Annotated in this window: 48 protein-coding genes, 2 tRNA genes and 1 pseudogene; 30 read left to right on the top strand and 21 right to left on the bottom strand. The window is 70.0% G+C overall.

The genetic code is table 11. The annotated features are described in order from the left end of the window. A partial coding sequence (locus J0695_RS00355; protein ID WP_206958866.1) for a bifunctional DNA primase/polymerase occupies positions 1 to 770 on the top strand: 770 nt, incomplete at its 5' end. 203 nt (positions 771 to 973) lie between these two features. On the opposite strand, the pseudogene J0695_RS45560 reads toward J0695_RS00355, so the two are convergent. Continuing rightward, positions 974 to 1,261: pseudogene (locus J0695_RS45560) on the bottom strand (DUF6344 domain-containing protein); the annotation flags it as partial. A gap of 212 nt (positions 1,262 to 1,473) precedes the next feature. Between J0695_RS45560 and J0695_RS00365 the strand changes: the two are divergent. Continuing rightward, entirely contained in the window at positions 1,474 to 2,637 is a 1,164-nt protein-coding gene (locus tag J0695_RS00365) for a phosphodiester glycosidase family protein (RefSeq protein WP_206958878.1), read from the top strand. Between the two features lie 59 nt (positions 2,638 to 2,696). On the opposite strand, the gene J0695_RS00370 is transcribed toward J0695_RS00365, so the two are convergent. Together J0695_RS00370 and J0695_RS00375 are read right to left on the bottom strand one after the other, a co-directional pair. Beyond that, a tRNA-Ser gene (locus J0695_RS00370) sits at positions 2,697 to 2,783 on the bottom strand. 20 nt (positions 2,784 to 2,803) lie between these two features. Further along, positions 2,804 to 4,348 carry a S1C family serine protease gene (locus tag J0695_RS00375; RefSeq protein WP_206958880.1) on the bottom strand — a complete coding sequence of 515 codons (1,545 nt, stop codon included), beginning with the start codon at positions 4,346 to 4,348 and terminating at the stop codon, positions 2,804 to 2,806. A gap of 172 nt (positions 4,349 to 4,520) precedes the next feature. On the opposite strand from J0695_RS00375, the gene J0695_RS00380 reads away from it, so the two are divergent. The 3 genes from J0695_RS00380 (at position 4,521) to J0695_RS00390 (ending at position 7,030) form a co-directional block, all read left to right on the top strand. After that, positions 4,521 to 5,327 carry a glycerophosphodiester phosphodiesterase gene (locus tag J0695_RS00380; protein WP_206958882.1) on the top strand — a complete coding sequence of 269 codons (807 nt, stop codon included), beginning with the start codon at positions 4,521 to 4,523 and terminating at the stop codon, positions 5,325 to 5,327. Positions 5,328 to 5,380: 53 nt separating this feature from the next. Next, positions 5,381 to 5,980 carry an ATP-binding protein gene (locus J0695_RS00385; RefSeq protein ID WP_206958884.1) on the top strand — a complete coding sequence of 200 codons (600 nt, stop codon included), beginning with the start codon at positions 5,381 to 5,383 and terminating at the stop codon, positions 5,978 to 5,980. A 90-nt stretch (positions 5,981 to 6,070) separates the two neighbouring features. Beyond that, the gene (locus J0695_RS00390; RefSeq protein ID WP_206958886.1) at positions 6,071 to 7,030 is read left to right on the top strand and encodes a DUF5926 family protein; all 960 of its coding nucleotides are present in this window, start codon (positions 6,071 to 6,073) and stop codon (positions 7,028 to 7,030) included. Positions 7,031 to 7,235: 205 nt separating this feature from the next. Here the strand turns inward: J0695_RS00390 and J0695_RS00395 are convergent, their stop codons facing one another. Both J0695_RS00395 and J0695_RS00400 read right to left on the bottom strand, forming a co-directional pair. Continuing rightward, positions 7,236 to 7,793, bottom strand: a complete 558-nt coding sequence (locus J0695_RS00395) for a hypothetical protein (protein WP_206958888.1) — start codon at positions 7,791 to 7,793, stop codon at positions 7,236 to 7,238. 72 nt (positions 7,794 to 7,865) lie between these two features. Next, a complete protein-coding gene (locus J0695_RS00400) occupies positions 7,866 to 8,519 on the bottom strand; it encodes a bifunctional DNA primase/polymerase (RefSeq protein ID WP_206958889.1) in 654 nt (217 codons plus the stop codon). 376 nt (positions 8,520 to 8,895) lie between these two features. Here J0695_RS00400 and J0695_RS00405 point away from each other — a divergent pair, with 376 nt between their 5' ends. After that, positions 8,896 to 10,359 carry a PP2C family protein-serine/threonine phosphatase gene (locus J0695_RS00405; protein ID WP_206958891.1) on the top strand — a complete coding sequence of 488 codons (1,464 nt, stop codon included), beginning with the start codon at positions 8,896 to 8,898 and terminating at the stop codon, positions 10,357 to 10,359. Between the two features lie 88 nt (positions 10,360 to 10,447). Next, positions 10,448 to 11,902 carry an aminopeptidase P family protein gene (locus J0695_RS00410; RefSeq protein ID WP_206958893.1) on the top strand — a complete coding sequence of 485 codons (1,455 nt, stop codon included), beginning with the start codon at positions 10,448 to 10,450 and terminating at the stop codon, positions 11,900 to 11,902. 43 nt (positions 11,903 to 11,945) lie between these two features. Here J0695_RS00410 and J0695_RS00415 read toward each other — a convergent pair whose 3' ends face one another. After that, on the bottom strand, positions 11,946 to 12,419 hold the full coding sequence (locus J0695_RS00415) for an ATP-binding protein (RefSeq protein WP_206958894.1): 474 nt from the start codon (positions 12,417 to 12,419) through the stop codon (positions 11,946 to 11,948). A 216-nt stretch (positions 12,420 to 12,635) separates the two neighbouring features. Between J0695_RS00415 and J0695_RS00420 the strand changes: the two genes are divergently transcribed. The 10 genes from J0695_RS00420 (at position 12,636) to J0695_RS00465 (ending at position 23,171) form a co-directional block, all read left to right on the top strand. Continuing rightward, entirely contained in the window at positions 12,636 to 13,442 is an 807-nt protein-coding gene (locus tag J0695_RS00420) for a hypothetical protein (protein ID WP_206958896.1), read from the top strand. 107 nt (positions 13,443 to 13,549) lie between these two features. Further along, positions 13,550 to 14,266, top strand: a complete 717-nt coding sequence (locus J0695_RS00425; RefSeq protein ID WP_206958898.1) for a YcnI family copper-binding membrane protein — start codon at positions 13,550 to 13,552, stop codon at positions 14,264 to 14,266. A gap of 37 nt (positions 14,267 to 14,303) precedes the next feature. Beyond that, positions 14,304 to 14,963 carry an SCO family protein gene (locus J0695_RS00430; protein ID WP_206958900.1) on the top strand — a complete coding sequence of 220 codons (660 nt, stop codon included), beginning with the start codon at positions 14,304 to 14,306 and terminating at the stop codon, positions 14,961 to 14,963. Continuing rightward, the gene (locus tag J0695_RS00435; protein ID WP_206958902.1) at positions 14,960 to 15,421 is read left to right on the top strand and encodes a copper chaperone PCu(A)C; all 462 of its coding nucleotides are present in this window, start codon (positions 14,960 to 14,962) and stop codon (positions 15,419 to 15,421) included. Before J0695_RS00430 ends, J0695_RS00435 begins: the two co-directional genes overlap by 4 nt. A 14-nt stretch (positions 15,422 to 15,435) precedes the next feature. Next, the gene (locus tag J0695_RS00440) at positions 15,436 to 17,328 is read left to right on the top strand and encodes a copper resistance CopC/CopD family protein (protein ID WP_206958904.1); all 1,893 of its coding nucleotides are present in this window, start codon (positions 15,436 to 15,438) and stop codon (positions 17,326 to 17,328) included. A 5-nt stretch (positions 17,329 to 17,333) separates the two neighbouring features. After that, positions 17,334 to 18,551 carry an iron uptake transporter deferrochelatase/peroxidase subunit gene (gene efeB / locus J0695_RS00445; protein ID WP_206958905.1) on the top strand — a complete coding sequence of 406 codons (1,218 nt, stop codon included), beginning with the start codon at positions 17,334 to 17,336 and terminating at the stop codon, positions 18,549 to 18,551. A 28-nt stretch (positions 18,552 to 18,579) separates the two neighbouring features. Further along, positions 18,580 to 19,515 (top strand): prephenate dehydratase, encoded by a 936-nt coding sequence (gene pheA / locus J0695_RS00450; protein ID WP_206958907.1) that lies wholly within the window; start codon positions 18,580 to 18,582, stop codon positions 19,513 to 19,515. A 572-nt stretch (positions 19,516 to 20,087) separates the two neighbouring features. Continuing rightward, positions 20,088 to 21,365: a serine--tRNA ligase gene (serS, locus tag J0695_RS00455; RefSeq protein ID WP_206958916.1), complete on the top strand. Its 1,278-nt coding sequence runs from the start codon at positions 20,088 to 20,090 to the stop codon at positions 21,363 to 21,365. Further along, entirely contained in the window at positions 21,362 to 22,183 is an 822-nt protein-coding gene (locus tag J0695_RS00460; protein WP_206958918.1) for an HAD family hydrolase, read from the top strand. Before serS ends, J0695_RS00460 begins: the two co-directional genes overlap by 4 nt. A gap of 79 nt (positions 22,184 to 22,262) precedes the next feature. Further along, on the top strand, positions 22,263 to 23,171 hold the full coding sequence (locus tag J0695_RS00465) for a serine hydrolase (RefSeq protein ID WP_206958920.1): 909 nt from the start codon (positions 22,263 to 22,265) through the stop codon (positions 23,169 to 23,171). A gap of 22 nt (positions 23,172 to 23,193) precedes the next feature. Here the strand turns inward: J0695_RS00465 and J0695_RS00470 are convergent. Next, positions 23,194 to 23,294, bottom strand: a tRNA-OTHER gene (locus tag J0695_RS00470). 108 nt (positions 23,295 to 23,402) lie between these two features. Beyond that, positions 23,403 to 24,146, bottom strand: a complete 744-nt coding sequence (locus tag J0695_RS00475; RefSeq protein WP_372445670.1) for a rhomboid-like protein — start codon at positions 24,144 to 24,146, stop codon at positions 23,403 to 23,405. Positions 24,147 to 24,242: 96 nt separating this feature from the next. Here J0695_RS00475 and J0695_RS00480 point away from each other — a divergent pair, with 96 nt between their 5' ends. From J0695_RS00480 to J0695_RS00490, 3 genes are all read left to right on the top strand, one after another. Then, a complete protein-coding gene (locus J0695_RS00480; RefSeq protein ID WP_206958922.1) occupies positions 24,243 to 24,920 on the top strand; it encodes a FadR/GntR family transcriptional regulator in 678 nt (225 codons plus the stop codon). A gap of 40 nt (positions 24,921 to 24,960) precedes the next feature. After that, the gene (locus J0695_RS00485; RefSeq protein ID WP_206958924.1) at positions 24,961 to 26,223 is read left to right on the top strand and encodes a CynX/NimT family MFS transporter; all 1,263 of its coding nucleotides are present in this window, start codon (positions 24,961 to 24,963) and stop codon (positions 26,221 to 26,223) included. Positions 26,224 to 26,483: 260 nt separating this feature from the next. Beyond that, on the top strand, positions 26,484 to 27,221 hold the full coding sequence (locus J0695_RS00490; RefSeq protein ID WP_206958926.1) for a hypothetical protein: 738 nt from the start codon (positions 26,484 to 26,486) through the stop codon (positions 27,219 to 27,221). Positions 27,222 to 27,281: 60 nt separating this feature from the next. Here J0695_RS00490 and J0695_RS00495 read toward each other — a convergent pair whose 3' ends face one another. Genes J0695_RS00495 through J0695_RS00510 form a run of 4 tightly spaced genes read right to left on the bottom strand, consistent with a single transcriptional unit; the run spans position 27,282 to position 30,788 of the window. Beyond that, on the bottom strand, positions 27,282 to 28,001 hold the full coding sequence (locus J0695_RS00495; RefSeq protein WP_206958995.1) for an ABC transporter permease: 720 nt from the start codon (positions 27,999 to 28,001) through the stop codon (positions 27,282 to 27,284). A gap of 20 nt (positions 28,002 to 28,021) precedes the next feature. After that, complete coding sequence (locus J0695_RS00500) at positions 28,022 to 28,933, bottom strand: ABC transporter ATP-binding protein (RefSeq protein WP_206958928.1); 912 nt, start codon at positions 28,931 to 28,933, stop codon at positions 28,022 to 28,024. Continuing rightward, positions 28,930 to 29,826 carry an ABC transporter permease subunit gene (locus J0695_RS00505; protein WP_206958930.1) on the bottom strand — a complete coding sequence of 299 codons (897 nt, stop codon included), beginning with the start codon at positions 29,824 to 29,826 and terminating at the stop codon, positions 28,930 to 28,932. Before J0695_RS00505 ends, J0695_RS00500 begins: the two co-directional genes overlap by 4 nt. After that, positions 29,823 to 30,788 carry an ABC transporter ATP-binding protein gene (locus tag J0695_RS00510; RefSeq protein WP_307798329.1) on the bottom strand — a complete coding sequence of 322 codons (966 nt, stop codon included), beginning with the start codon at positions 30,786 to 30,788 and terminating at the stop codon, positions 29,823 to 29,825. The genes J0695_RS00505 and J0695_RS00510 overlap by 4 nt, the downstream gene beginning before the upstream one ends. Positions 30,789 to 31,034: 246 nt before the next feature. Between J0695_RS00510 and J0695_RS00515 the strand changes: the two genes are divergently transcribed. The 6 genes from J0695_RS00515 to J0695_RS00540 all read left to right on the top strand — a co-directional run bounded on the left by J0695_RS00515 (position 31,035) and on the right by J0695_RS00540 (position 36,648). After that, positions 31,035 to 31,880 (top strand): M24 family metallopeptidase, encoded by an 846-nt coding sequence (locus J0695_RS00515; RefSeq protein ID WP_372445671.1) that lies wholly within the window; start codon positions 31,035 to 31,037, stop codon positions 31,878 to 31,880. Next, positions 31,877 to 33,643: an SDR family oxidoreductase gene (locus J0695_RS00520; protein WP_206958934.1), complete on the top strand. Its 1,767-nt coding sequence runs from the start codon at positions 31,877 to 31,879 to the stop codon at positions 33,641 to 33,643. The genes J0695_RS00515 and J0695_RS00520 overlap by 4 nt, the downstream gene beginning before the upstream one ends. Next, positions 33,640 to 34,554 (top strand): metal-dependent hydrolase, encoded by a 915-nt coding sequence (locus tag J0695_RS00525; protein ID WP_206958935.1) that lies wholly within the window; start codon positions 33,640 to 33,642, stop codon positions 34,552 to 34,554. Before J0695_RS00520 ends, J0695_RS00525 begins: the two co-directional genes overlap by 4 nt. A gap of 35 nt (positions 34,555 to 34,589) precedes the next feature. Further along, positions 34,590 to 35,498, top strand: a complete 909-nt coding sequence (locus J0695_RS00530) for a MerR family transcriptional regulator (RefSeq protein WP_206958937.1) — start codon at positions 34,590 to 34,592, stop codon at positions 35,496 to 35,498. A gap of 135 nt (positions 35,499 to 35,633) precedes the next feature. Beyond that, positions 35,634 to 36,176 (top strand): RNA 2'-phosphotransferase, encoded by a 543-nt coding sequence (locus tag J0695_RS00535; protein WP_206958939.1) that lies wholly within the window; start codon positions 35,634 to 35,636, stop codon positions 36,174 to 36,176. A gap of 13 nt (positions 36,177 to 36,189) precedes the next feature. Further along, on the top strand, positions 36,190 to 36,648 hold the full coding sequence (locus J0695_RS00540) for a hypothetical protein (protein WP_206958941.1): 459 nt from the start codon (positions 36,190 to 36,192) through the stop codon (positions 36,646 to 36,648). On the opposite strand, the gene J0695_RS00545 is transcribed toward J0695_RS00540, so the two are convergent. From J0695_RS00545 to J0695_RS00555, 3 genes are all read right to left on the bottom strand, one after another. Continuing rightward, entirely contained in the window at positions 36,649 to 37,566 is a 918-nt protein-coding gene (locus tag J0695_RS00545; protein ID WP_206958942.1) for an LLM class flavin-dependent oxidoreductase, read from the bottom strand. A 77-nt stretch (positions 37,567 to 37,643) separates the two neighbouring features. Beyond that, entirely contained in the window at positions 37,644 to 40,541 is a 2,898-nt protein-coding gene (locus tag J0695_RS00550; RefSeq protein WP_206958944.1) for a tetratricopeptide repeat protein, read from the bottom strand. Beyond that, positions 40,538 to 42,421, bottom strand: a complete 1,884-nt coding sequence (locus J0695_RS00555) for an HSP90 family protein (protein ID WP_372445674.1) — start codon at positions 42,419 to 42,421, stop codon at positions 40,538 to 40,540. The genes J0695_RS00550 and J0695_RS00555 overlap by 4 nt, the downstream gene beginning before the upstream one ends. A gap of 245 nt (positions 42,422 to 42,666) precedes the next feature. Here J0695_RS00555 and J0695_RS00560 point away from each other — a divergent pair, with 245 nt between their 5' ends. Beyond that, positions 42,667 to 43,521: a Cof-type HAD-IIB family hydrolase gene (locus J0695_RS00560; protein WP_307798326.1), complete on the top strand. Its 855-nt coding sequence runs from the start codon at positions 42,667 to 42,669 to the stop codon at positions 43,519 to 43,521. A gap of 31 nt (positions 43,522 to 43,552) precedes the next feature. On the opposite strand, the gene J0695_RS00565 is transcribed toward J0695_RS00560, so the two are convergent. From J0695_RS00565 to hisC, 6 genes are all read right to left on the bottom strand, one after another. Continuing rightward, complete coding sequence (locus J0695_RS00565) at positions 43,553 to 44,581, bottom strand: M23 family metallopeptidase (RefSeq protein WP_206958949.1); 1,029 nt, start codon at positions 44,579 to 44,581, stop codon at positions 43,553 to 43,555. 90 nt (positions 44,582 to 44,671) lie between these two features. Next, the gene (locus J0695_RS00570) at positions 44,672 to 46,387 is read right to left on the bottom strand and encodes a sensor histidine kinase (protein ID WP_206958951.1); all 1,716 of its coding nucleotides are present in this window, start codon (positions 46,385 to 46,387) and stop codon (positions 44,672 to 44,674) included. A 10-nt stretch (positions 46,388 to 46,397) separates the two neighbouring features. Next, positions 46,398 to 49,934: a thiol reductant ABC exporter subunit CydD gene (gene cydD / locus J0695_RS00575; RefSeq protein ID WP_206958958.1), complete on the bottom strand. Its 3,537-nt coding sequence runs from the start codon at positions 49,932 to 49,934 to the stop codon at positions 46,398 to 46,400. Positions 49,935 to 50,006: 72 nt separating this feature from the next. Further along, positions 50,007 to 51,011 (bottom strand): cytochrome d ubiquinol oxidase subunit II, encoded by a 1,005-nt coding sequence (gene cydB / locus J0695_RS00580; RefSeq protein ID WP_206958960.1) that lies wholly within the window; start codon positions 51,009 to 51,011, stop codon positions 50,007 to 50,009. A gap of 19 nt (positions 51,012 to 51,030) precedes the next feature. After that, positions 51,031 to 52,545: a cytochrome ubiquinol oxidase subunit I gene (locus J0695_RS00585; protein WP_206958962.1), complete on the bottom strand. Its 1,515-nt coding sequence runs from the start codon at positions 52,543 to 52,545 to the stop codon at positions 51,031 to 51,033. 266 nt (positions 52,546 to 52,811) lie between these two features. Continuing rightward, complete coding sequence (hisC, locus tag J0695_RS00590; RefSeq protein WP_206958964.1) at positions 52,812 to 53,891, bottom strand: histidinol-phosphate transaminase; 1,080 nt, start codon at positions 53,889 to 53,891, stop codon at positions 52,812 to 52,814. 349 nt (positions 53,892 to 54,240) lie between these two features. Here hisC and J0695_RS00595 point away from each other — a divergent pair, with 349 nt between their 5' ends. The 3 genes from J0695_RS00595 to J0695_RS00605 all read left to right on the top strand — a co-directional run bounded on the left by J0695_RS00595 (position 54,241) and on the right by J0695_RS00605 (position 57,636). Next, on the top strand, positions 54,241 to 55,365 hold the full coding sequence (locus tag J0695_RS00595) for a LacI family DNA-binding transcriptional regulator (protein WP_206958966.1): 1,125 nt from the start codon (positions 54,241 to 54,243) through the stop codon (positions 55,363 to 55,365). A 184-nt stretch (positions 55,366 to 55,549) separates the two neighbouring features. After that, on the top strand, positions 55,550 to 56,602 hold the full coding sequence (locus tag J0695_RS00600; RefSeq protein ID WP_206958968.1) for a metallophosphoesterase: 1,053 nt from the start codon (positions 55,550 to 55,552) through the stop codon (positions 56,600 to 56,602). A gap of 206 nt (positions 56,603 to 56,808) precedes the next feature. After that, positions 56,809 to 57,636, top strand: a complete 828-nt coding sequence (locus tag J0695_RS00605; RefSeq protein ID WP_206958970.1) for a hypothetical protein — start codon at positions 56,809 to 56,811, stop codon at positions 57,634 to 57,636. Positions 57,637 to 57,671 lie beyond the last annotated feature (35 nt).

A 57,671-nucleotide genomic window follows, 5' to 3' on the forward strand; every position in this document is an offset into this window, starting at 1 on the left:
ACCGCACGCCCCACCCCCAGACTCCCGAGGCGGTTCTCTGCCGCGGCGAGTGCGGACGCCCCGGCCACGGGGTCCACGACGCCTCCACCGATCCGGCCGTCGTCCGCGCACTCTTCGCCGCCGCACCCTGGGCAACCGGCTACGGCATCGCCTGCGGCCGGCCTCCGCACCACCTGATCGGCATCGACCTCGACACCAAGTCCGACACGGACTCCACGGCGGCGCTCAGACACCTGGCTCTGCAGCACCTCTTCACGATCCCGGACACGGTGACCGTCCTCACGCCCAGCGGCGGCCGCCATCTCTGGCTCACCGGTCCGCCCGAAACCGTCGTCCCGAATTCCGCGAGCCGGCTCGCTCCCGGCATCGACATCCGCGGGGCAGGCGGGTACCTCGTGGGACCCGGTTCACTCACGGTCCACGGCATCTACCGCCTTGCTCCGGGCACAGCGCACCTCGCGCCCGCACCCGTCCCGCACACACTGCTACGTCTTCTTACGCCTCCGGCGCGCACGCACCACCCCGCGGGCCGGCCTGCTCAAGGCAGTGGCCTGGTGCAGTTCGTGCTCGCCGCCCATGAAGGACAGCGCAATACTCGTCTGTTCTGGGCCGCCTGCCGCGCCTACGAGAACGGTCTCGGTGACGATGTCACCGACCTGCTCTGCGATGCGGCGGTACGTACTGGACTCACCGAGCACGAAGCCCGTGCCACCATCGCCTCGGCAGCCCGCCTGACGATGGCTCCACTACGACCGGATCAGGCCGGCTGAAGCTCTGCCCGCCGGTCGGACCGAAGTTCCGCCTGCCGGTCGGCCGGCTGCTGCGCCTGTCCGGCCGTCTGAAGCCCCGCCTGGCGATCCGTCTGCAGCTCCGTCTGCCGTTCCGTCTGCCGTTCCGTACGCAGCTCCGTACGCAGCTCCGGCCTGAGCGCCGCGTCCGCCACAACCGTGTCCCGCTGCTCGTCCTCGGCGTCCGTGTCGAGCGGCACGTGCCGGGTCGAGGGAGAGGATCCGTGCGCCTCGGCGCGGATGCGCTGCTTCATCGTGGGCGGCAGCGCCCGGTCCTTCGGGATCGCCCACCACGCGACCGGCTCAAGCGCCTTCAGTGCGCGCGCCTCGGCCGCCGTCGGCTTGCAGGAAGCGGCGGAGGTGGTTACGGCCTGCGGGGCGGCGGTCGCCGGGGTGGTGAACCCCAGCAGAGCGACGAGTGCGAAGAACGCGGTGGTGAAGGCGGTCCACACCTTCTTGGCCTGACTGGTCATGACGGAACCTCACTTTTCTGCTGCGTTTCGGGTGGAGCGATTTCCATACCTTTCACATGATGCGGATGGATTCGTCGCAGAAAAGGACCGACGCCCCGGCCGTGCAGTTCTTCTGATGAACACCACCCGTATGGCCTCTCCGAGGTGCGCGGACCCCGGCGCCGGGGTCCGATTGCCCCATCAGCTGATGCACCGTCAGGAGAGGTCCACCCGTGTCACAGCCCATGTCACAGCCCGAGCCGCAGACGCCTGCGCAGCCCCCGCGCCGCAAGCGCCGTACCGTCCGCCGCTCCCTGATCGCGGCCGGTCTTGTGCTGCTCGCCACGCTCGGCTGGTCGGTCGGCGACGCCCTCACCTACCCCGGCAACGACTCCACGGCGGCGCGGCTGGCCGGCTGGGCGCGTGAGCACAAGATGGGCGTCGTGGTCGACAAGCTGGAGAACCTGAAGTACGACCTCGACCCGCCCCAGGTCGGCGGGTCGCTCTCGGCCGAGGCCCAGGCCCGTATGAAGAAGGCAGCCGCCCCCGGCCCCGCCAAGCACAGCACCGGTCTCGCCCTGCGCGCCCCGATGCCCACCTCGGTCCGCCCCGCCCTCCCCGGCGAGGGCGTCTGGCGCACGCTGGCCACCGCACACGGCCGCCCGATCGTGCAGGGGACGTACGTACGCCCCGACGCCGACCACACCTCTTATGAAGCCGCGATCGCCTGGATCAGCACCAAGCACTCCCGCTTCCAGCTCCACCCCGGCCTGCGCGAGCCGGGCGGCACCTTCTCGGTCCCGCCGAACGTCCCGCACGGCCAGCGCAAGAACCTGGTCGCCACCTGGAACGGCGGCTTCAAGATCAGCGACGGCGGCTCGAACGGCGGCTTCTACCTCAACGGCCAGACCGTGGGCGACCTCCGCGACGGGGCGGCCTCCGAGGTCTTCTACCGCGACGGCTCCATCAAGATCGGCGTCTGGGGCCGCGACGTCCGGATGACCCGCGATGTCGTCGGGGTGCGCCAGTGCCTGGAGCTGATGGTCGACGGCGGACATGTCGTCCCCGACATCGACAACGACTCCAAGTGGGGCGCAACCGACCAGAGCCGGATGTTCGTGGAGCGCTCGGGCGTCGGTGTCACGGCCAAGGGCGACGTCATCATGGTCGTCGGCCAGGCCCTCACCGCCCGTACGCTCGCCGAGCTGATGCAGAGCGCGGGCGCGGTGCGCGCGATGCCGCTGGACATGAACCGCGCCTGGCCGTCCTTCATGAGCTACGACGGCCACAAGGACCCGTCCAACCCCACTCCCACGAACATCCTCGACTTCGAGAACCCCGCGGAGCGCTACTACAACCAGGCCACCCGCGACTTCGTGGCGGTCTACGCCCGCTGACGCCACCGAGGCGAAAGCGAAAGGGGCGCCCCGGTATCGGGGCGCCCCTTTCAACTGGGCGGTGGGTGTGGGATTTGAACCCACGGTGACATCGCTGCCACGACAGTTTTCAAGACTGTTCCCTTAGGCCGCTCGGGCAACCCACCATCCCCGACAGCCTAACCGGTCAGCTGTCGCCCTTGCGCTCGCCCAGGGTGACCTGCGTCGTGTGCTGCTTGCCGTCGCGCGTGTACGTGATGGTCACCTTGTCGCCAGGCTTGTGCGTCCAGATCGCGCTGATCAGCGTCTGACCGCTGTCGATGACCGTGTCGTCCAGCTTGGTGATCGTGTCGCCGGCCTTCAGACCGGCCTTGGCCGCCGGGCCGTTCGGGCTGACCGCGGCGGTGCCGCCGCTGCCCTGGGCGGAGATCTTGGCGCCGTCGCCTGACGCGGCGCCCGTGGAGGAGTCCGCCATGGCGACCGTGGCACCGATGATCGGGTAGACCGGCTCGTGCGAAGGGCTGGTGATCAGCTCCTGGGCGACCCGCGACGCCTCGTTGATCGGGATGGCGAAGCCGAGGCCGATGGAGCCCGACTGCGAGGTGCCGCTGCTGCTGCCGTTCGACTGGATCGCCGAGTTGATGCCGATGACCGCACCGCTCGCGTCGAGCAGCGGGCCGCCGGAGTTGCCCGGGTTGATGGAGGCGTCGGTCTGCAGGGCGCTCATGTACGAGGACTTGGCGGACGCGCTGCTGTCGCTGGAGGAGACCGGACGGTTCTTCGCGCTGATGATGCCGGTGGTGACCGTGTTGGAGAGGCCGAAGGGGGCGCCGATCGCGATGGTCGAGTCGCCGACCGCGACCTTGTCCGAGTCTCCGAGGGCGAGCGGCACCAGGTTGTCGGGGGCGTTCTTCAGCTTGATGACCGCGACGTCGTAGCCCTCGGCGCGGCCGACGATCTCGGCGTCGTACTTCTTGCCGTTGGAGAAGGTCGCCGTGAGGCTGCCGCCGGAGGCCGCGTCCGCCACCACGTGGTTGTTGGTGAGGATGTGGCCCTGCTTGTCGAAGACGAAGCCGGTGCCCGTGCCGCCGCTGCCGTCGCTGCCCTTGGACTCGATGGTGACGACGCTGGGCAGCGCCTTGGCCGCGACTCCGGCCACCGTGTTGCCCGCGCGCTTCACGTCCTGGGCGTTGCCCGAGGAGGAGACGGTGGTCGAGCCGGTGTTCGAGCTGTTGTTGCCGTTCTCCATCTTGTAGCCGACGGCGCCGCCGACGCCACCCGCGACGATCGCCGTCACCAGGACCGCAGCGAGCAGTCCGCCGATGCGGCGCTTCGGCGGCTGGGGCGCGTCCGCCACGGGTGCGCCCCAGGGGGCGTTGCCTCCGCCGCCTCCGTAGGAGGGGACTGCGGGCGGGGGCGGCGGCCAGCCGGCGCCCGCGGCCGACATCGCCGGTACGGCTTCGGGCTGAGCCGGGGCGGGCTCGTGCGGAGCCGCCACGGCCTCATACTGGGCCGGTGCGGCCTCGTACTGAGCCGGTACGGGCTCGTGCGCGGCCTGTGCCGCCGGGGTCTGGTCCTGCGCGGCGGCCGCCGCCGGAGCAGGTTCCGGTACGGATGCGGGCGGGCCGTCAGGAGCGGCGACCGGCACGGGAGGTGCGGACGGGGCTGCCGGGACGGCAGGGGCGTTTTCGGCCGCAGCGCCCTCGTGGGTGCCCTCGTTCTCGGTGGTCACAGCTCTGTCTCCTCGGGTCCGCGTCGTCTTCGGTCAAGAGTCCGCTGTGCAAGTGTCTGCGGTCAGCTTTTCCCACAGCACGTCGGAGCACTGTAAGCGGGAGCTGTGGATCGCGTCTTCCTTCTTTATTTGGGGCGAAAAACGACAGCCCGAAAGGTGGCACCATGACGCGGTGACTCACGCACGGCAGCACAACATCCAGGTAGTCGCCCACCGCGGGGCCTCCGAGGACGCCCCCGAGCACACTCTCGCCGCGTACCAACGGGCGATCGAGGACGGTGCCGACGCACTCGAGTGCGATGTACGGCTCACCGCCGACGGCCATCTCGTCTGCGTCCACGACCGGCGCGTCAACCGCACGTCCGACGGTCGCGGCGCCGTCTCCGCGCTGGAACTCTCCGATCTCTCCGCCCTGGACTTCGGCTCCTGGAAAGACGGCAAGGACAGTCAGGAGGCGCCCGACTGGGACCGCGAATCCACCTCCGTGCTCACCCTGGAGCGGCTCCTCGAGCTCGTCTCGGACTCGGGCCGCCGGGTGGAACTGGCCATCGAGACCAAGCACCCCACCCGCTGGGCCGGGCAGGTCGAGGCGAAACTCCTGGAGACGCTGGGCCGGTTCGGACTCGACACGCCGCCGCCCGGCGAGCCGTCCGCCGTGCGGATCATGAGCTTCTCCGCGCGCTCGCTGCACCGCGTCGCGGCCGCCGCCCCGGACATCCCCACCGTCTATCTGATGCAGTTCGTGACCCCGAGGCTGCGCGACGGACGGCTGCCCGCGGGGGCGCGGATCGCCGGTCCGGGGATGCGGATCGTGCGTAATCATCCTGGCTACATCGCACGGTTGCACCGGGCAGGGCACCGAGTGCATGTGTGGACGGTGAACGAGCCGGAGGACGTAGAACTCTGTGCGCGGCTCGGAGTGGAAGCAATCATCACCAATCGCCCCAAACAGGTCCTCTCCCAACTCGGCCGCGACTAGGACCGATTACCGGGTGTGCCCCGGCGCGTTCGCTCCGTGTTCGATCGTTACGAATGCGTCACCAGGCCCCCTTTGGCCGGTTTCCGGTCCAGTCCATTGGGGCATCCACTCGATGGCGTGGGGCAAAGGAGGTCTCGGGGGTGGCGTTGGTGGTGGCACAGAAAGTGCCCGCGTCGTCGAGCATGGCCGTACCCCATGGCCCTGCGGGCGTGGGAGAAGCGAGACACCGTATGAGCGCGTCATTGCGCGGCAGCGGTGTATCCGATTCGGTCGTCGACGATGCCGTTCTGATCCTTTCCGAACTGCTCAGCAATGCCTGCCGGCACGGCAGGCCGCTGGGTGAGGCGGAGATCGGGGACGGCGATGTGCGGGCAGCATGGCGAGTGGACAAGGCGGGCCGGCTGACCGTCGAAGTGACGGACGGCGGCGGCCCGACCCGGCCGGTTCCGGCCACACCGTCCGTCACGGCGCGGGGTGGCCGCGGGCTGAACATCATCAGCGCGCTGGCACAGGACTGGGGCGTGCGCGACAGCGCGGCCGGCGAGGTGACGGTCTGGGTGATCGTGACCGACGGCCACCGCCTCGACGACTTCGCTACGCGCGTCGGCGGCCCGGGTCCCGGCTTCGCTGATGCCTTCGAGGAGCTCGACTAGGAACCTTCGACAGCTGGGCAACGGCTAGGCTCGCGCCGACATCAGCACGAGCAGTACGCAGTCAGTACGCAGTCGGGAGAGAGCCGCACCATGGCCAAGAAGCGTCCGCAGGCGAAGGCCCCTCAGAAGACCGACGGGCAGATCCCCGTCGTCGGGGCCCGGGAGCCCTGCCCCTGCAACTCGGGCCGCCGGTACAAGGCCTGTCACGGGCGGGCCGCCGCGCACGCCGTGACCGAGCTGGTCCAGCGTCCCTTCGAGGGGCTGGCCGGCGAGGGCGACTGGGTCGCTCTGCGCGAGCTGGTCCCGGCCGCGACCGTGGAGCTGACGCTGAAGGGCGGGCTGCCCGAGGGCGTCCCCTCCGTCACGCTCGCGACCGTACTGCCGATGGCGTGGCCCGCGCTGCGTCGCGAGGACGGTTCCGTACTGCTCGGCCTGCAGAACGACACGCCGTCCGGCGACCTCAGCCGCGACCTCGCCGACACGCTGCAGCGCGCGCTGACCGCCGAGCCCGGCTCGCCCGTCACCGCGCAGAAGCCGTCGTCCGACGGGCCGCGCCTGCAGGACCTGCTGGATCCGGCCGCCGCCTTCGAGCCCGCCGTGCACACCGGGTTCGAGTTCTGGGTGCCGGACGCTTCGAGCGCGGCCCCCGAGGTCGCCGCGTCGCTGGAGCGCGCCAACGAGGCCGCGATCCCCACCGTCAAGATCGCCTCCGCGGACTCCGCGTACTGGTGCGAGACGCCGGAGAAGAACCACCTGCGCTGGGTCATGGAGATCCCCGAGGAGCAGCTCCTGGACGCCCTCGCCCGGCTGCACGCCGCGGGCACTTCGTCGCTCGGCATCGGCACCCGCCTCGTCGGATCCTTCCGGGCCCACGGTCTGACCGTCCCGGTCTGGGACCTGCCGAGCGCGATGGGCGCCGAGGAGTGCGAGAAGCCGGCGGCGGAGTTCGCCGAGCGGCTGAAGGACGCACTCGCCGCGGACGGTCCGCTCTCCGCGGACGAGCGCCGGGCGCGCGGCGGGCTCACCAACCGACAAGTGACGCTCAGCTGAGAGTGACCGCTCCACGGGGGTCCGGGTGACGCCGGTCACAACTCCCCGCACCGGCAGCAGAATCGCTGTCCGAATACGCGGGATCGAATTTGCTAACCGCAGATCTCTTGTTACCGTTCTAGAAGCCCGGTCGTTGGTGCATCCCCCGTCGCCAACGGCCGGGTGTCGCCGTTTCGGCGCCAAGGACACGGAATTTCTTCCTGCATCAATCTGCTGCGGGCGCGGTCGAGTTGCTTCCCGAGCGCAGCAGCAGCGGCCCTTCGCCCGACCCCGCGTACTCCGCCACCGCCGTGTACTGAGCCGGCGTCCCGTGCGAACGCTCGTGCGGCGTCTCGCACATCCCCGGCTCGTCGCCCGCCTCGACGGCACAGTTCAGCTGTACGGTCCTGCCGCCCGGCCCCATCACGGCGAGCACCGCGCTCAGCTCCCCGCCGGTCGCGTTGCGGTAGTAGCTCCGCGCCCAGGTGGCGCGCGCGTCGCTCAGTACGCAGGTCTGCGCCTCGACCCCTTCCGGCGAGGTGAGTTCGGGGCCGCACTGGGCGGACGTATGCGACAGAACAGCACCAGCCGCATCGGATACGTCGATTCCGGACAGCAGGCCGGACGGAGACGGAACCGGAGACGGAACCGGAGACGGGGACGCGGATGGCTTGAGAGCCCCGCCCTTTCCCTCCGCCACGGGATCCGGCCCTGCGGTGGCGGTCAGCGGCAGGAGGACGGTGAAGACCACCACGGCCCCGAGTCCGATCATGCGGAGGTTCATTGAGGCGACGCTATCCACGGAAATGGGCGCGCAGCGGACCGCGCGCCCATTTCCCCGGTATCCGGGGTCTGCTCACACCCGTACGAGTGAGTCGACCAGTGCATCGACGACCGCCTCGACATCCGGCAGCCAGGGGGCGGACGAACCGGGCAGGGGCGCGCGCTCCCAGCGGACGGATCCCGCACCCGTCGTGGACGGCGGCAGCAGCAGATAGCCGCCCTCGCCGTGGAAGCGGAGCGAACCCGGCACGCACTCCTTGGCGTGCAGCAGCTCGCCGAGCCGCTCCAGCGTGTACGGAGCGACCAGCAGGGAGAACCGCTCGCCGGTCGCCACGACCGGGCCGAGCCGCATCCCCTTCATGTCGAGTGCGGCCAGCGCCCGGGCACCGGCCTCGGCAGGGAGGCTGACCGCGCAGGGCGCGGGGCCGCCGGTGGCCAGGATCACGGGTGCGCCCGGCCTGTTGGTCCACCACCAGCGCACCATGCGCTCGTCGGTCGTCGCCGCGAGGAGACCGGGATCGAAGGGGTGTGCGCCGGGGACGGCGCACTCGGGGTCGGGGCAGGCGCAGGCGCCCTTGCGGTCGCCGTCGCCGGAAGCCGCGCATCCCACTCCTGGGAGTACGGGCCACTTCCATTCGACGGCGCAGGTCAGGGCCGCGCCGAGTTGCTCAGGCCTCCCGTTGCGCCAAAGCCGGAGCCTGCGTCGCCTTCCGAGGATCTCGCGCATGAGCGCTCGTTCCTTTCCGTTGAACGCCGAGGGTCCACATGAGTCCGCATGACACCACGTGTGCATCGCTTCACTGCGTGTGCGTGGGCTGAGCCGATCACTCAAGCGTGTCCATTACTCAAGCATGGCGAGGGGTGGCGCGTGCGTAGCGCGTAACTGTCCCGTTTGAGAACCCCGCCACTCGGGGATGGGGCGCGGCCGTCAGCAGATAAGACGCCCAGGCCACTCGCCAGGTTCCGGGGTCGTCCCAACTGCCCCTGGCCATCACCGAATACGTACCCACCGTGCTTCCTCAGTCGACCCCCGTCCCGGCTCGGGGGGGATATTTTCCGGCCAACTGCACAACACCGCCAACACCAGCAGCCCCACGAAGCCAATGCTGGACATTCCCTCACTTCTGCGTGTACATGTGGATCCATTGATAGGCGCGCAGAATGACATGGGGGTTTGCGATGCTATTGCGCAAAACGCACCAGTCGAAAGTCTGGTCGGCATGAGCACCCCGCAGCTGCCGAAAGTGGCTGGAAACGATCCTGCGATTCCTTCTCCCGCGCACACTGCGGCAACCGCCGCACCGGGCGCACTGATCCAGGACCGTCTCGCGGGCTGGGTCTCCGACCTCACCACCCTGCACGAACTCACCGAGCGGCTCATCCGCACGAGCACTCTGCAGGACGCTCTGCACGAGCTGCTGCGGGCAGGTGCCGCACTCGTCGGCGCGCGTCGCGGCCTGGCCGTATTGGAGCCCGCCGACGGACTCGGGCCCACGGACACGGTCGGCCTGGGGCTCGCCCACGCGGATCTCGGCCACATCGAGACGGTGCCGCGCAGCGCCACCTCGTACGGCCGGATCCTGCAGGGGCTGCCCGACGCGATCGCCGTGCCCGATCTGCTGGGCGACGCCGAGCTCGACCCGCGCCACCGCGAGGTCGCGGCGCGGCTCGGGTACGCGGCGAGCTACGCCCTGCCGCTGACCACCGACGGCTCCGGGCAGATCGGCGCGGCCGTCTGGCTGTACGACGAGCCCGCCGAGCCCGACGAGCGCCGGCGCCATCTCGTCGGCCTCTACGCCAGGTACGCCGGCGAGCACCTGACCCGGCTCCTCGAACTGGAGCGGGCCCGCACCAGGGCCGTCACCATCGCCGAGGAACTGCTGCCCAGCCGGCTGCCCCGGGTGCCGGGCGTCCAGCTCGCCGCCCGGCACCACACCGGGCCGCGCGGCGGCGGCGACTGGTACGACGCGCTGCCGCTGCCCGAGGGCGCGCTGGGTCTGGCCGTCGGGTCCGTCACCGGGTCGGGACCCAGCGCGCTGGCCGCGATGGGGCGGCTGCGGGCGAGCCTGCGGGCGTACGCGGTCATGGAGGGCGAGGACCCCGTCGCCGTACTCTCCGATCTCGAACTGCTGATGCGGCTGACCGAACCGGCACGCGCGGCCACCGCCCTCTTCGCGTACTGCGAGCCCGCCCAGCGCAAGATCGTGCTGGCCGGTGCGGGGCACACCCCGCCGCTGGTCATCGGCGAGCGGCGGTGCGAGTTCATCGAGACGTCGCTGTCGGCGCCGCTGGGGATGCTCGCCTGCTGGGAGGCGCCGAGTGTGGAGTTCTCGCCGGCGCCCGGCGAGACGGTGCTGTTCTGCACGGACGGGCTGCTGCAGCGGACCGGGGAGCCCATCGACCGGGCGTACGCACGGCTGCACGCGGCGGCGGCGAGTGTGCCGCCGGGGCTGCTCGACGACCCCGGGGCCATTGCCGATCATGTGCTGCACACGGTGCTCCCTGACGGTCTCGACGCGGTGGACAGCGCCGAGGACGTGGTGATGCTCGCGGCCCGGTTCGCGTAGGAGATGTAAGAGGTCCTCCGGCCCTGGGCCCCCTTCCGTACGCCCGTACGATGGAGGGGGTCCAGTGTCGTATCGAGGAGAGAACGTCATGTCCGAAGAGCTCATCACCGAAGAGATCGCCGAAGAAGAGCCGGTCAAGCAGCGCAAGAACGGCCTCTACGGCGGTGTCTCCGACGAGCTCGCCGAGAACATGAAGTCCGGCTGGGCCGACACCGAGCTGCACGGTCTGGAGCCGGTCGCCCAGGCTCCGTACGCCGCCGCCCGCCGCGCCGCGCTCTCCGCGCGCTTCCCGGGCGAGCGCCTGGTGATCGCCGCCGGCAACCTCAAGACCCGCTCGAACGACACCGAGTACGCCTTCCGCGCCTCCACCGAGTACGCGTACCTGACCGGCGACCAGACGGAGGACAGCGTCCTGGTCCTGGAGCCCGCCGCCGACGGCCACGAGGCGACGCTGTACCGGCTGCCGCGCTCCGACCGCGAGAACGGCGAGTTCTGGCTGAACGGCCAGGGCGAGCTGTGGGTCGGCCGCCGCCACTCGCTCACCGAGGCCGAGCAGCTGCTCGGGATTCCGGCGAAGGACGTACGCGAGCTGGCCGCCGCCCTCACCGAGGCCACGGGTCCGGTCCGCAACGTACGCGGCCACGACGCCTCCATCGAGGCCGCGCTCACCGACAAGGTGACCGCCGAGCGCGACGAGGAGCTGCGCGTCTACCTCTCCGAGGCGCGTGCGGTGAAGGACGCGTTCGAGATCGGCGAGCTGCAGAAGGCCGTCGACTCCACGGTCCGCGGCTTCGAGGACGTCGTGAAGGTCCTCGACAAGGCCGAGGCGACCAGCGAGCGCTACATCGAAGGGACCTTCTTCCTGCGCGCGCGGGTCGAGGGCAACGACATCGGTTACGGCTCGATCTGCGCGGCGGGCCCGCACGCGACCACCCTGCACTGGGTGCGCAACGACGGTGACGTCCGCTCGGGCGAGCTGCTGCTGCTCGACGCCGGTGTGGAGACCCACACCCTCTACACCGCCGACGTCACGCGCACGCTGCCGGTCAACGGCCGCTTCAGCGAGCTGCAGAAGAAGATCTACGACGCGGTGTACGAGTCCCAGGAGGCCGGCATCGCCGCGGTCAAGCCGGGTGCCGCGTACCGCGACTTCCACGACGCCTCGCAGCGCGTGCTCGCCGAGAAGCTCGTGGAGTGGGGTCTGGTCGAGGGTCCCGTGGAGCGCGTCCTGGAGCTGGGCCTGCAGCGCCGCTGGACCCTGCACGGCACCGGCCACATGCTCGGCCTCGACGTCCACGACTGCGCCGCCGCGCGCACCGAGGCGTATGTGAACGGGACGCTGGAGCCCGGCATGTGCCTCACCGTCGAGCCCGGTCTCTACTTCCAGGCCGACGACCTGACCGTGCCCGCCGAGTACCGCGGCATCGGGGTGCGGATCGAGGACGACATCCTGGTGACCGAGGACGGCAACACGAACCTGTCGGCCGGGCTGCCGCGCCGCTCCGACGACGTCGAGGCGTGGATGGCCGGGCTCAAGGGCTGACCGCCGCGAAGTTCCGCGCCGAGGGCGCGCTCGCTCACACCGCTCAGGCGGCGTTGAGCAGCGCGTCCTCGCGCCATTTCAGGACCTTGGAGAAGCGCACCATCGCGCCCCGCCCCGGCCTGTTGCGGAAGTCCGAGTGATCGCAGAGCTCCTCGATCAGACCGAGCCCTCTGCCGTTCTCGCTCTCGTGCTGATTGTCGTGTTCCTGCTGTGCGGCTGCTGCGGTGCGACGCCTGCGTCGTACGGGAAAGCCCGGCCCCGAGTCGGTGACCTCGATACGGCACCTCTCGCCGTCCAGAAACGCGGTCACGCGGTACGCCGCCGAAGCGGGCCCCGCATCCTCTCCGTACCCGCCGTGTTCCACCGCGTTCGCACAGGCTTCGCTGAGCGCGATCGACAGGTCGAAGGAGATGTCGGGGTCGACCCCTGCGGTCTCCATGGTGCCGAGCAGAAGGCGACGGGCGAGCGGGACGCTCGCGGCTTCGCGCCGCAAGTGGAGTGACCACCAGATGCTCATGCTCCAGCCTCCAGGCTGCGGCTCGACATACGGTTACCTATTGCCGCAATCAAGGGCCCGTAAGCGCCCAGTTGACGTGAGAGCGCCCATACGGCGGATGTGCGCACCCCGTGCGCCGGGGTAAGGCAGGTGTCAGCAGGGCCCAGAGGGGACGGATGGTGACCTTCCGGACCTGCCGTATGGAGCCCCTGAGTCCAGTGCGATGATGGCCCGGCCATGTCTGCCTCCCTGTCCGGTCCGCGCGCCGGAACCGGCCTCCGGCTGCTGAGGGCTGCGGTGTTCGCCGCGGTCTGCACCGTGCTGTCCGCGGCGGGGCACGTGCTGGCGGCCGACGAGACCGTGCCGTGGTGGACCCTGGCCGCCGGTTTCCTGGGGATGTTCGCGGTGGCGGCCCCGCTCGCCGGACGCGAGCGCAGTCTTCCTGGTATCGCCGCGGTACTCGCGAGTGGACAGCTGGCCCTGCACACGCTGTTCGGGCTCGGACAGCACGCCATGGCACCGGCGTCCACGATGGTGATGCCGTCCAACGGCTCCACCTCACTGGCGTCCCTCGCCGGCAAGTTCCTCTGCGGGGAGGGCACCAGGCCGCTGTCGGCCGGACAGGCGCAGCGGCTCCTGGAGGCCGCGGGGCTGAGCCACGCGCAGATGGCGCACCTGTCCATGACCGACATGACACCGTCGCACCAGCCCGGCATGGGGCTGCTGCCCACCCTTCCCATGCTGCTCGGGCATCTGCTCGCCGCGCTTGCCTGCGGCTGGCTGATGCGGCGCGGGGAAGTCGCGCTCTTCCGGCTCGCGCGGCTCTCCGCGCAAGGGGTCGCAGAGGGGGCGCTCGTACGGAACCTGCGCGCCGCGCTTGCGCTGGCGCACGCCCTGCGGGCCGGGCTCCCCGCAGCACCCCCGCCCGGGCTGCGCCCCGGACACGCGCACGTCCCTGTCCCGCTCCCCCTGGCCGGGCAGGCGCTGCAGCACACGGTGACCCGGCGCGGGCCGCCCTCGGCGTCGTACGACCTCGCTGCCTGACACGGCACCCCCCACGCGGAAAGACAGAGCAAGGGAGCGGTGCCGTGGCGCCCGCTCCTGCTTCATTCCTGCCTGCTTCTTTCCTGCTCTCAGTGGAGTGATCTGCCGTGAATTCCGTACGCCGTTTCGCCGTCGCCGGTTCCGTCGCCGCCGCCACCGTCCTGCTCGCCACCGCGCCCGCCTTCGCGCATGTCAGCGTCCAGCCCCAGGGCCCGGCGGCCAAGGGCGGCTACGCGACCGTCAACTTCAAGGTGCCCAACGAGCGCGACGACGCCTCCACCACCCAGCTCGAGGTCAACTTCCCCACCGACCACCCGCTCGCCTCGGTGATGCCGCAGCCCGTTCCCGGCTGGACGGCCAAGGTCACCAAGTCCAAGCTCGCCAAGCCGCTGACCGTGCACGGCAAGCAGATCAACGAGGCCGTCTCCAAGGTCACCTGGACCGGCGGGAAGATCGGCCCCGGTGAGTTCCAGCAGTTCCCGCTCTCCATCGGCGCGCTGCCGACGGACACCGACGAGCTGGTCTTCAAGGCGATCCAGACGTACGACAACAAGGAAGTCGTCCGCTGGATCGAGGAGGAGAAGGAGGGCGCGGCCGAGCCCGAGAACCCGGCGCCCGTGCTGGCACTGACCGCCGCCGCGGACGACCACCACGCCACGTCCGCGTCGGACAGCAAGCCCTCGGCCACCGCGACGACCGCGAGCAGCGAGAGCAGCAGCGACAACACCGCCCGCGTTCTCGGCATCGCAGGGATCGTCGTCGGTATCGCGGGGGTCGCCTTCGGCGTACTCGCCGGACGCCGCCGCAGCAGCAGCAACGCCTGATCCACACCACCCCACCTCAACTGGGACGTTCCTTTCCATGCACCAGAAGAAGATCCTCGCGGCCGCCGCCCTCGCGGTGGCGGCCGCCTTCACGCTCACGGCCTGCTCCTCCGACAGCGGCTCCGACAAGAGCCCGCCCGTCACCGATGTCTCCGCCGAGGCGAAGACGAAGGCCGCGACCGTACTCGACACTCCCTTCACCAAGCCGGACATGGTCCTCACGGACACCCACGGCAAGAAGTACGACCTGATCAAGCAGACCAAGGGCAAGGCGATGCTGATCTACTTCGGCTACACGCACTGCCCCGACATCTGCCCCCTCACCATGGGCAATCTCGCCGTCGCCAAGAAGGCGCTGCCCAAGGCCGAGCAGGACAAGGTCGAGATCGTCTTCGTCACCACCGACCCCGAGCAGGACACCCCTGCCGCTCTCGGTACCTGGCTCAAGTCGATGGACCCGTCCTTCGTGGGACTGACGGGCAACTTCTCCACCATCCAGGCGGGCGCCCGCCAGATCGGCATCGGCATCGACGCCCCGAAGAAGGGGAAGGACGGCAAGACCGTCTCGATGCACGGCGCCCAGGTCATCGCGTTCTCGCCGAAGACCGACAAGGGTTATCTGCTGTACGGCGACGACGCCTCGGTCGAGGACTACACCAAGGACCTCCCCAAGATCATCAAGGGGGAGAACCCGTGAGGCGCGGCGCCACCGCCCTCGCGATAGCCGCCGTCACGGGGCTCGCGCTGGCGGGCTGTTCGGGCTCCGGCGGCTCCTCGTCGAAGCCCGAACTGAAGGTCGCCGACGCCTATATGCCCAAGCCCGTGGGCGACGGCGAGATGGCGGCCGGCTATGTCACCGTACGGAACAGCGGGGGGACGGCCGACAAGCTGACCTCCGTCACCAGCACGCTCTCGGACGACATCACCATGCATGTCACCAAGGACCAGAAGATGGAGCAGGTCTCCTCTCTCCCGGTCCCGGCCAAGGGCGAGCTCGATCTGGAGCGCGGCGGGAACCACCTCATGTTCATGGGGCTCAAGAAGCAGCCGGAAATCGGCGAGAAGGTGGCCGTGGAGCTGCATTTCGAGAAGGCCGACCCGATCAAGGTCGAACTTCCCGTGAAGGAGACCACGTACAACCCGAAGAACAGCTGAGGGACTGACACACCATGACGGCGACCACCTCTCCTCCCATACGTCCTCGCTTCGCCCTTCCCCACGTTCGCCTGCTGCTCGTGCTGGCGGCGGTACTCGGCGCACTCTTCGCCGCGGCCGCCCCCGCATCCGCGCACGCGGCGCTGACCGGGTCGAACCCGAAGGAAGGGGAGGTGGTCGCCACCGCCCCCAAGACGGTCACGCTCACTTTCTCCGAGCAGGTCGCCATGGACTCCAAGTCCATCCGTGTCCTCGACCCGACGGGCAAGCGCGCCGACACCGCCAAGCTCCGTGACCTGTCGAGCGGTTCGACGGTGACGTACGGGGTCGATCTGCACGCAGGCCTGCCCGACGGCACGTACACCGTCGCCTGGCAGGCCGTCTCCGCCGACAGCCACCCCGTCTCCGGCGCCTTCACCTTCTCCATCGGAGCCCCCTCCAAGACCAGCGTCTCGGTCGGCGGGCAGGAGGTCGGCGGCGGACTGGTGGGGGTGCTCTACGGCACCGCGCGCTATGCCGCGTACGGCGGATTCATCGTCCTGGTGGGCGGCGCCGCCTTCGTCCTCGCCTGCTGGCCGCAGGGCGCGGGGACCCGGCCGCTGCAGAAGCTGGTGGTGCGCGGCTGGCTCACGCTGACCGCGGCCACCCTGGCGCTGCTGCTGCTCAGGTCCTCGTACACCGGCCAGAGCAGTCTCTCCGACCTCTTCGATCTGACCGGGCTCAAGGCCGTCCTGGAGACCAAGGCGGGGGCCGCGCTGGTCTCGCGGCTGATGCTGCTCGGGGCGTCCGCGCTGTTCGTCGCGGTGCTCTTCGGGGCCTACGCGAAGAGGGAGGACGAGCGCGAGAAGAAGGACCTCACCTTCGGTCTGGCCGTCGGCGGAGCCGTCGTGGCCGGCGGGATCGCCGCCACCTGGGCCTTCGCCGAGCACGCCTCGACCGGGATCCAGCCGGGGATCGCCATGCCGGTGGACGTGCTGCACCTGCTGGCCGTCGCGCTCTGGCTCGGCGGGCTCACGGCTCTGCTCGTCTCGCTCTTCCGGGCGCCGCACATCGAACGGGCCGCCGTACAGCGCTTCTCACGGGTGGCGTTCGGGAGCGTGGTGACCCTGGCGGCGACCGGGATCTACCAGTCCTGGCGCCAGGTCGGCTCCTGGTCCGCGCTGACCGGGACCTGGTACGGACAGCTGCTGATGGTCAAGATCGGGCTCGTCGCCGTACTGATCGGGGTCGCCTGGATCTCGCGACGGTGGACCGCGCAGCTCTCGGAGACCGTGGTCACGGAGGCCGCCGCGGACGACTCGGCCGCTACCGAGCCGGTGACCGTACCGGAGGACCGCAAGCGGGCGGCCCAGCTGGAGCGGCAGCAGGCCGCGCGGACGGCCGTACGCGAGAAGCGGGTGCGGGACGCCGATCCGCAGCGCACCGGACTGCGGCGGTCCGTCCTCGCGGAGGCCGGGGTCGCCGTGGTGCTGCTGGCCGTGACGACCGTACTGACGACGACCGAACCGGGGCGCACCGAGGAGGAGGCCGGGAAGGCCACCTCGTCGTCGGTGGCCGTGGCGGCGGGACCGGTCAATATCTCGCTGCCGTTCAACACCGGCGGGGTGAAGGGGAAGGGCACGGTACGGCTCGACCTGGATCCGGGGCGCACCGGCTCCAACTCGCTGCACGTGTTCGTGGACGGCCCCGGCGGGAAGCCGTACGACATCCCCGAGATCAAGATCGCCTTCACCCTGAAGGCCAAGTCGATCGGCCCGCTTCCTGTGGTCCCCGACCATCTGGCGGCCGGACACTGGAGCGCCGACGGCGTCCAGATCCCGATGGCCGGCGAGTGGCGGATCGACGTGACCGTACGGACCTCCGACATCGATCAGACGACGGTGTCCAAGAACGTGAAGATCGGCTGAGCAGAATGAGCGACATCTCCAGACGGCGGCTCCTCGGGACCGCCGGCGCGGTGGGCGCGGGCGGTCTGGTCATCGGCGCGGCGGGCTATTCGGCCGCCGAATCGGACCCCCCGGCCCCGCTGACCGCACTGGGATCGACAGACGTCGCCTTCGACGGCGGTGCGCACCAGGCCGGGATCACGACGCCCGTGCAGTCCACCGGACACCTCGTCGCCTTCGACCTGGCCCCGGGCGCCGGGCGTACGCAGGCCGCGGCGCTGCTGCGGCGCTGGTCGGCGAGCGCGCAGAAGATGATGGCGGGACGGCCGGTCGGGGACGCGGACACCGAGATCGCGCTGGACGCTGGACCCTCCTCGCTGACCGTCACCTTCGGCTTCGGCCACTCCTTCTTCGACCGTACGGACCTGACCGCGCAGCGCCCCGCGCAGCTGGACCCGCTGCCGGACTTCTCCTCCGACCAGCTGGACGCGAAGCGCTCGGGCGGCGATCTCTGGGTGCAGATCGGCGCCAATGACCCGCTGGTCGCCTTCCACGCACTGCGCCAGCTGCAGAAGGACGCGGGTGCGGCGGCCCGGGTGCGCTGGCAGATGAACGGCTTCAACCGTGCGCCGGGCGCCACGGCATCCCCGAAGACCGCGCGGAACCTGATGGGGCAGATCGACGGGACGGGCAACCCCAAGCCGTCGGAGAAGGACTTCGACCGGCGGATCTTCGTACCCGTATCGGGACAGCCGGCGTGGATGGCGGGCGGTTCGTACGCCGTCGTACGCCGGATCCGGATGCTCCTCGACGACTGGGAGCAGCTCTCCACGCACCGGCAGGAGCAGGTCATCGGCCGGCGGAAGAAGGACGGCGCCCCTCTTTCGGGTGGCACCGAGACCACGGACATGGATCTGGACAAGCTCGGCGCGGACGGCAAGCCGCTGATCCCCGCCGACGCCCATGCGCGGATCTCGGCGCCCGAGCAGAACGGCGGGGCCGCGCTGCTGCGCCGCCCGTTCTCGTACCACGACGGAATCTCCGCGGACGGGACCCCGGACGCCGGACTGCTCTTCGTCTGCTGGCAGGCGGATCCGCTGAGGGGTTTCGTGCCCGTACAGCGGAAGCTCGACCGCGGCGATGCGCTGTCGGCGTTCGTACGGCACGAGTCCAGCGGTCTCTTCGCCGTGCCCGGGGGCCCGAAGGCCGGGGAGTACGTGGGCCAGAGGCTTCTGGAGTCCTGACCCACATACGGCCTATTAGGGTGACCGTATGTCAGCCACGCGCTTCACCTATCTGGGTCCTGAAGGCACTTTCACCGAGGCGGCACTGCGCACGCTCCCCGAGGCCGCCACCCGGGAGCTCGTCCCGATGGTGTCGGTGCCGGCCGCGCTGGACGCGGTACGGACCGGGGAAGCGGCGGCAGCGCTCGTACCGATCGAGAACTCCGTGGAAGGCGGCGTCACCGCGACCCTCGACGAGCTCGCGGGCGGCGAGCCGCTGATGATCTACCGCGAGGTGCTGCTGCCGATCGCCTTCGCGCTGCTGGTGCGCCCGGGGACGAAGCTCAGCGACGTGAAGACGGTGACCGGGCACCCGGTCGCCCAGCCGCAGGTGCGCAACTGGCTGCGGGCCAACCTCCCCGAGGCCCTCTGGGAGTCGGCCGCATCGAACGCGGACGGCGCCCGGCTCGTACAGGAGGGGCGGTTCGACGCCGCCTTCGCGGGCGAGTTCGCCGCGGCGACCTATGGTCTGGTGCCGCTGGTCACCGAGATCCATGACGCGGAGAACGCCGAGACCCGGTTCGTCCTGGTCGGACGGCCCGCGCGGCCCGCTTCGCCGACCGGGGCCGACAAGACCTCGGTGGTCCTCTGGCAGCGCGACGACCACCCCGGTGGGCTGATGGAGCTCCTGCAGGAGTTCGCGATCCGCGGGGTCAACCTGATGCTGCTGCAGTCCAGGCCGACCGGCGCCGGTATCGGCAATTACTGCTTCGCCATCGACGCCGAAGGTCATATCGCGGACCGCCGGGTGAGCGAGGCGCTGATGGGGCTCAAGCGGATCTGCCTGGATGTGCGGTTCCTCGGGTCCTATCCGCGGGCGGGGGTCGAGCTCGCGGACGTAAGCGAAACGCTGCCGGGGACGTCGGACACCGCGTTCATGGCGGCTGCCGACTGGCTGGCGCGCAGCCAGGACGGGCGGGCCTGAGAGGCCTTTTCGCGCCTTTCCGCTCTTCCTACCTGCAGATTTGCGTTATCCACAGAAGTTATCCACAGGACGCTGTCTCGACCTGGGGACAAGTCGACAGGATTGGGTGAGACGGTCGACAAATCGCCCTAGTGACGACACTTCCATCCACAGGGGGGTGCGCCGGGCCGTGTCACCCCAATTCCACCGATCAACTCTTTAGAGCGATCAATTCCCACTCGAATGAGTGTGTGAGGAGGGTTTGGCCGGGGAATCCTTCGTCCTGCATGCGGCTTTCGGAATGATCTCCTCCGCCATCCACAGATTTCCCACACAGCCTGTGGATAACTTTTCCCGACTGTGGATTCCTGTGGATGAACGTTCCCCAACTGCCGTTCACCGCAAGGGATGTGGGTCAACAGGACAGCGCCCCGTGCCCCCTTCCGGCGAATCAGCCCGGCTTTATTGACGAATGCCCGGAAATTCCTTCCTCGCGCTTTCTTATTCAGGAGATACTGCCTCAATTCGGACAAACCGACACGCAAGGCAATATCGAGTCGAGGGGCGGAACCCCGCACCGGTAGCCTGGTGGGGTGATTGACCTTCGCCTGCTCCGTGAGGACCCCGACCGTGTTCGCGCCTCCCAGCGCGCCCGTGGAGAGGACGTCGCGCTCGTCGACGCCCTGCTCTCCGCCGACGAACGGCGCAGGTCCTCCGGGCTCCGCTTCGACGAACTCCGCTCCGAGCAGAAGTCGCTCGGCAAGCTCATCCCCAAGGCCCAGGGGGAGGAGAAGGCCGAGCTGCTGAAGAAGACCGGCGTGCTCGCCACCGCCGTCAAGGCCGCCGACGCCGAGCAGAACGAGGCGGACGAGGAGACCAAGCGCCTGCTGCTGCTGCTCGGCAACATCGTGCACACCGATGTTCCGGTCGGCGGCGAGGAGGACTTCGTCGTCCTGGAGACGCACGGCACCATCCGCGACTTCGCCGCCGAGGGCTTCGAGCCCAAGGACCACCTGGAGCTCGGCGAGTCGCTGGGCGCCATCGACGTCGAGCGCGGCGCGAAGGTCTCGGGCTCGCGCTTCTACTACCTGACGGGCGTGGGCGCGCTCCTTGAGCTCGCGCTGGTCAACGCGGCCATCGCGCAGGCGATGGAGGCCGGCTTCATCCCGATGCTCACCCCCGCGCTGGTGCGTCCGCGCGCCATGGAGGGGACGGGCTTCCTCGGCCAGGCCGCCGAGAACGTCTACCACCTGGAGAAGGACGACTACTACCTGGTGGGTACGTCGGAGGTCCCTCTCGCCGCGTACCACATGGACGAGATCCTCGACGCGGACAAGCTGCCGATGCGCTACGCGGGCTTCTCGCCGTGCTTCCGCCGCGAGGCGGGTACGTACGGGAAGGACACCCGGGGCATCTTCCGTGTCCACCAGTTCGACAAGGTCGAGATGTTCTCGTACGTCCACCCCGACGACGCCGAGGCCGAGCACCAGCGGCTCCTCGGGTGGGAGAAGCAGTGGCTGACCGGTCTTGAGCTGCCCTTCCAGGTGATCGACGTGGCGACCGGCGACCTCGGTTCGTCGGCCTCGCGGAAGTTCGACTGCGAGGCGTGGATCCCGACGCAGGGCAAGTACCGCGAGCTGACCTCTGCGTCCAACTGCGACGGTTTCCAGGCGCGCCGGCTGTCGGTCCGTATGCGCGAGGGCAAGAAGGTCCAGCCGCTCTCGACGCTCAACGGCACGCTGTGCGCGGTGCCGCGGACGATCGTGGCGATCCTGGAGAACCACCAGCTGGCCGACGGGTCGGTGCGGGTGCCTGAGGTCCTCAGGCCCTACCTCGGGGGACGAACGATTCTGGAGCCCCTCGCCAAGTGAGCACTTCGCCCCGCCCCCTCCCGTACAAGCTCATCGCGACCGACCTCGACGGGACGCTGCTGCGCTCCGACGACACGGTCTCGGCACGTACGCGTGACGCACTCGCTGCCGTGACGGCGGCGGGTGCGGCGCACATCATCGTCACCGGGCGGGCCGTCCCGTGGACCCGTCACATCCTCGACGACCTCGGTTACGAGGGGCTCGCGGTGTGCGGCCAGGGCGCGCAGCTCTACCACGCGGGTGAGCACCGGCTGCTGACCTCCGTCACCCTGGACCGGCAGCTGGCCGCGATCGCCCTCGCCAAGATCGAGGCCGAGGTCGGACCGCTGGCGCTGGCCGCGAGCCGGGACGGGATCGACGGCGAAGTGCTGGTGGGGCCGGGGTACGCCGTACAGGAAGGGCCGCTTCCCGTGGTCCCCTTCTCCGACCTGGCCGAGCTGTGGGCCGCACCGCTGAACAAGGTCTATCTGCAGCACCCGGGGCTGAGCGACGACGCACTGACGCACGTCGCTCAGCAGGCGGCCGGCGGTCTGGTCGACGTGGTCATGGCGGGCGCGGGCGTCGTGGAGATCCTGCCGCTGGGGCTGTCCAAGGCGACCGGGCTCTCGCTGGCCGCGCGGCGGCTGAAGGTCACGTCCGCGGACACGATCGCCTTCGGCGACATGCCGAACGACATCCCGATGTTCGGGTGGTCCGCACACGGCGTCGCGATGGCCAATGCGCACGAGTCGCTGAAGGCCGTGGCGGACGAGGTCACCGCGTCGAATGACGACGACGGGATCGCCGTGGTGCTGGAGAGAATGCTCACAAGCGTCTGACCTGCACAAACACCTTTCTCATTCGTCTCACAGACAACTCATAGCGTTCTGGTGGAACGGATGTCCTAGCGTCGTTCGAATGGATGACGACCTTGGAAACCCCGAAAGGAAGAAGCGCCGCAGGCTGCGGCGCATCGCTGTGATCGCGGCCACGGGCCTGGCCACGGCCGGAGTGCTGACCCTCGCGGTCGACCGCTCGGGCTCGCACATTGATGCGGCACCGGTCGCCAAAGTCAGCGACACGCCTTCTGCCAGCGCCTCTCCCGCCTCCCCCGACGCGGCTCTGACGCGCGCGCTGAACGCGGTGACGGCGGAGGGCGACTATCAGGTCGCCGCGCTGGATCTCGACTCCGGTGATTCGGCTTCGTACGCGCACGGGGACAGCGGTACGTACGACACCGCGAGCATCGTGAAGGTCGACATCCTCGCGACGCTGTTGCTGCAGGCGCAGGACAGCGGGACCGCGCTCACCCCGGCGCAGCGGACACTCGCCACCTCGATGATCGAGAACAGCGACAACGACGCGACGAACACGCTCTGGGGCGAGATAGGCGGGGCGTCCGGTCTGGACGCCGCGAACAAGACCCTCGGGCTGACGGACACGGTCGGCGGTACCGACGGCGACTGGGGGCTGACGCAGACGACCGCCGAGGACCAGATCACGCTGCTGGAGGCGGTGTACGGGGACGATTCGCCGCTGAGTGCGGACTCGCAGACGTACGTCCAGGGGCTGATGGGAAACGTCGAGGCGGATCAGCAGTGGGGAGTGTCGGCGGCTGCCGACAGCGGCTCGTCGGTGGGGCTGAAGAACGGGTGGCTGCAGCGGTCGGCCACCGACCTGTGGGACATCAACTCGGTCGGCGAGGTGACGGTCGGCGGGGACTCGGTCCTGATCGCGGTCACGTCGAGCGGGTCGTCGACGGAGAGCGCGGGGATCGGCCTGGTGGAGACGGTCGCCGAGGCGGCGGGGGACGCGGTCGTCGCGTAGGCGGGTAGCGGGTATCTGTGGGCGGAGGATGCGCGGATCGAACGCGCGCGGGCTTTCGCCCGACCAAGACTCGCCTGAGGGAACACAGCGCAAGCCCGTGCCTTTCCACTCGGCCAATCCTCCGGGGAGGGCGGCCCGTGCGCAACGCGCACGCCGTGACATTTTTCCGCTGCCGCGGCGGGGCCGCCCGGGCGGGTCGTCCGTGGGCGGCTCTCGGAGTATGAGGTGACGCTACCCCGGTGCCGGCCCCGTCCCGCCCTGCTGGGAGCTCGACGGACTCTGACTCTCGTCGGTCATCGTCTCGCCCCTCTCCCGGTCCGGTGTGTGCTCAACCACTGTGCTCCGTACGGGTGTTCGGCGCCACTCTTTTTTCGTCAGCGGCCAGCAGGCCAGCCCGATGGCGAGGGCGGCGGCGTGGCCGAGGTCCGTGTAAGTGCCGCCGGTGGCCAGTGGGATACCGAAGAACGCGACCGCGCCCGCGAGGTAGAGCCAGCGGAACCGGCCGTGCACCCGGTAGGTGAGGATGCCGATCGAGGCGGCGAGACCGTAACTCACGCCGATGTCGACGACATGGGCCATCCGGCGCGGAACCTCGTGGTTCTGGATGCTCATCAGGACGATCTTCTGGCTGATGAGGGTGGCGGCGATGTGCGCGATGGCCACGACGAAGAGCCAGCGCAGCGTGCCGAGCCAGCGTTCCACGGGGGCGTGGAAGGTCTCGAAGAGCACGAGGTAGAGGAGGACCGACGACGGGTTCTCGATCCAGAAGGCGCTGAGGAGCAGGGACTGCACGGGGTGGGCCGTGAGCTGCACGATGTTGCTGCTGTTGCGCTCCAGGAGGAAGCGTTCCAGTCCCTCGGTGGAGAGCTCGATGACGATGCTCGTGATCACGATGACCAGCAGCCAGATGTGCGTGCCGGGTGTGGAGCGGATCCAGCTCCGCAGGGGGTGGGAGGGCTCTGGCTGCCCAGGCACGGACGTCACATCCTCATCTTGGCGCATACGACGTGCGTACGACCGCGAGAGCAGTTGTAGGATGATTGGGCAACCGGGTGAATGGAGACCGATGTGATGGCGTTGCGGGCGGCGGGGCGGCAGTCCCTCGTGGACACCGTGGTCGAACAGCTGCGGACGCAGCTGGCCGAGGGCGAGTGGGCGGTCGGCGACCGGATCCCGACCGAGCACGAGCTCGCGGAGCAGCTGGGCGTCGGGCGGAACACGGTGCGCGAGGCGGTACGGGTGCTGGTGCACGCGGGGCTCCTGGAGTCGCTGCAGGGCAACGGCACTTTCGTACGGTCGACGGCCGATCCTGCGGCGGTGCTGCGGACGATGCGGCACGCGGGGGCGCTGGACGTACTGGAGCTGAGGGTCGCGCTGGAGGCCGAGGCCGCGCGGCTGGCGGCGGTACGGCGCGAAGCGGCGGACCTGGAGCGGCTGCGGGAGGCGCTGCGCGTGCTCCGGGGCGAGGGGGACCGGGCCGCCGACGCGGACATCGTCTTCCATATGGCGGTGGTGGAGGCGACGCACAACGCGGCCTTCGTCGAGGTGTACCGCTTCTTCTCCACCCAGGTGCACGAGGTGCTGGTCGAGGCGCTCGGGGACCGGGAGATGCCGCCGATCGATCTGGAGACGCACCGGGCGCTGGTCGACGCGATCGAGAGCGGGGACCCGGACGCGGCGGAGCGGGTGGCGCGGCGGCTGCTGCAGGAGCCGATCGACGCGGTGAGCACGCTCTTCACCGATCGCTGAATTTCTATACGTAACGCATGAGTTGAGAGAGGTGTTTGTTTTGTCACGCCCGGATTCCGAGCTGGTGGTGGTCGATGCGGAGGCTGATGTCCAGCCGTCCGCGGAGGGGGTGCGGGCGCGGCGGGCGCTGATCGCGCATCCGGTGCTGCTGCTGGTCGGGATCGTGCTGGCCTCGGTCAACATGCGGGCCGCGCTGGCGAGCATGTCGCCGCTGGTGACGCAGGTCGGGGCCGACTTCGGGCTCTCGCAGACGGCGAACAGTCTGCTGACGTCGGTGCCGGTGCTGTTCCTGGGGCTCGGTGCGCTGGTGGCGCCGTGGCTGGGGCGGCGGTTCGGGAGCGAGGTGGTGCTCTTCGGGGCGCTGGTGCTGCTGGCCGGCGGGATTCTGGTGCGGGTGCTGCCTTCGGTGGGGGCGCTGTACGGGGGGTCGCTGCTGATCGGGACCGCGATCGCGCTGCTGAACGTGCTGATGCCGGGGCTGATCAAGCGGGACTTCCCGGATCGTGCGGCGTCGATGACGTCCGTGTACACCGGCGCGATGATCGCGGGGGCGACGGTGGCCGCGGCGGCTTCCGTACCGCTGGAGAAAGCTTTCGGCGGTAGCTGGCAGGCCTCTCTGGCGTTCTGGTCGCTGCTGGCCGTGGTGGCGGCGGTGGCATGGGTGCCGCAGATGATCATTGCGCGGGGGCGTACGGGGCACGAGGTGCGGGGTGTTGCTGTCGCGGGGCCGGTGAAGAGCGTGTGGCGCAGTGCGCTGGCGTGGCAGGTGACGCTCTTCATGGGGCTGCAGTCGCTGTGGTCGTACGTACTGATCGCCTGGATGCCGACGATCTTCAGCGACCACGGGATGAGCCGGTCGTCGGCGGGGGTCGTCTTCGCCTTCAACAACCTGATCCAGGTGGCCGGCGCCTTTGTGGTGCCGGTCCTCGCGGGCCGGATGCGGAGTCAGCGGCCGCTGATCGTGCTGGTGACGGGGATGGTGGCGGCCGGGTACGTGGGGCTGATCGTCGCACCCGTGACGGGCGCGTGGGTGTGGGCCGCGGTGCTGGGCGTCGGGCAGGGGGGCGCGGTCGGCCTCGCGCTGACGCTGATCGTGCTGCGGTCGGGGGACGCGGTGACGGCGGCACGGCTGTCGGGGATGGCGCAGACGGTGGGGTATCTGCTGGCGGCGGTCGGGCCGTTCGCGGCGGGGGCGGTATACCAGGCGACGGGGAGCTGGACGGTGCCGTTGTCGCTGGTGGTCGGGGTGTGCGTGGTGGCGCTGGGGGTGGGGCTGATGGCGGCCCGGGACCAGAAGGTGTGACTCGTAACTCCTGTGCGGGGAAAACCCGTTCGTACGCACCCGTGTCTTGTGTGACTGTCCGATCGTTGCCATTCGTGCGTGGAGGCAACTGGGATCCGGGGCGTCGAGGGTTCGTGAATTTGGGGTTTGCCGGCAGAGGGACACATGGGCCCGCCGGTCATTGAGTCAGTGGGAATACATGAGCGGACCTCCACCCCTGTAGCCCGGGGATAGGGCGGTCCCTGTCATGCACCACCGACCATGAACGGAGGCATGTCTCCATGCCATCCGAAATCGCCCTGCTCGAATCGCGTGCGCTGCGCGCGGACCATCTGGGACGCCTTGACGTCCTGGAGAAGGTCAAGGCACTGCAGCTGCTCCCCGATGGGCTGCACGTCACCACCGAGGGCGTCGCCCAGTATTTCGGTGTCCACAAGGAGGCTGTGCATAGTCTCGTCAGGCGTCATCGCGACGAACTCACCAGCAGCGGAATGGTCACTCTTAGTGGGTCTGACCTGCGCGGACCTGACGTGGTCAAGACGACCACGTCATCTGAGGGTGCGGGTGAAAGTTATCCACAGAGGCGGCGCCATCAGCGTCTCTTCACCCGTAGGGCGATGCTCAACATCGCCATGCTGCTGCGTGACAGCGATGTCGCTCGTTGCGTCCGCACGTATCTCCTCGACACCGAGGAGCTGCGCCAGGGCCAGGTGGCCGACCCCCGTTTCGACGGGCTCGACCGGCGGGTGACCAACCTGGAGTCCTCCATGGCCCAGGTCGGCCCGGCGCTGCAGGAGTTGGGGCCCGTGCTCCAGCGGATGTCCCTGCGGCTGGAGACGATCGACCATCGGCTCGATTCGATGGACCGGAGGTTCGACGGCATCGACCGACGACTGGACATCACCCAGCAGGTCATCGGTGCGATGAGCGTCCGGCTCACGGACGTCGTCGAGGACGTCGCCGACATCAAGCGCCAACTGCATCTGAAGGCACCACGACAGAGGCGCCGTAAGCGCTGACGCACACACAACTGAGGGGGCAGGGGCCGGTCGGCCCCTGCCCCCTCAGTTGTGTCGCGGCTACTCCTCGCCCGCCAGCTTCAGCGTCCTCAGCTTCTGGCCCGCGTACCACGTGGCCGCCGCCGTGACGCCCGCCAGCAGCACGATGCCCAGCGGGAGGCCGACGTCCGAGCTGATCGCACCCGGGGTGGCGATCTTCTCCGCCAGCGAGAGCGACCACTGCTGGACGCTCAGCGTGCGGGCGCCCGCGACGAGGTTGCCGAAGACAGTCTCCCAGACCAGCGCGTAGACCAGCCCCACGACCACCGCGTGCCGGGTGATGGTGCCGAGGAGCAGGAAGATCGCGGCGTACGCGATGGAGGCGACCAGCGCCGCGACCGTGTACGCCACCGCGATCTGCTGGCCGTTGCCATTGAGGATCATGCCGGCGATGAAGGTGGGGACGGCCGAGAAGGCCATCGTCACGCCGACCGCCACGAAGAGCTTGGTGATGATGATCGTGGGGCGCTTCACCGGCTTGGCGAGGAGATAGACGATCGAGCCGTCGTCGATCTCGGGGCCGATCGCTCCCGTACCGGCGATGACACCGATCAGCGGGACCATCGTGGCCATGGCGAATCCGCCGAGCACATCGGTGGCGACCTGGTCGTCGGCGCCGCTGAAGGCGCGTACCGCCGCGGCGATGACGATCAGGAGCGCCGGGAGGATGAAGAGGATCGCGGCGCGGCGCCGGCCGAGCAGGGCCCGGTAGGTGAGGCGGGCGACAGTGGGGTTGTACATGAGGGAACTCACCGCTCCTTTCAGGCCGTTACTAGGTAGGAGAAGACCGACTCGAGGGATTCGTCCGAGGGCGAGACCGTGAGGAGGCGGATGTCGTTGGCGCGGGCAACCTGCGGGAGGAGTGCGGTGAAGCGTCCGAAGTCGACTGCCTGGATACGCAGGGCGCCCTCGGCGAGGTCGACCTCGATACCCGCCGTGGACGGGTCCGCGATAAGGGCTGCCGCCAGCGCGCGGTCGTCGCTGGAGCGGACGAGGTAGCGGTGCGGGCGGTCCGTCATCAGCCGGCGGATCTTGCGGAAGTCGCCCGAGGCCGCGTGCCGTCCGGCCACGATCACCTCGATGTGCGAGGCGAGCTGCTCGACCTCTTCGAGGATGTGCGAGGAGAAGAGGACCGTGCGGCCCTCGGCGCCCATCCGGCTGAGGAGGTCCATCAACTGCATGCGCTGGCGGGGGTCCATGCCGTTGAAGGGTTCGTCGAGGAGCAGCACGGACGGGTCGTGGACGAGGGCGGAGGCCATCTTCACGCGCTGGCGCATGCCCTTGGAGTACGTGGCGATCTTGCGGTCCTGCGCGTACTCCATCTCGACCGTGGCCAGGGCGTGTTGTGCGGCTCGCTCGTCCAGGCCGTGCAACTCGGCGTTCGCGACGACGAATTCGCGGCCCGTGAGGAAGTCGTACATCCCCTCACGCTCGGGGACGATGCCGAGCTGGCGGTAGATCGTCTCGTTGCGCCAGATCGTGTCGCCGTCGAGGGTGACCGTGCCGTTCGAGGGGGCGAGGAAGCCCGCCATCATGTTGATGAGGGTGGACTTGCCCGCGCCGTTGGGACCGAGGAGCCCGGTGACGCCGGGGCCGACCGTCATGGTGATGTCGTTGACGGCGACCACATTGCCGAACCAGCGCGAGGTGTGGTCGATGTTGATCGTGGTCACAGCCCGACCTTCCGGTAGCGGCGCATCAGGACGGCGTACGAGCCGTAGATGAGGCCTAGAACGACGAGGAGGTAGACCACGCCCGGCCCCGCACCGGGGCCGGCCTCGCCCGGGTAGGAGGAGGACGCGCCGAGGAATGCGGTCTGGACGCCGTCGATGAGCGTGATCGGGGAGAAGAGGCCGAGCCACTTCACCGCGCCGGGCGAGCCCTGGTTGAAGGCGATGGCCTGGACCGTGGAGACGGCACCGTAGGTGATGGTCATCAGCGCGATGACGGCGGCGACGCCGAACCCGCGGCGCGGAGTGAGGGCTGCCATCACCAGGCCGAGGCCGGCGAAGAGCAGGGAGAGCAGTGCCACGGAGAGAAGTCCTTGCGCGAAGCCCTTGGTCTGGTGCGCGAAGTCGAGCTTGGCGAGCAGCGAGCCGATGTAGAGGATCAGCAGCGGCGCGGCGGTGAGGATGAAGAGGGCCGAGGCCATCGCCGCGTACTTGGCAAGGACGTAGTCGACGCGCTCGATGGGGCGCGAGAAGTAGAGGGGGATGGACTTGAAGCGCAGGTCGCGGGAGACCGCCTGGGGGGCCTGGGCCGCGAGATAGAGGCCGATGACGGCCTGGGTGAAGATCGCGTAGCGGGTGTATTCCAGGGGCAGGTCGTTGGCCTTGGTGGCCACCGCGACGGCCACCATGATCGCCGCGGGCACGCACATCACCGCGAAGAGGATCATCGGCAGGACCTTGGACTTGGCCGAGCGGCCGAGTCCGAAGGAGCCGCGCAGGGACTGCGAGAAGAGCGACCGGCGGGCGTAGGCGCGGCCCAGGCGTTCACCGTCGTAGTTGCGGTACCCGATGTTGTGGATCTGCGTCTGGGCGGGCTGGGAGGTGGGGGTGCTCACAGTGCGTTCGCCTCCTGCTTCTGGTCCTGCGCCTCGGAGCGGAAGACCTCGGCGATGTGGTGGCGTCGCTGTTCCATGCGTACGAGACCGAGACCGAGGTCGGCGACGGTGTCGCGCACCAGGTCGTACGTCTCCTCGCCGGTGGCCTCGACGAGCAGGATGTGGCCGGCGCCGGGGAGGCCGTGCTCCAGGCCCTCGTGGAGCGTCACTCCGGCGGCGGCGAGTTTGTCGCGTACGGCCTGCGCACCATCGGGGTGCGTGTCGGAGTCGGTGACCTCGACGGCGAGTGTCGCCGTGGTCTGGGTGAAGTCGCTGGTGGAGCTGGAGCGCAGGAGCTTGCCGCCGTCGATGACGACGACGTGGTCGCAGGTGCGTTCCAGCTCGCCCAGGAGATGGGAGGTGACCAGGACCGAGATGCCGAAGTCCGTGTGGATACGGCGGATCAGGCCGAGCATCTCGTCGCGGCCGACCGGGTCGAGGCCGTTGGTCGGCTCGTCGAGGAGGACCAGCTGGGGGTCGTGGACGAGGGCCTGGGCCAGCTTCACACGCTGCTTCATGCCCGTGGAGTAGCCCCCGATGGGGCGGTACCTCTCCTCGTACAGGCCGACGTGGCGCAGCGTGTCCGCGGTGCGTTCACGTGCGGCGGTCGGCGGGAGTCCGGACATGCGCGCCATGTGGACGACGAACTCGGTGGCCGAGACGTCGGGCGGCAGGCAGTCGTGCTCGGGCATGTATCCGACGCGTTCACGGATCGCGGCGCCGCTGGTGGCGACGTCCATGCCGAGCACTTCGGCCCGGCCCTCCGTTGCGGGGGACAGTCCGAGCAGGATCTTGATCATGGTGGACTTGCCGGCTCCGTTGGCGCCCACCAGGCCGGTAACGCCGGGCCCGATGTCCAGGGAGAGCCGGTCAAGCGCGGTTACCCTCGGGAACCGCTTGCTGAGGCTTTCGGTCACGATCACAGTCACGTTTTCGAAGGTAGTGGCGCGGGCCACATCGGGCGTCAGCCCTGGCGGCTGGATACGTGTCCGCCTCCAGATGTACGGACCCGTAGGGGGCACTCGACCCGAGACGTACGCCGACGAGTTATCCACAGGCTGGTGCACACCCCTTGACGCAGCCGCCGGGCATTGTCACATTCATCAGTGTCAAGTTACGAGCACGTACCGCGACACAGGGCGGATGGCATGGCCTCAGCAGTTTCACCAGTGAAGAACGGACTGGACGGACTCCCGGCGGAACTGCGGGGGTTCAGAACGGTGCAGACCCTCGCGTACGAATGCGCCGAGGCGGTCGCCGCCCAGCTCAAGCCGGGCGTGACCGAGCGCGAGGCGGCGCGGATGCAGCGCGAGTGGCTGCGGGAGCGGGGCGTGCGGGACTGGTTCCATCTGCCCTTCGCCTGGTTCGGTGACCGGACGGCCTTCGTCGGCTTCCGGGTACCGCTGCAGTTCTTCCCGACGAACCGGAGGCTGGAGGCGGGCATGCCGTTCATCCTCGACATGGCGCCCGTCTACAAGGGATACACGGCGGACATCGGCTACTCGGGCTGCCTGGGCCTCAACCCCGTGCACAACAAGCTCCTCGCCGACCTGGAGGTGCACCGCGAGCTGATCCTGCGCGAGGTGCGCGAGCGCCGGCCGCTGCGGGAGATCTACGAGGACGTCGAGCGGCTGATGATCCGGCAGGGGTACGCGAACCGGCACCGGGCCTATCCCTTCGGTGTCATCGCGCACAAGATCGACCGGGTCAAGGAGCGCCGCTGGTCCCCGCATGTCTTCGGGTTCGGGACACAGTCGCTCAAGGGTCTGGCGAGCGACGCGCTGCACGGCCACCGGGACGGCTGGTCGCCGCTGTGGAGCCCCTACACATTCTCCGACCACCCGCCCCAGCCGGGGCTGTGGGCGGTCGAGCCGCACCTCGGATTCCGGGGTACGGGCGCGAAGTTCGAGGAGATCCTGGTCGTCACCGACTCCAAGGACCCCGAGCAGAGCGCGTTCTGGCTGGACGACGATCTGCCGCATGTGCGGCGCTGGGCAGAGGAGAAGTCGGCGTGAGTCTCACGGGTGCGCGCGAGCGCTGGGTGCGTACGGGCGGAATCGAGCTGTGTGTCGCGGAGTTGGGCGATGCGTCGCAGCCGACCGTGCTGCTGGTGCACGGCTATCCGGACTCCAAGGAGGTGTGGAGCGAGGTCGCATCGCGCCTCGCGGACCGCTGCGGGTTGCATGTAGTGCTCTACGACGTCCGGGGCCATGGCCGCTCGACGGCTCCCGCGCCGCTGCGCGGCGGCTTCACGCTGGAGAAGCTGACCGACGACTTCCTGGCGGTCGCGGACGCGGTGAGCCCGGACAAGCCGGTCCACCTGGTCGGGCACGACTGGGGATCGGTGCAGTCGTGGGAATTCGTGACGGTCAAGCGCACCGAGGGGCGGATCGCCTCGTTCACCTCGATGTCCGGGCCCTCCCTGGACCACTTCGGGCACTGGATCAAGAAGCGGATGGCACGGCCGACCCCGCGCAGGGTCGGGCAACTCCTCGGCCAGGGCGCCAAGTCCTGGTACGTGTACATGCTGCACACCCCGGTCCTGCCCGAGCTCGCCTGGCGCGGGCCGCTCGGCAAGCAGTGGCCGAAGATCCTCCAGCGGGTCGAGAAGGTGCCGGCGGGCGACTATCCGACGCCGTCGCTGCCTTCGGACGCGGCGCACGGGGCGTGGCTGTACCGCGACAACGTACGGGCGCGGCTGCGCAGGCCGCGCGCGGACGCGTACGCCCATGCGCCGGTGCAGCTGATCACGCCGACCGGGGACATCTTCCTCTCGGAGCGGCTGTACGACGAACTGGAGCAGTGGACACCCCAGTTGGTGCGCAGGTCGCTGCCCGGCAAGCACTGGGTACCGCGCACCCGGCCGGACCAGCTGGCTGCGTGGATCGGAGATTTCGTGACCGCTCATGAGGACGGGGTACCGGCGAGGGACTCCGTCGCGAAGGGACCGTACGCGGAACGCTTCGGCGGGCAGCTGGTCCTGGTGACGGGTGCGGCGAGCGGCATCGGGCGGGCCACCGCCTTCGCCTTCGCCGAGGCCGGGGCCAGGATCGTGGCCGTCGACCGGGATGCGGAGGGGGCTTCCCGTACGGCGGAGATGGCACGGCTCATCGGCTCGCCCGAGGCCTGGGGCGAGACGGTGGACGTCAGCGACGAGACGGCGATGGAGAAGCTCGCCGAGAAGGTCGCCCGGGAGTACGGCATCGTCGACGTCCTGGTGAACAACGCCGGGATAGGGCTCTCCGGGTCCTTCTTCGAGACGACGAGCGAGGACTGGAAGAAGGTCCTCGACGTCAATCTGTGGGGCGTCATCCACGGCTGCCGGATCTTCGGCAAGCAGATGTCCGAGCGCGGCCAGGGCGGTCACATCGTCAACACCGCATCGGCCGCCGCCTACCAGCCCTCCAAGGCGCTGCCCGCCTACTCCACCTCCAAGGCCGCGGTGCTGATGCTCAGCGAGTGCCTGCGCGCGGAGCTCGCCGGGAAGGGCATCGGGGTCAGCGCGATCTGCCCCGGCTTCGTGAACACCAACATCACCTCCACGGCGCGCTTCGCCGGAGTCTCGGCGGACGAGGAGAAGCGCCGGCAGAAGAAGTCGTCGCGGCTGTACGGACTGCGCAACTACCCGCCGGAGAAGGTCGCTTCGGCCATCCTCCGGGCCGTGGTGCGCAATCAGGCCGTGGTGCCGGTGACACCCGAGGCGCGCGGCGCCCACTTCATGTCCCGCTTCACTCCCAGGACCCTGCGCGCGATAGCCCGATTGGAGCCGCCGCTGTGAGCACCGAAGAGGAACACCACCACGCCATCACCCCGCGCCGGGTCTCCTTCGCCTGGGAGCGGACCCCGCTGCACTGGATCCCGGACGAGCCCACCGCGACCCATGTCATCAATGTGCTGCATCTGCTGCTGCCTGCCGGCGAGCGGTGGTTCGTCAAGGTCTTCAAGGAAGCGCTGCCCCTGGTCGGCGATCCTCGACTGCTCAAGGACGTCAAGGGGTTCATGGGCCAGGAGGCCACGCACAGCGTGCAGCACTCGTACGTCCTGGACCACCTGGCCGAGCAGCGGCTCGACACGGAGGCGTACACCCGGCACGTCGACTTCCTCTTCGAGAAGCTGCTGGGCGAGCAGCCGCCGTTCGGCGCCCCGATCCCCACCCAGGAATGGCTGCGCTTCCGGCTCTCGCTGGTCGCCGCGATCGAGCAGTTCACGGCCGTCCTGGGGAACTGGGTGCTGCACGCCGAGGCCCTCGACCACGCGGACTCCGACGAGGTCATGCTGGATCTGCTGCGCTGGCACGGTGCGGAGGAGGTCGAACACCGGTCGGTGGCCTTCGACATGTACCAGCACTGCGGGGGCGAGGGGCTGCCGCGGTACGCCCGGCGGATCGAGGGCATGGTCGTGGTCGCCCCGGTACTGCTCTGGCTCTGGGTGTGGGGGACCTCGTATCTGATCCGCCACGACCCGGAACTCGCGGGGACACAGCGCTACTCGCTGCGCGAGCACAACAAGGCGGTCGCCAAGGGGCTGCTGCCCAGCTGGCGTGAGCTGGGTGCGGCGATTCCGCGTTACTTCCGGCGGTCGTACCATCCCTCGCAGGAGGGTTCGCTGCGCAAGGCGGTCGAATATCTGGCGGCTTCGCCTGCGGCCCGTTCGGCGGCAGGCGCGATCGGGCGCGCGGCCCTTTCGTAGAGCAGGGAACCCTGCGGGGATCTGAGGGGGAGAGCGTGTCCGAAGCGGAGTACCGGATCGAGGATCTGGCGCATCACAGCGGTGCCACGGTCCGTACGATCCGGGCCTACCAGGACCGCGGTCTGCTCCCCACGCCGGAGCGGCGCGGGCGGGCCAATGTGTACGGGGACAGCCATCTGGCCCGGCTGCGCCAGATCGCCGACCTGCTCGACCGCGGCTACACCCTGGCCTCCATCAAGGAGCTCCTGGAGGCCTGGGACGCGGGGCGCGGTCTGGGCGGGGTACTGGGGCTGGTCGCGGAGGTCCACGGACCGTGGACGGACGAGGAGGCGGCCCGGATCTCGCGGGCCGAGCTGGACGAGAGGTTCGGCGGCGTCCCCGACGACGAGGCCGTCGCGGACGCCGTGGCCCTGGGGGTACTGGAGCGCATCGCCGACCGGGACGACGAGTTCCTGGTGCCCAGCCCGCAGGAGCTGACGGTGGCGGTGGAGCTGCATGCGGCGGGGGTGCCACTGAAGGCGATCTCCGGGCATCTGCGGGAACTGCGGGGGCAGGTCGAGCACATAGCGGCCCGGTTCCTGGAGTTCACCACGGAGCATGTCTTCGCCCGCTACCTGGGGCACACTCCGCCCACGGACACGGACGCCGCGGAGGCGGCCGCGCTGGTACGGCGGCTGCGCCCGCTCGCCCAGCAGAGCGTCGACGCCGAACTGGCCCGTGCGATGCGGCTGTTCGCGACCCGGCACCTTCAGCAGCACCTCGGTCCGGCGGCGCCGGCGGCATCGTACGACGACCCCAGGACGGTCCCGCTGCCCGCGACGACGCTGCGTGCCGTCGAGGATCTGGTGGGCCAGCAGAACGTGCCGGCCTTCATCGCCGCAGCCACCGAACGGGAGCTCCAGGCAAGGACTTTGGACTCCCTGGCCGCCCCCCGACCGTCATGAAGGTGGCACGACTTATCCACAGGTTCGTTCAAATCCCCTGTGGATAAGCCGAGTTACCTGTGGATCATGGTGGATAAACCTTCGGAGCGCAGTAATTCGGATGCACTCCGTCACATCCGGCGGCACCCTGGCCACATGGATGAAAGACGCACCGTCAAGGTGTCGAAGTACCTCTCAAAACATCTGCGGCACCAGCCCGAGCGCATCGGACTCACCCTCGACGCGCATGGCTGGGTGGCCGTCGACGAGCTGATGCGGGCAGCTTCCGCACACGGATTCCCCTTCACGCGAGCCGAACTGGACCATGTCGTCGCCGCCAACGACAAGCAGCGGTTCGCGATCGACGGCGCGCGGATCCGGGCCAGCCAGGGCCACACCGTAGAGGTCGACCTGGATCTGCCCCCGGCCGAGCCGCCCGCGTACCTCTACCACGGCACGGTCGCCCGCAATCTGGACGCGATCCGGGCCGATGGCCTGCGCCCCATGGCCCGCCATCATGTCCATCTCTCGCCCGACCGTGAGACGGCGACCCGGGTGGGCGCCCGGCGCGGTCGCCCCGTCGTCCTGAGCGTCGACTCCGGCGCCATGCACCGCGCCGGTCATCTCTTCCGGGTGAGCGCCAACGGCGTCTGGCTGGCCGATGCCGTACCGCCGTTGTACCTGCGCTTTCCCGGCTGAGACGATGCCGCGCATGGCATATCCGCAGCTGGTCAGTGTCGAGGCAGCCGTTGTCGCGGTCCGTGAGGTCGCGCAGGAGTACCAGCTGGAAGTCGAGGTCACTCATGACATCGGTGCCGACCAGACCTCGCGACGTACCGCGGCCGGAGTCTTCGCCATCATGGACGCGGACGGCTCGATGCCGCACGAGGCCTATGTCGAGCTGGGCGGCAGGCCGGCCGTCACCGTGCAGCTCTTCCCGGACGGTGACGCGAAGATCACCGTCGAGGGCGTCGAGTTCCACGACATCCCCCGCGACTCCGTTCCCGTGTTCCTCCGCTCGGTCTACGGAGGGCTTGCCCACGTCACGGGCAAGCTCTTCCCGCCGGGCCACTGGCTGGTCGTGCCGCTGCCCGGCGACCAGACGTACAAGGAAATGGTCCTGCGCGGTGCGGGCCTCAGCCGCTGGCTCAGCGCAAGGGTCCGCCCCTGACTAGGAGGCGCCACCCAGCTGGGCGAGGCCCTCCGTCGCGATCTGCTCGAAGACCTTCTCGTCCGCGGCGAAGTCCGAGCCGGCGATCGGGGCATGGATGACGATCTCCGTGATGCCGAGCGCGAAGTGCCTCCCCGCGAAGTCCACGAAGGCGTCGAGGGAATCCAGCGGACGGCCGCGGTCCGGGGCGAACTCCGGGGTGAATCCGGTCAGCAGGATCTTGTCCAGCTCCGCGACGTCACGCCCGATCGCCTCGCAGGCGGCGCCCAGCTTGGTGATCTGCCCGCCGATCGCCTCGACGGACTGCTCGGGCGTCCCGGCCTCGAAGAGCTTCGGGTCACCGGTCGTCACCCACGCCTGGCCGTGCCGGGCAGCCAGCTTCAGCCCGCGCGGTCCGGTGGCGGCGACGGCGAAGGGGAGCCTCGGCCGCTGTACGCAGCCGGGGATGTTGCGGGCCTCGACCGCCGAGTAGTGCGTGCCCTCGTGCGTCACCGAGTCCTCGCTCAGCAGCCGGTCGAGCAGCGGGACGAACTCCGCGAAGTGATCCGCCCGCTCGCGTGGGGTCCACGGCTCCTGGCCCAGCGTTGTCGCGTCGAAGCCGTTGCCCCCCGCCCCGATGCCCAGCGTGATGCGGCCCCCGGAGACGTCGTCCAGCGTGATCAGGTCCTTGGCCAGCGTCACCGGATGCCGGAAGTTCGGCGAGGTGACCAGCGTGCCCAGGCGCAGCCGCGAGGTCACGGCGGCCGCGGCCGTCAGGGTCGGAACGGCCCCGAACCACGTCGTGTCGCGGAACGTGCGCCACGACAGATGGTCGTAGGTGTACGCGGTGTGGAAGCCGAGGTTCTCGGCGCGCAGCCACTGGTCGCGGCCGCCTTCCTGCCAGCGGCGGACGGGGAGGATCACGGTGCTCAGGCGCATGATCCGACTGTACGTCGGTCCACTGACACCCGAGCACCGCAAGCCCGTATACCCAGGTCAGAGCCCTGACCAAGGCGTCAGGACAGATGCTTGAGCTGCTGCTCCAGCTGCGGGAGAAGCTCCCCCGCCCCCTCCGTGTCCGAGGCCTTCAGCTCCTCCACGAGCTCCCGCAGGCTGCGCGCGCCCTCGGCACCGCGGCCGAGCTCGCGCTCGGTCCAGGCGAGGCGGGTGACGCACTGCGCACGGTCCCGCAGGAACACCGGCCCCAGGCCACCGAAGACCTCGGCGGCCCGCTGCCAGAGCAGGACGGCCTCGCGCCGCACCGCGGCCCCGTCCGCCTCGCCCTCCTCGTCCTCGCCCTCCTCCACCTCGTCGTCGTCGTTGTAGAGACCGTCGGTGATGAGTTCGGCCAGCTGACTCCAGGTGCGCGCCTGCTCGACGAGCAGCTCCGGCTCATCGCCCGCCACCGCGTCGAGGGCCTGATCCATCAAGCCCCTGGCCACCTCCACAGCAGCCTCGTCCGGCTCGTCGCCCCGTACCTTCAGCCAGGCCAGCGACCGCATCGCCCGTGCCAGCTGCACCGCCTCACCGGCCCCGCCCCACAGTTCGAGTGCGCGTACGTACGCCTGCTCCGCCTCATCCGCCAGACCGGCGCCGGCCAGGCACTCGGCGGCCATGGTCGCCAACCGGGCCTGCGGCACGGGGTGTTCCCAGCCCTTGGCGATCTCGGCGGCGAGCAGATACTGCTCGGCTGCCGCCCTCAGGTCCCGCAGTTCCCGCAGCTGGTTACCGAGGATCTCGCGGGCCCTGACCGCCTCCTCCTCGCCGTGCTCCAACAGATCGGGCAGGGCGGATTCGAGCACCTCGGCCGCTTCCGCCGCCCGCCCCGTCTCCCCGTACGCCTGCGCGAGGACCAGCCGTGCCATGGCCCCCGCGCCCGCGGTGTCACCCGCGGCGTCGAACCAGTGCGCCGCGTCCAGGGCGTGCTCCGCGGCCTCGGCCTCCTTGCCGTCCTGGCGGTAGAGGACCTCGGCCAATGACAGGCGTACGGCACCGAGTTCCGCCGGGTCGGTGAGCTCGGCGCTGTGTTCCAGCGCGGCCCGCGCCGATTCCTCCGCGTCCCCGGCCCGCCCCAGCATCAGCTGCAGCGAGGCTCTTCGCCCCAGCGGCTCGACGGCGTCCCACGGCCGCCCCGCGCCGAGACCGCGCTCCGCGGCCGAGGTGAGCAGGGCCTCGGCCGGCGCCCAGTCATGGGCGCCCCAGGCGCGCTGCGCGAGCATGGTCTCGGCGTCGGCGAGGAGGTCGTCGACGTCGCCGGGGTGCGAGGCGTACCTGGCGACGAACTCCTCGACGGCAGGCCCGAGGTCGGTCTCCCGCTCGCCCGAGAGGATCGTGTGCAGCCGGATACGGGTGAGGTCCACTGCCGCGATCCGGCGCACCCTGGTGGGGTCCGCCGGATCCAGCGCGTCGGCGGAGGCGGCGGCCGTGGCGAGGAGCGCCCGTACCTCCTCCGCGTCCGCGCCCTGCTGGGCGGTGATCACGGTGACCCACACCTCGTTGATCGCGGCCCTGCTCGGTTCGCCGGCGGCGCGGTAGGCAGCGACGGCCGCCTCGAACCCCTCGCGCGACGGCGTACGTACCGCGGCGTGCTCCAGCAGCTCGGCGGCGAGCAGGCTGTCCACGCTCTCGGCGCCGTCCCGGATGAGCGCCTCGATCCTGTTCCAGACCGCGCGGGTGCCGGGGTGTCCTGCTGTCCTCAGCCGACGGGCCTCCGCGGCCAGTCCGGCCACATCGGTGATCGCCGCGGCGGCGGCTTCCTTCCGTACCGCAGCGGTCGGGGCAGGGACGGCGACCGCGGGCGACGGACGTACCCCCAGCGGCAGTGCGCCGAGCAGCGGAGCGCTGCCCACACGGTCGGCGAGCCGCCCGGAGACCACGGTGCTGCCGTTGCGCTCGTCGAAGGAAACGGCGATGCGGGCCGCCTCGGCCTCCAGGAGTCCGTGCAGCTCGGCGGCCGTGCGCAACCGGCCCTCGTACGCGGCGACCGGCTGCTCGCCCTGCCCCAGTTCGGCCAGCCGGCCGAGCAGCACCAGGACGCCCGTGTACAGCTGCAGCTGCGCAGCCGGGTTGCCGTCCGCGGCCAGATGGGAGGCGTGCTCGCTGAGGATCTCCAGACCGCGGCCCTCGTTCCCGGTCAGGGCGCAGAACTCGATGTGCAGACCGATGGTCGGCAGCAGGCTCTCGTTGCCCCTGGCCATGCGATATCCACGCAGATGGTGGGCGCGCGCCTCATCGGTCCTGCCCAGCCGCACCAGCGGTATCAGGGACTTGGCGAGCGTCCGGTGGGGCTCCTCCTGACAGCTGAGACGGCCGGACAGGACGGGCTCCCAGACCGTCAGGGCCTTCTCGTCGTCCCCGTGTGCGTACCAGTGGTGGCCCTGGTCGTTCAGCTCGCAGGCGTGGCAGTTGGCCATCCGGTCGCGGTCGGCCGCGGTCCAGGCGGCGAAGGCGCGGTCGGCACGCTCCTGGTCCCCGGTCTCGTCGGCGAGGTCGAACTCGGCCTGGCGCACGGCACGTTCCGTGAACCCGGCCAGCCGATAGCGGCGCTCCATCTCCACCAGCCACCCCTCCATGGCGGAGAGGGGGACCTCGGGCAGCGAGAGCATGCCGGAGGTGACCCACTTGAACATCCAGTGGAAGTAGTAGGTGTCCATGGAGTCGAAGGCGGACGGGTCCTGGTCCCACTCCCGCATCAGGCGGGCGAAGGGCACCAGCATCTTGCCGCGCTCGGTGCTGTACTCGTACGCCTTGATCAGGCCGAAGAGCGCGGTGCGCAGCACACTGCGGTCGCCTGTCTGCTCGGCGGCGGCGACCAGTTCCTCGGCGCGGGCATTGCGCAGCAGACCGTTGGGCGCGTGCTCGTTCTCCTGGACGGCCTGGCGTATCTCGGCGGGGGTGGGGGCGGGGGTGCTCAACTCTGCTCCTCCTGGCTCGTGCCGGCGACCGGGCGGTCGAGGGGATGTGTCGCCCATTCCAGGAGCCCGAGGAAGGCCCTGTTGAGCAGGGAGGTGTCCGCGGGCCGCAGCGGGCGCTGGGCCATCAGCAGCGCCTGTCCGTACAGCGACTCGACGGCGGTGCCGGCCAGTGCGGCATCCGGGATGGCGGCGATACGGCGCACCAGGGGGTTGTTGTGGTTCAGGACGAGCCTGGCCCTGGGCGCGGAGCCCCGCAGCGCGCCGAGGATGTCGCTCCACAGCGCGTCGGCGTCGGCCTCGGCTGCCGCCCGGTCGCGCTCGTGGCGGGCCTGGCGGTCGTCGAGGAAGAGCGCGGGGACCGTCACCGGCTGGAAGGCGCGCAGGGCGACGTCGCAGCCGAGCGGGTCGAGTTTGGTGCGGGCGGTGGCCAGGAACGAGGACAGCGCCAGCTCCTGCTGGGGCGCCACCGGGTCGAGGTGGGCGGTGACGGCGCCCGCGTCCAGTTCGGCGACGCTCACCCCGTCCCTGATCTGCGGCAGCATCGCGACGAGCTCGGCGTCGTACGTGTACCCGCCGTTGATCACACCGAGCCCGTGCGCGGCGGCGATGGGGGCGACCTGGCGGAACTCCTCGACGGTGCGCGTGTAGTGCACCTCGGGGTGGGCGCGTACGAAATCGTCCAGCGTCACCCGCCCGTCGCTCGTCTCGAACGGCAGCCAGGGCAGCATCAGTTCAAGCAGCCCGGCGTCGTATCTGGCGAGGGACTTCACCCCCAGGTGGTGGACGGCCAGGAAGGAGGCGAGCCGGTCGGGGTCCCCGGCGGCGAGCTGCGCCAGCCACTCCCTGATGCGTCCGCCGAGCGCCTCGCGGACGGCGGCGAGTGTCTCGTCGTCGTAGAGGTTCTCGCGGGACGCGGTGGGCCGCAGGGTGTCGGTGTCCAGGACGACGCGGACGAAGAACGCCCAGTCGGGCAGCAGGTTGTCCGCCCGGTCGGTGAGCAGCATCCCCTTCAGATAGACCCGGTGGCCGGCGCGGTGGGCCGGGCTGGTCGCAGCGGGCAGCACATGGGCGACACCGCGCACACCGGCGACGGGCAGGTCCAGGTCGATCGTGTCCAGCGGCGAGAAGCCGAAGACCTTGGTGCAGTGCCCGGCGAGGGCGACCCGGCGGGCGACCGGTGTGGCGTACGGGCGGTCCCACACGGCGGGCCGGTCGGTGACGGGGCGCTGCGCGCCGTCCGGTCCGGTGAAGGTCACCTCGTACGGAAGCAACGAACCGAAGTCCCGTGCGAGTTCCTCGACACGCCCAGGAGTCGCCCACTCCTCCGCACCGGGCCTGGCCTCCAGGTAGACGGTGGTGCCCGGCTCGGTCCTCGCCTCGTCGGGGAGGGTGCGCACGGTGTACGAGCCGTCGTCGGTGGCCAGCCATTCGACGGGCGGCAGTTCAGGGGTACGGGCGGAGCGCGAGACGACCCGGATCTGCCGGGCCACCACGAAGCAGGCCAGCAGTCCGATGCCGAACTGGCCGAGGAACTCCTGCCGGGCGCTCTCCAGACCGTCCCGCTTGGAGGAGCGCCCGATGGTCGCGAGCAGGGTGTGCACCTCGTCGGAGGTGAGGCCGATACCGGAGTCCTCGATGCTCACCGCGCCCGCGTCGGTCACCGAGAGCCTGATGCGGACCGGTGCCTGAGGGTCCAGGGCGAGCCGGGCGGTCGAGGCGTCCACGGCGTTCTGCAGCAGTTCCCTGACGTAGACGCGCGGGCTGGAGTAGAGGTGGTGGGAGAGCAGGTCGACGAGACCCCGGAGATCCACTTGGAAGGTGTTGGGGGCGGTGGTCGCGGTGTCGGTGGCGTCGGGCGTACGGGAAGAAGTCACAGGCAGTCACCTCGCGTGCTCATGCGCGGGGTCGGGCGATCGCGGGGTCCCCCCTCACGCATCGCGATGGGCCCGGCCCTGCAGCCTCACGAGGCGGGCAGGACGCGGTAGTTGGAAGCCATCGTAGGACCGGGCACTGACAAAGCCCATGGAGATTTCCGCGGCGGCGATCTTCGGCCAAGTACGGCCCGCCCCCTCTCATATGTGCACCACTTCGCACGCCCGTGCGCATCGTGCGGGAGAATGGATCTGTGACCTCAGCTACCGGCCAAGCCCCCGCCGTCCCCGCCGTCCAGCCCCGGCTGATCGCCACCGACCTGGACGGCACCCTGCTGCGCGACGACAAGTCGGTCTCCGACCGGACCATCGCCGCGCTCGCCGCCGCCGAGCGGGCCGGGATCGAGGTCTTCTTCGTCACCGGGAGACCGGCCCGCTGGATGGACGTCGTCAGCGACCACGTCCACGGCCACGGCCTGGCGATCTGCGCGAACGGCGCCGCCGTCGTCGATCTCCACGCGGGCGGCAGGATCGTCGAGGTGCGGCCCCTGGCGCGGCCCGCGGCCCTCGACGCCGTACGCACCCTGCGCACCGCGGCGCCCGGCACGTCCTTCGCCGTCGAGCTGACCACCGGCATCCATTACGAGGCGGCCTACCCGCCCTTCTTCCTCGACCCCGGGGCGAGCGTCGCCCCCGCCGAGAAGCTGCTGCACGAGACGGCGGCAGGCGGCGCGGCCCCCGTGCTGAAGGTCCTGGCCCACCACCCCGAGCTGTCACCCGACGCCTTCCTGGCCCTGGCCCGCACCGCCGTCGGCGGGGGCGCGTCGATCACCCGCTCCTCGCCGACCGCCCTCCTGGAGATCAGCGGCGCCGGCGTCTCCAAGGCCTCCACCCTGGAGCTGTGCTGCGCCGAGCGGTCCATCGACCCCTCGGAGGTCGTCGCTTTCGGTGACATGCCCAACGACATCGAGATGCTGAGCTGGGCGGGCACCTCGTACGCGATGGGCAACGCCCACCCGGACGTGCTGGCCGCCGCCTCGGGCCGCACGGTCGCCAACAACGAGGACGGCGTCGCGGTCGTCATCGAGCGGATCCTGCAAGGTCTCTGAGGCCGGAGACCCTGCCGGCGCCGCGGGGCGCCTACACCTTCACCCCGTGCTCGCGCAGCCACGGCACCGGATCGATCCCCGACCCCAGATACGGAGTGAGCCGCACCTCGAAGTGCAGGTGCGGCCCGGTCGAGTTGCCCGTGGATCCTGACTGCCCGATCCACTGCCCGGCCCTGACCTTCTCCCCCTGGTCGACGGCTGCCGCCGACAGATGCGCGTACTGCGTGTAGTAGCCGTTGGGGTGTTTGATCACCACCTCGATGCCGAAGCCGCCGCCGCAGCTCACCGACGCCACACGCCCCGCGCCGGCCGCCCGTACCGGAGTGCCCAGATCCACGGCGAAATCCTGCCCCGTGTGCCGGTGCGCCCAGTGCGATCCCGCGCTGTCGAAACCGGCCGAGAGGCTGTACGTGACGACAGGCGTCACCCAGGCGCGCGCCGACCCTCCGGTGTCCATCCGTACCGGCCCCGCGCACCGTCCCGCCGCCACACTCCGCTCGGCCTCCGACTGCAGCCGCTGCCGGGCGTCCCGGAGCTTCGTCTCGACGGACTCCTTGATCTCCGCGAGCCGCCGCTGCCGCGACGAGAGTTCCCGCCAGGCCTTCTTCGCCGCGGTCTCGGCCCGTACGTAACTGTTCTCGGCCAGTTGGGCCCGCTCCATCATCCGCGAAAAGGCCGCGTCGGCCTGGTCGGCGAGCTCCATGCCGCGCAGCATCTCCTCGGGGCTGTCGGCCATCAGCAGCTGCACGGGGTACGCCACCGCGCCCGACCCGCTGCGGTACTCCGCCCGGGCGACCAGGCCCATCTGGTCGTGGAACACCGCGAGTTCGCGCCGCTTCCCCACCAGCAGCCGTTCCATGCGGCGGGCCCTGGCGCGCTCCGCGTCGGCCGCGTGCCTGCCGTGTTCGTACGTCGCCGTGGCCTTCGCCGTCTCGTCGTACAGCCGCGCCACCTCGGTGCCGGTACCGGGCCCGTCCGTGGCCGATGCGGCGGGAGCGGTCAGCGCCGGGAGCATGCACAGCACCGGGACGAGCAGCCTGCGGGAGAGTCGGTAGCGCATCCAGGGATGGTGGCCCGGACCATGGACATTCCGGCGTATTCAGGGCCCTGTCAGCGCCACTTGGCCTAGGGGGTGTCCGCCGGACGCCCCCTAGAGCGGCACCTCCCACACGACCGTGGTGCCCGGCCCTGGACCTTCCTCCAGGCCGGGGCCGTGCCAGCTCGATCCGCCCAGCGACTCGGCCCGCCGGTTGAGGTTGCGCAGCCCGCTGCGCCGCCCGCCGTCCGGGATGCCCACCCCGTCGTCGGAGACCGTCAGCCGTACCGCGTCGCGTCCGTCCGCCAGTTGCGCCGTGACGTCGACGACGACCTCGATCCTGCTCGCGTCCGCGTGCCGGAAGGCGTTGGAGAGCGCCTCGCGCAGGGCCGCGATCAGGTTCTTCCCCGTCAGCTCGCCGACCAGGGTGTCCACCGGCCCCAGGAAGCGGTGCGCGGGCTTGAAGCCGAGTGGCACGGCCGCCATGTTGATCTCCCGCAGTACGCGGGTGCGCAGGCCCGACGGGGCCTCCGTCGGTCCCTGCTGGAGCGCGAAGATGGCGGTGCGGATCTCCTGGATGGTCACATCCAGTTCGTCCACCGCCTTGCCGACGCCGGTCTGCACCTCGGGCACCACGGACTGGCGCTGGGCGCTCTCCAGCATCATCCCGGTGGCGAAGAGCCGCTGGATGACCAGGTCGTGCAGATCGCGGGCGATCCGGTCGCGGTCCTCGAAGACCGCCAGCCGCTCCCGGTCGCGCTGCGCCTCCGCCATCATCAGCGCGAGCGCCGCCTGCGAGGCGAACTGCGTGGCCAGGGTCCGCTCCGCCTCGGTGAAGGGCCGGGCGCCGCGCGCCCTGGGGGTGGCCAGCGCGCCGAGCACACGGCCTCCGCTGTGCAGCGGCAGCATCATGCTCGGTCCGTACAGCTCGGCGAGCCGCGTGATCATCCGGGGGTCGCTCGCGGAGTCGTCCACGAACACCGCCTCACCGGCCAGCAGCTTCGCGACGACCGGGCTCTCCGACGGGATGATCACCCCGAGCGCGGAGACGGGACTGTCCGAGGAGACGGCCACGATCTCCAGGCCGCCCTCCTCCGAAGCGGCGGGCAGCAGCACCACCCCGGCGTCCGACGCCGCGAGATGGCGGGCCTGTTCGGCGACGACGGCGAGGGCGTCGTCCGCGTCGCCGCCGGCCAGCAGCGCGGTGGTGACGGCCACCGAGCCGTCGATCCACCGCTCGCGCTGGCGCGCGGCCTCGTACAGCCGCGCGTTGCCGATGGCGATCCCGGCCTCGGTGGCCAGCACCCGCACCATGTGCAGGTCGTAGTCGTTGAACTCGCCCCCGCCGTTCTTCTCGGCGAGATAGAGATTGCCGAAGATCTCCCCCTGGACCCGGATGGGGACCCCCAGGAAGGTCCGCATCGGTGGATGGCCCGGGGGAAATCCGGCCGAGCGCCGATCGGAGGTCAGATCCGCGAGCCGTACGGTGTCCGGTTCATGGATCAGCGCGCCGAGCAGCCCCTTGTGTCCGTCGGGGCGGTGTCCGATGGCCGCCGCCTGCTCCTCGGTGACGCCGTACGTCACGAAGTCGGCGAGTCCGGCCGACTCCTCGTCGACGACCCCGATGGCCGCGTAGCGGGCGTCCGCCAGCTCGGCCGCGGTCTCACAGATCCGGTCCAGGGTGGAGTGCAGTTCGAGCCCCGTACCGACCGAACGCATGGCTTCGAGCAGCTGCGGCACCCTTGCGGTGAGCTCGGTCGAGAGCCCCTGGAGACTGCGGGTCGCCTGAGTGGCGGCTTCGAGAGGATCGCTGGGATCCGGAGCTGACATGCCCTTGAGCCTAGTTAGTCCTATTTGTTGAGGAAAGCCGGGTACCGACCAGATCGCCCTCCCTCTCCCGCTCGAGCATCCGCCGCAGCGGGCCCTCGGCCACCGCCAGCTCCTCGTAGCGCCCGCGCTGCACGGCGTGTCCGGCGTCCAGCACGATCACCTCGTCCACGTCTTCCAGGCCCTGCAGCCGGTGCGTGATGATCACGGTCGTACGCCCCCGGGTGGCGGCCAGGAGATCCGCCGTCAGCGCGTCCGCCGTCGCCAGGTCGAGGTGCTCGGCCGGCTCGTCCAGTACGAGAACGGGGAAGTCGGCCAGCAGCGCGCGGGCCAGCGCAAGGCGCTGCCGCTGGCCTCCGGAGAGCCGGGCGCCGTGCTCGCCGACGAGGGTGTCGAGCCCGTCGGGCAGCGCGTCCGCCCAGTTCCCCAGCCGGGCACGCTCCAGTGCGTCGCGCAGCTCGTCGTCCGTGGCACCGGTCCTGGCCAGCCTGAGGTTCTCCCGTACCGAGCTGTCGAAGAGGTGCGCATCCTGCGCGCACAGCCCGACAAAGCCCCGGGCGTCGTCCCCGTCCAACGCGAAGGCGTCCGTACCGCCGAGCGTGTACGTCCCCGACTCCGCGTCGAGGAATCTCAGCAGCACCTGGGCCAGCGTGGTCTTCCCCGCCCCCGAGACCCCGACCACCGCGACCCGCTTCCCCTGGTCGAGACGCAGGTCGAATCCGCTCAGCGCATCGCGGTCCTGCCCGGGGTAACGGGCGGCCAGCCCGCGCAGCTCCAGCGGGAAGGGCGAGGCAGGTGCGGCCGCCGGACGCTCCGGCTCGTGTACGGGAAGAGGCGCGTCCAGCACCTCGATCACCCGCTCCGCGCTCTTCTTGACCCGCTGCCGGTACTGCACGGCCAGCGGCAGCCCGATGACCGCCTCGAACGCGGCCAGCGGCGTCAGCACCACCACGGCCAGCTCCACCCCGGCAAGCCGCCCTTCCCGCACCGCCTGTACGCCGGCGAGCGCGGCCCCCGCCACGGTCAGCCCGGTCAGCAGCGCGATCAGCCCGCCCCCGAGCGCGGTGGCGGCAGCGCCGCGCGAGGCGATCCGCGTCAGCACCCGGTCGGCCTCCGCGGTCCCGCGCACCCGCGCGGGCAGGGCCCCGGACACCGTCAACTCCGCGTTCCCGGCAAGCAGATCGACCACCCGTGTCGCGAGCACCCCGCGTGCGGGTGCCAGTTGCCGCTCGGCGCGGCGGGCGAAGGCGCCGGTCACCAGCGGCACCCCGACACCGGCCAGCAGCAGTCCGCCGGCCAGCACCGCACCCGCGGCGGGCAGCAGCCAGGCCACGAACCCGACAGCGCCTACGCCGACCAGGGCGGCTGCTCCCGCCGGAAGCAGCCAGCGCAGCCAGTAGTCCTGCAGCGCGTCCACGTCGGCCACCAGCCGCGACAGCAGATCCCCGCGCCGGGCCTCGCGCAGCCCCGCGGGGGCGATCCGCTCCAGCCTGCGGTATACCGCGACCCTGAGCTCGGCGAGCATCCGCAGCACGGCGTCGTGGGAGACCAGCCGCTCCGCGTAACGGAAGACGGCACGTCCGAGCCCGAAGGTCCGGGTGGCGGTGACCGCCACCATCAGATAAAGCACCGGCGGCTGCTCCGAGGCCCGCGAGATGAGCCATCCCGAGGTGGCCATGAGCCCCACCGCGCTCCCCAGTGCCAGCCCTCCGAGCAGCAGCGCCCAGCCGAGCCGCCCGCGCACGCCCCTGGCGGCCCCGCGCACCCAGGCCAGCGAGGACCGAGCCGCACCGTCCGCCGAGGACTGCGGCTGCCGGGGTCCCGACGACACCTCGTGCACCGGGACCGCGGCGGCAGTCGCCGCGTTACGCAGGTTCTCGTGCGTGGCGGCGGGACGGGGCACCGCCGCGTCCGCACCCCACGAAAGCTCCACCACGCGGTCCGCCACGGCGAGCAACGCCGGGCGGTGGACCACCAGCAGGACGGTGCGGCCCGAGGCCAGCCGCCGTACCGCCTCGACGATGCCCGCCTCGGTCTCGCCGTCCAGGGCCGCCGTCGGCTCGTCGAGCAGCAGCAGCGGCCGGTCGGCGAGGAACGCCCGCGCCAGCGCCAGCCGTTGGCGCTGGCCGGCCGACAGACCGGCGCCGTCCTCGCCCAGGACGGTGTCCGCGCCCTGGGGGAGTGCGGTCACGAATCCGTACGCGCCCGCGTCCCGCAGGGCGGCGAGCACCGCGGCGTCATCCGCATCCGGTCGTGCCAGCCGTACGTTCTCCGCGATCGTGCCCGCGAACAGATGCGGCCTCTGCGGCACCCAGGCGATCCGCTCCCGCCAGCGCTCGGGGGAGAGGGAGGCGAGATCCGTGCCGCCCACCCGCACCCGGCCGCCCGGCTCGGGCGCCACGAACCCCAGCAGCACATTGAGCAGCGTCGTCTTGCCCACTCCGCTCGGCCCGGTGATCGCCACGGTCTCGCCGGGTTCAACCACCAGCGACAGCGAGTCCAGCGACGGCTGCGTACGGCCCTCGTGCCGGACTGTCACGTCCTCCAGTTCCAGCCGCAGCGAGTCGGGTACATCCCCCGAACCACCCGCCGGCAGCGGTGCCTCCAGTACGGCGAAGATCTCCTCCGCGGCCGAGAGCCCCTCTGCGGCCGCGTGGTACTGCGCCCCCACCTGCCGCAGCGGGAGATACGCCTCGGGGGCGAGGACCAGGATCACCAGGCCCGTGTAGAGATCCAACTCCCCCTTGACCAGCCGCATCCCGATGGAGACCGCGACCAGCGCCACCGACAGGGTGGCGAGAAGTTCCAGCGCGAAGGAGGAGATGAAGGCGATACGCAGCGTCCGCAGCGTGGCCAGCCGGTACTCGTCGGTGATGGCCCGGATCGACTCGGCCTGCGCCTTCGCCCGCCCGAAGACCTTGAGCGTCGGAAGCCCCGCGACCACGTCCAGGAAATGCCCCGACAGCCGTGAAAGCAGCTGCCACTGACGGTCCATCCGGGACTGGGTCGCCCAGCCGATCAGGATCATGAAGAGCGGGATCAGCGGCAGCGTCCCGACGATGATCGCCGCGGACACCCAGTCCTCGGTGACGATCCTCGCCAGCACCGCCACCGGCACCACCACCGCGAGCCCCAACTGCGGGAGATAGCGCGAGAAGTAGTCGTCGAGGGCGTCGACCCCCCGGGTGGCCAGGGCGGTCAGCGATCCCGTCCGCTGTCCGCTCAGCCAGCCGGGCCCCAGGGCGGAGGCCCTCTCCAGGAGCCTGCCCCGCAGCTCGGACTTGACCGCGGCGCTGGCGCGATGGGCGGCGAGTTCGGTCAGCCAGGCCACCAGGCCCCGGCCGGCCGCGACCGCGCCCAGAAGCAGCAGAGGCGTCCGCAGTGAGGCCACGTCGTCGCCGTGCTGGAACGCCCCCACCACCACTTCGGCGATCAGCATCGCCTGGGCGACGACCAGCCCTGCTCCGGCAACCCCCAGCACCACCACCGCCCCCAGGAAGAGACGGGTGGCGCGGGCGTACCGAAGCAGGCGCGGGTCGATCGGTTTCACGTGAAACATCCCTCACTTGGAGAGCTTGGGAGAGCTTTGGAGAGGTTTGGAGAGGTGGAGAAGCCCGGAGAGTCAGTGCGCGGCGTCGGCGATGTGCTGCGTGCCGATCCGCTTGCGGAACACCCAGTAGGTCCAGCCTTGGTAGAGCAGGACGATGGGCGTCGCGATGGCCGCGCACCAGGTCATGATCCTCAGGGTGTAAGGACTCGACGAGGAGTTGGAGACCGTGAGGTTCCATGCGTCATTGAGCGAGGACGGCATGACGTTCGGGAAGAGCGTCAGGAAGAGCATCGCGACCGCGGCCGCGATGGTCACTCCGGAGAGCGCGAACGACCACCCCTCGCGCCCCACCTTGATGAGCACGATGGCCGCGACCAGGGAGACGGCGGCGATGAGCATCGCGACCAGGCTCTTGAGGTTGCCGTTGTCGACCTGGGTCCAGATCAGGAAGGCGAGCGCGAGCACAGCGGTCACCAGGCCCAGGACGACGGCGAGCTTCCGCGAACGCTCCCGGATGTCACCGACCGTCTTCAGCGACGTGAACACCGTGCCGTGGAAGGTGAAGAGGGTCAGCGTCACCAGACCACCGAGGATCGAGTAGACGTTGAGCAGATCCCAGAAGGTGCCGACGTACTCCTTGTGCTCGTCGATCTTCACGCCGTGCACGATGTTCCCGAAGGCCACGCCCCACAGCAGAGCCGGCAGCAGCGAGGTCCAGAAGATCGCGTGCTCCCAGTTGGTCTGCCAGCGCTCCTCGGCACGCTTCGAGCGGTACTCGAAGGCGACTCCGCGCACGATCAGGCAGACCAGGATGATCAGCAGCGGCAGATAGAACCCGGAGAAGAGGGTGGCGTACCAGTCGGGGAAGGCGGCGAAGGTCGCACCGCCCGCCGTGAGCAGCCACACCTCGTTGCCGTCCCAGACCGGCCCGATGGTGTTGATCAGGACGCGCCGCTCCGTGCGGTCGCGGGCGAGCAGTTTGGTCAGGATGCCGACCCCGAAGTCGAAGCCTTCGAGGAAGAAATAGCCGGTCCACAGAACGGCGATGAGTACGAACCAGACGTCGTGGAGTTCCATACCTCAGCTCCTCAGCAGCTCAGTACGAGAAGGCCATCGGCCGGTCGGCGTTGCTGTTGTCGTCATCGCCGCCGATCTTGGTGGGCGGGTTGAGGTCGGACTCGGTGAGCTCGGGCGGTCCGGCCTTGACGTACTTCGCGAGCAGTCTGACCTCGATGACCGCGAGCACCGCGTAGAGCAGGGTGAAGACGATCACCGAGGTGAGCACCGTGCCCTGCGAGACGCTGGGGGAGACCGAGTCCCGGGTGCGCAGCACGCCGTACACGGCCCAGGGCTGACGCCCCGTCTCGGTGAAGATCCAGCCCCAGGAGTTGGCGATCAGCGGGAAGCCCAGTGTCCAGAGCGCCAGGATCCAGTACCACTTGGCGAGCTTGGGACTGAGCGCCTTCTTCCTGAAGAGCACCAGGTTCGGTACTTCGTCCTCACCGGTCCGCAGCGCCGGTGGCAGCAGGAACTTCTTCCGGGTGAGCCAGAGCCCGAGCATCCCGACGCCGAAGGACGCCATGCCGAACCCGATCATCCAGCGGAAACTCCAGAAGGCGACGGGGATGTTGGGCCGGTAGTCGCCGGGCCCGTACTTCTCCTGCTCGGCCTTGTTGGTGTCGTTGATGCCGGGGACATAGGAGTTGAAGTTGTCGTCGGCGAGGAAGGACAGTATTCCGGGGATCGAGATCTCGACCGAGTTGTGGCCCTTGCTGACGTCGCCGTACGCGAAGACCGAGAACGGCGCCGAGTTCTGGCCGTCCCACAGCGCTTCGGCGGCGGCCATCTTCATGGGCTGCTGCTTGAACATGACCTTGCCGAGCGTGTCACCGCTGATGGCGGTGAGCAGTCCGGCGATCACCACGGTGATCAGCCCGAGCCGCAGCGAGGTGCGCATCACCGGGATGTGCCGCTTGCGCGCCAGGTGGTAGCCGGCGATGCCGACCATGAACGCGCCGCCTGTGAGGAAGGTCGCGGTCATCGTGTGGAAGAACTGGGCGAGGGCGGTGTTCTGGCTGAGCACGGCCCAGAAGTCGGTCAGCTCCGCGCGCCCCCTCGTCTTGTTGTACGTGTAGCCGACCGGGTGCTGCATCCAGGAGTTGGCCGCCAGGATGAAGTAGGCGGAGAGGATGGTCCCGAGCGAGACCATCCAGATGCAGGCGAGGTGGATCTTCTTCGGCAGCTTGTCCCAGCCGAAGATCCACAGCCCGATGAAGGTGGACTCGAAGAAGAAGGCGATCAGCGCCTCGAAGGCGAGGGGCGCCCCGAAGATGTCACCGACGAACCGCGAGTAGTCCGACCAGTTCATGCCGAACTGGAATTCCTGCACGATTCCGGTGACCACCCCCATCGCGATGTTGATCAGGAAGAGCTTCCCCCAGAACTTGGTGGCCCTGAGGTACTTGGGGTTCTCCGTCCGTACCCAGGCGGTCTGCAGGCCCGCGGTCAGCGCGGCGAGCGAGATCGTCAGCGGGATGAAGATGAAGTGGTAGACGGTGGTGATGCCGAACTGCCATCGCGCCAGGGTCTCCGGCGCCAGAGCTAGGTCCACGTCGTCAATCTCCTTTGGTCGCCTTGGTATCAGCGGCAGTCTGCCCCTTTGATCCCAGACATCACGGGAGGAAACGGGACACGCTTGTGAACGCGTTCACATTCACAAGCATTATGGCGCACACACTTTCGGCACAGCGAAGGCGGGGTCCCTCTTACGGAACCCCGCCCACGTCACACCCGTACAAGAGCCCGTGCAGGCGCCCGCACAAGAGCCCGTGCAAGCGCCCGGACAAGCACCTGGACAAGCACCCGCACCGACGCGCCCTACAGCTCCTTGCGGAAGGCCTCCGCCGTCCTGAGGAAGAGATCATTGGCCTCGGTCTCGCCGATCGTGATCCGCGTCCCCTCGCCCGCGAAGGGCCGCACCACGACGCCGGCCTTCTCGCACACCGCGGCGAAGTCGCCCGTGCGCTCCCCCAGCCGCAGCCAGACGAAGTTGGCCTGGCTCTCCGGCACGTTCCAGCCCTGCGCGGTCAGCGTCTCGGACACCCGCGCGCGCTCGGACACCAGGGCGCCGACCCGCCCCATGAGCGCGTCCTCGGCCCGCAGCGAGGCGACCGCCGCGTCCTGGGCGAGCTGGCTCACCCCGAAGGGCACCGCCGTCTTGCGGAGCGCGGCCGCGACGGGCTCATGGGCGACGGCGAAGCCGATCCGCAGGCCGGCCAGACCGTACGCCTTCGAGAAGGTCCGCAGCACCGCCACATTGGGCCGGTCCCGGTAGAGCTGGATGCCGTCGGGCACCTGCTCGTCGCGGTTGAACTCCCGGTACGCCTCGTCCAGTACCACCAGCACATCGCCGGGCACCCGGTCCAGGAAGCGCTCCAGTTCGGCCTTGCGCACCACCGTGCCGGTCGGATTGTTCGGGTTGCAGACGAAGATCATCCGGGTCCGGTCGGTGATCGCGTCGAACATCGCGTCCAGATCGTGCTTCTCGTCCGCGTCCAGCGGCACCTTCACCGAGGTCGCCCCGCTGATCTGGGTGATGATCGGGTACGCCTCGAAGGACCGCCAGGCGTAGATGACCTCGTCGCCCGGACCGGAGGTCGCCTGCAGCAGCGACTGTGCGACGCCCACCGATCCTGTGCCGGTCGCCAGATGCGAGACGGGCACGCCGAAGCGATCGGCCAGCTCGTTCATCAGCCCGGTGCACGCCATGTCCGGGTAGCGGTTGAAGGTCCCGGCCGCCGCGAGCACGCTCTCCATCACACCGGGCAGCGGCGGATAGGGGTTCTCGTTGGACGACAGCTTGAACGCCACCGGGCCACCCGCGGCGGCAGGCTTTCCGGGAACGTACGCGGGTACTCCGTCCAGCGCGGCGCGCAGCTTCGGGCTCTTCTCGCTCACAGCAGGTTCTCCTCGACTCGAATGCTGCTCACCCTATGAGGATTCGCCGGGGCTGCGAAGAGCTGCCGTCGGCGGGCGTGCGGAAAGGGGGGAGCGCTCCACTCCCTGGCGCACGCCGGTGGCTCACTCCGTGGCGCGCGTCCCCCGTAGTGGTGAGTTGAGACCTCATCGAAACATCGGTCATGGGGCAGGCCCATACGGTTCGACAGGTGCCACTCCACCCTCAGGTCCCCCAACTCCCTTTAGATCTGAGGAGATTGACCGTAAACGACCATGCAGAAACGTGACTGCTGCTGGGTGCATATGCACCCAGCCCTATCGGCCCACATCGCCCTACTATCGGCTCGCCATGACAGCAGCAGGGAAGCACCAGGTGAGCCGCGCGGAGACACCCCGCAGGGCCGGCCGGCAGGGACGAGCGGGGATCCGGGACGTGGCCGCCGCCGCCGGTGTCTCCATCACGACCGTCTCCGACGCCCTCAACGGCAAAGGGCGGCTCCCGGACGCCACCCGACGCCATGTCCGCGAGGTCGCAGAGCGACTGGGCTATCGCCCGTCGGCCGCGGCCCGCACGCTCCGTACCGGTAAGTCGGGCCTGATCGGCCTGACCGTGACCACATACGGGGATGAACCTTTCACCTTCACCGAGTTCGCATATTTCGCCGAGATGGCCAGAGCCGCCACCTCAGCCGCGCTCGCACGCGGTTACGCCCTTGTCATCCTGCCCGCCACCTCACGCCACAGCGCCGTGGACGTCTGGTCGAACGTCGCCCTCGACGGCACCGTCGTGATCGACCCCTCCGACCACGACCCGGTCGTCCTGGAACTCGTACGCCAAGGGCTTCCCGTCGTCTCCGACGGCCGCCCGGCGGGCACCCTGCCCGTCACGGCATGGGTCGACAACGACCACGAGGCCGCCGTGCTCGACCTGCTCGACCATCTCGCCGCCGCCGGGGCCCGCCGTATCGGGCTGCTCACCGGCACCACCACCGACACCTACACCCGGCTCTCCACCCAGGCCTATCTGGCCTGGTGCCAGCGGGTGGGCCAGGACCCGGTGTACGAGTCCTACCCGGCCCACGACCCCTGCGCCGGCGCGGTGGCCGCCGACCGCCTGCTCGCCCGCCCCGACCGTCCCGACGCCGTCTACGGGCTCTTCGACCCCAACGGCACCGATCTGCTCGCCGCCGCACGCCGCTACGGGCTGCGCGTCCCGGAGGACCTGCTGCTGATCTGCTGCAGCGAATCCACCGTCTACGCCAACACCGAGCCGCCCATCACCACGCTCTCGCTCAAACCCCGCCGGATCGGCACCGCCGTCATCCAGCTGCTCATCGACGCCATCGAGGGCATCGAGCACGACCGGCCCATCGAGCAGGTAATACCGACCGAACTCATCGTCCGGACGTCCTCCCAGCGACGCCCGCCGCGCACCACGGTCAGTCCGCCGCGCTCCCCCGCGCCGGACAACTGATCACGCATTAGGGAAAAATCACACCTAATCAACCTGCCGACTGTGGACGCACCCGGATTCAGCACCCCTGGTGCGTCACACAGCGCGGACGTCATTCCTATGATGGGCGCACGACACCGCGGCCGACCCAGACCAGCCAGGTCCGACCCCGGTGCACGGCAGCGCGACGGTGGTGGAGGGGTCGATGACTCAGGGGGCCGGTCTGGAACCCACGGTACGGACGGCTGCGGAGCCCGACTACTCCGTTCCGCCCGCGTACGCGCATGCCTACGGGTACGAGGGTGAGGAGCCCGTGGAGCCCGAGGGCTACACCCCCACCCAGCGCGATCTGCCGGTCATCAGCCGCGAAGGCCCCGGCGACACCGTCCCGAACCCGACGGTCACCGAGGCCGAAGGGCCGGACGCCGAAGGCGGCCAGGGCCCGCTCTTCGTCGTCGGAGACGTGCACGGCTACATCGACGAACTGATCGCCGCCCTCCAGGAACAGGGCCTGATCGACGCCGAGTGCAATTGGTCGGCCGGCAACGCCCGCCTCTGGTTCCTCGGCGACTTCACCGACCGCGGGCCCGACGGCATCGGCGTCATCGACCTCGTGATGCGGCTCTCCGCGGAGGCCGCCGCCGCCGGCGGCTACTGCAAGGCCCTCATGGGCAACCACGAGCTCCTGCTGCTCGGCGCCAAGCGCTTCGGCGACACCCCGGTCAACTCCGGGGCCGGCACCGCCACCTTCCAGGCCGCCTGGCTGCTCAACGGCGGCCAGAAGGTCGACATGGACCGCCTCCAGGACGTCCACCTGCAGTGGATGGCCCGGCTGGACGCCATGGAGCTGGAGGACGACCACCTCCTGATGCACTCCGACACCACCGCCTACCTCGACTACGGCGACTCGATCGAAGCGGTCAACGACACCATCCGCGAGACCCTCACCCGCAATGACGCCGACGAGTGCTGGGACCTCTTCCGCAAGCTCACGAAGCGCTTCGCCTTCCGCGACGACGAGTCGGGTCCCGACGCCGTCCAGGAACTGCTCGGGGCGTTCGGGGGCCACCGCGTCGTCCACGGCCACAGCCCCATCCCGTACCTCCTCGGCCAAGTCGGCACGGAGGAAGGCGGCGAGGAGTCGCGCCCGGCCGTCGAGGGCCCTCATCTGTACGCGGACGGACTCGCCATCGCCATGGACGGCGGCGTGACCATGGCCGGAAAATTGCTGGTCGTCCAACTCCCCCTGCATGACTGAGCGCTGATTGGGAAGGCGCGGTACAGGCGCCGGGCGTACGGATGGCCGGATCGTCTTCACGAGACCCGGTCCAGTGATTTACGGAAACACCCTGTCACCCCGTGCCGTAACCGCTCTACCATCGGCTTATCCGTAGCAGGCTCTCCTCCGTTTTCGCCCCACTGCCCGTCACCAGGCGGGCGCCCAGCCCTACGGAGCATCGGGGGATGCACATGAACAGCGCTCCGCACCTGCTGACCGAGGACCGCCCCGCATTCGAGCGGATACTCGACGACGCACTTCGTACCGCGCAGGACCGGACCGGCCTCGAAGAAGTCGGCCGTCGGCTCAACACCGAACAGCTCCGCACCATGGTCCTGGACGCCGGATCGATCGTCACCCAGGCCGCGGCCGCCGAGTACGAGCACTTCGTCAAGGTGCGCCAGGAACTGCGCGCGCCCCAGAGCCCCTCCATACGAGGCTCAGTCCTCGCCCCTGCCCTGGGCGAGGCCGCAGGAGAGGGCGCGGGCCTCGGCGCCGTCGTCGCCGTACTGGCGCCGGTCCTCGCGGGCACGGCGGCCCTGATCTTCCTTCTGGTCGGCTACATCCTCAAGCTGATCAGCCCGCCGCCCGCCTTCGCCGACACCATGATCACCGCAGGCTGGTTCTTCGGCGCGCTGACCGCGCTGGCCATCCTGGTCGCGGCCGGCGGACTGCTGCTCACCGCACTGCGCAACGGCGCGACCGAGGTCCATCCCGAGGAGGAGGAAGAGGGCGACGAGCTCTCCGAAGAAGTCGCCCGCGCCCGCGACGCCTGGCGCCACGCGCTCCTGGAGCGCGGAATACTCCCCTTCCTGCGGGACGCCCTCGCCGACCCGAGCGTCGACCCGACGGCCCCCGCGCCGTACCGTCCCGCGGGCCGCATCCCAAACCTCGGCTACAGCCGCCCGGACTTCGGCAGCCCGGACGAGGGCGCCTCGGGCCAGCACCCCAGCTTCACCAGCCCGGACTTCACCAGCCCGGACTTCGGCGGCCCCGACCACCAGCCGGAGTGACCGGCGGCCGGGGCACGCCTGTTGAAGGCGTACGG

The sequence above is a fragment of the Streptomyces beijiangensis genome (assembly GCF_017315755.1).
Lineage (GTDB): Bacteria > Actinomycetota > Actinomycetes > Streptomycetales > Streptomycetaceae > Streptomyces > Streptomyces beijiangensis.

Excerpts from the sequence above, each read along its gene's own strand:
- J0695_RS00545 (WP_206958942.1), bottom strand. The coding sequence starts at position 37,566 with ATGCGCCTGAGCACCGTGATCCTCCCCGTCCGCCGCTGGCAGGAAGGC.
- J0695_RS00385 (WP_206958884.1), top strand. The coding sequence starts at position 5,381 with ATGCGTCACCAGGCCCCCTTTGGCCGGTTTCCGGTCCAGTCCATTGGG.
- J0695_RS00540 (WP_206958941.1), top strand. The coding sequence starts at position 36,190 with ATGGCATATCCGCAGCTGGTCAGTGTCGAGGCAGCCGTTGTCGCGGTC.
- J0695_RS00495 (WP_206958995.1), bottom strand. The coding sequence starts at position 28,001 with ATGTACAACCCCACTGTCGCCCGCCTCACCTACCGGGCCCTGCTCGGC.
- J0695_RS00565 (WP_206958949.1), bottom strand. The coding sequence starts at position 44,581 with ATGCGCTACCGACTCTCCCGCAGGCTGCTCGTCCCGGTGCTGTGCATG.
- J0695_RS00405 (WP_206958891.1), top strand. The coding sequence starts at position 8,896 with ATGCTGGACATTCCCTCACTTCTGCGTGTACATGTGGATCCATTGATA.
- J0695_RS00595 (WP_206958966.1), top strand. The coding sequence starts at position 54,241 with ATGACAGCAGCAGGGAAGCACCAGGTGAGCCGCGCGGAGACACCCCGC.
- J0695_RS00440 (WP_206958904.1), top strand. The coding sequence starts at position 15,436 with ATGACGGCGACCACCTCTCCTCCCATACGTCCTCGCTTCGCCCTTCCC.
- J0695_RS00410 (WP_206958893.1), top strand. The coding sequence starts at position 10,448 with ATGTCCGAAGAGCTCATCACCGAAGAGATCGCCGAAGAAGAGCCGGTC.
- cydB (WP_206958960.1), bottom strand. The coding sequence starts at position 51,011 with ATGGAACTCCACGACGTCTGGTTCGTACTCATCGCCGTTCTGTGGACC.
- J0695_RS00400 (WP_206958889.1), bottom strand. The coding sequence starts at position 8,519 with ATGCGCGAGATCCTCGGAAGGCGACGCAGGCTCCGGCTTTGGCGCAAC.
- J0695_RS00535 (WP_206958939.1), top strand. The coding sequence starts at position 35,634 with ATGGATGAAAGACGCACCGTCAAGGTGTCGAAGTACCTCTCAAAACAT.
- J0695_RS00390 (WP_206958886.1), top strand. The coding sequence starts at position 6,071 with ATGGCCAAGAAGCGTCCGCAGGCGAAGGCCCCTCAGAAGACCGACGGG.
- pheA (WP_206958907.1), top strand. The coding sequence starts at position 18,580 with ATGTCAGCCACGCGCTTCACCTATCTGGGTCCTGAAGGCACTTTCACC.
- J0695_RS00415 (WP_206958894.1), bottom strand. The coding sequence starts at position 12,419 with ATGAGCATCTGGTGGTCACTCCACTTGCGGCGCGAAGCCGCGAGCGTC.
- J0695_RS00480 (WP_206958922.1), top strand. The coding sequence starts at position 24,243 with ATGGCGTTGCGGGCGGCGGGGCGGCAGTCCCTCGTGGACACCGTGGTC.
- J0695_RS00395 (WP_206958888.1), bottom strand. The coding sequence starts at position 7,793 with ATGAACCTCCGCATGATCGGACTCGGGGCCGTGGTGGTCTTCACCGTC.
- efeB (WP_206958905.1), top strand. The coding sequence starts at position 17,334 with ATGAGCGACATCTCCAGACGGCGGCTCCTCGGGACCGCCGGCGCGGTG.
- J0695_RS00420 (WP_206958896.1), top strand. The coding sequence starts at position 12,636 with ATGTCTGCCTCCCTGTCCGGTCCGCGCGCCGGAACCGGCCTCCGGCTG.
- J0695_RS00605 (WP_206958970.1), top strand. The coding sequence starts at position 56,809 with ATGCACATGAACAGCGCTCCGCACCTGCTGACCGAGGACCGCCCCGCA.
- J0695_RS00490 (WP_206958926.1), top strand. The coding sequence starts at position 26,484 with ATGCCATCCGAAATCGCCCTGCTCGAATCGCGTGCGCTGCGCGCGGAC.
- J0695_RS00600 (WP_206958968.1), top strand. The coding sequence starts at position 55,550 with ATGACTCAGGGGGCCGGTCTGGAACCCACGGTACGGACGGCTGCGGAG.
- J0695_RS00465 (WP_206958920.1), top strand. The coding sequence starts at position 22,263 with ATGGATGACGACCTTGGAAACCCCGAAAGGAAGAAGCGCCGCAGGCTG.
- J0695_RS00430 (WP_206958900.1), top strand. The coding sequence starts at position 14,304 with ATGCACCAGAAGAAGATCCTCGCGGCCGCCGCCCTCGCGGTGGCGGCC.
- J0695_RS00570 (WP_206958951.1), bottom strand. The coding sequence starts at position 46,387 with ATGTCAGCTCCGGATCCCAGCGATCCTCTCGAAGCCGCCACTCAGGCG.